The following is a 56882-nucleotide window of genomic DNA, read 5'->3' on the forward strand; positions in this document are numbered from 1 at the left end:
TGCGCACCGAAGGCATCGAGAAGAACACCCACGACAACCCCTTCGGCGCCGTCCTCTCCTTCCGCGGCACCGTCACCGACACCACCGTCGAACACGCGCTCACCGGCAAGGTCATCGAGCTCACCGACGCCTTCCCGGTTCCCGATGCCAAGGCGTTCGAGGTCGGCCAGTGGTGGGCCGTGCAGGTCGACCCGGTCGCGGGCGGCGGCGGTGACGAACGCGAGCTGCAGAAGCTGGTCGAGATCACCGAGATCATCGACGCGGACCACATCCGGATCGGCTACCTCAACGGCTGGGAACTCGCCGCGGGCCGCAACCTCACCTGGACCCGCATCGAGCCGGTCCACAACACCCACATCCGCAACCTCGTCTTCGAGGGTGCGGGGCCCGACGAGTACACCGGCTCCCACCCCGTCAGTTTCGAGTACGCCGTCGGCTGCGACGTCTCCGGAATCCACGCCACCGGCTCCTTCTGGCCGGTCATCATGCGCCGCTGGTGCACCCGGTTCCGTACCGAGGAGTGCTCCCTGAAGAACCCGCCCACCGTCGAGTACGGCGGCGCGGGCTATCTCACCCAGCAGATCTACTGCCTGTACGGACGGGTCGCGGACTGCACGACCAGCAACGTCCGTCATCTCAACGACCTCACCGCCTCCGCCTACTGCACCGTCGTGAACTGCCACGGCGACGGCGACGACGCGGGCGGCAACCCCTTCACGACACACGGGCAGTACGAGCACGATCTGCTCTTCGACGGCAATTCCGGACTGATGGACATAGCCAACTCCGGTGCGCAGTGGGGGATTTCCGCGAAGCGGATCACCGTACGCAGACATGTCTGCTCCTGGTTCACCGCCAATACCAAGATCACCGACCTGACGCTCGAAGACATCACGGTGATCGCGCGCCCCACCTTCGACCAGGCCGGCACCCTCACCGTCAACGCCGACGGGGCCCAGGTGCGCGGCTGCACCGCCAAGACCTTCGCCGTCGCCCAGCGCTCCGCCCGCTCCACCCGGCCGACCACCATCAGCGACTGCTCCTTCGAGCCGCCCGCGGGCGCCGTCCTCGTCCAGACCCCGGTCACCGCGCCCGTCCACTTCGTACGCTGCACCTTCAAGGGCGTCGACGGCGCGATCCTGCGCGGTGCGGGGCCCGTCCACTTCACCGACTGCACCGTCACCGGCGCCGAGAACGCGGCCCCGCTCTCGGTCGGATCGGCGGATCTGCGGATCGACGGCGGCACGTACGACAACACCGGCATCGAACTCAGCGCCGTGCGCGACCAGCGGATCACCGTCACCGGCGGCACCCGCCTCACCGGCAGCAACAAGGCCGAGGCGCTGCTCGGGCGAGCGGCCGGCCCCGGGAAGGTGACCTGGGACATCACCGCGCTCAGCAGCGCCGCCCTGGGACCGGACACCGCCCATGTGCGCATCGCCGACGGCACGAACCACTACGCGGCGACCGGCAGCCGCTTCACGGGCGGCACGCTCCACCTCGCCCCGGACGCCCTGGACTCGGTCCTGCACACCGCGTGCGTGGAGGACGGTACGAAGCGCAGCGCGATGCCCGCGAACGGCGACTCGGTGCGCACGGACGGGAACCTGACCCTGTGACCGCTGTCATCAGGACCGCTACCGCGGCCGACGATCCGGCCCTGGCCGCCCTGTGGCAACGGTGCTTCGACGCCCCGCACATCGTCGGCCTCCACGACCTCGACCCGGACCGCCACCGCCATACGTTCGTCGCGCAGAACGGTCAGGGGGGCGGGATCGACGCGGTCGTCGTCTACGTACCGAGGCTGATCCGCGACGCGCACGGCACCCCGCGGCGGGTCGGCGGCATCGGCAGCGTCGCCACCCGTCCCGAGGCCAGGGGCCAGGGGCTGGTGCGGCGGCTGCTGGTGGAGGCGGAACGCACCATGGTGGCCGAACAGTGCGCCTGGTCGCTGCTGTTCACCGGGACGCCGGGGGTATACCGGGGCTCGGGATGGCAGGAATTCGGCAGCACGTACACCGAGGGGACACTCGCGTCCACCGCTGCCCCAGGGGTGTTCCGGGTCCGCGAGGCCGCCGCGGAGGATGCCGTGGAGGTGGCCGCCCTGCACCATGCGTACAACGCGAACAGGCCGCTCAGCTCGCTGCGGGCTCCTCAGGACTGGGCGGTGCGCGTGCCTGCCTGGTACGGGCCCCTCGACCGGTCGTTCGTGGCCCAGGACCCCGGATCGGGGGCGCTCGTCGGCTGGATCGTGGCCCAGTACGAGGGGGAGTGCGTGGAGGTACGCGAATTCGCGGGCGCGCCCGAGTGCCTGGGCGACCTGTTCGCCGCCGTCGGTGAACGGGGCCGTGGCGCGGGACCGGTCCGGGCCCGGGTCCGGCTCCCCGACAGCTCCGAGGTCCGGGCAGCACTGCCGGCCCTGCTGGCGGACGCCCGGTCGGTGGAGGAGCACGTGGGCATGGCGCGCCCGCTGCACGCCACCGCCGAATCCGTCCGGGCCACGGTCACGGCGCCCGGCGCGGTGCACTGGTACGGCGACTGCTTCTGAGGGGCGGGCGGGGCGCCGTCAGCGACAGGGAGTGAGCAGACAGCGCCCCACCAGACCCGCCCCCGCGTCCAGCCGCTGCCGGAACTCCTCGGCGAGCAGCGGGACATCACGCAACCGCCACAGCACCAGGGCCGCCGACCAGGCCGCCTCGCGGGCCCGTTCCAGACTCCAAGAGCCGAGCAGATGGGTGAGCGGGTCCGCGAGTTCCAGCAGATCGGGGCCGGGCATCAGGCCCTCGCGGATCTGCTCCTCCAGCGTCACGAGGAGATCGCCCACCCGGTCGAATTCCTCTTCGAGGTCGGGTGGGGTGCAGCCGAGCGTGTGGCAGGTGTCCACGACGGCGAGCGGCAGATCGTGGCCGATGTGCGCGTTGATGCCGGCCAAAGCGAACTGCAGCGGCCGTACACCGGGATGGCGCCGGTACTGGAACAGCGGACGCCAGCTGTCGGGCGTCCGGTGCCCCGCCGTGGCGGCGTCGACCGCCGACAGATAGCGCTCCGCGAACCGCACATCCAGCGCGGCAGCGGCCCGCCGGTCGCAGAACGTACCGTCGTGGATCTGCCGGCCGATGGTCTCGGTGACCGTCAGATAGACCTGGTTGAAGACCTCCACCCCGTCCTCGACCCCGTCCACCGGCGGCCAGGCGGAGTGGAACGCACGCATCCGCTCGATCACGGATGTGATGTCGGGGGCCGCAGTGGCGACCGGTCCGGCCCCCACTGCGGACTTCTGCAACTGCTCGAACTGCGCCATGGGGGCAGCGTCCCAGCCATGAGCGCTCCACGGCGCCGACGGGCCGAGGGTTCATCGGAACGGGGGAACGGCTGCGGCACGCACCGCGCCGTTCCCGGCGTGCGAGCAGCCGGAGGCCCCCGCTCGGGTACTACGCCTTGTCCGGCGGCGTCTGATCGTCGTACGCAGACGTCCCCGAGTCCAGCAGAGGCTCCTGAGTCTTGAGGTGCGCCGGGGCGAAGGCCCGCAGTACGTGATAGCCGGTGATCACCACGATCGTGCCCAGGGCGATGCCGCTCAGCTCGAAGTTGTCGGTGATCTTGAGGCTGACTCCGCCGACGCCGATGATGATGCCCGCCGCGGCCGGCACGAGGTTCAGCGGGTTGCGCAGATCGACCTTGCCGTGCAGCCAGATCTGGGCGCCGAGGAGGCCGATCATGCCGTACAGGATGACGGTGATGCCGCCGAGCACGCCGCCGGGAATGGCCGCGACGACCGCACCGAACTTGGGGCAGAGGCCGAAAAGCAGCGCGAAGCAGGCGGCGGCCCAGTACGCGGCGGTGGAGTAGACGCGGGTCGCGGCCATGACACCGATGTTCTCCGAGTACGTGGTGTTCGGCGGGCCGCCCACCGCGGTCGACAGCATCGACGCGGCGCCGTCGGCAGCGATCGCGGTGCCCAGCTTGTCGTCCAGCGAGGCGCCGGTCATCTCGCCGACGGCCTTCACATGTCCGGCGTTCTCTGCGATCAGCGCGATGACCACCGGCAGGGCGACCAGGATCGCCGACCACTCGAAGCTCGGCGCGTGGAAGGACGGGAGTCCGATCCAGTCGGCCTTGGAGACACCCGACAGATCGAGCCGCCAGTGGTCGACGGCCTCGGCGCCGCCCGCCGGGGAGTGGATCTTGCCGAAGATCCGGTCGAGGACCCAGGACAGCACGTACCCGAAGACCAGGCCCAGGAAGATCGCGATGCGCGAGAAGAATCCGGGCAGGCACACTACGGCCAGTCCGGTGAACAGCATCACCAGCAGTGCCGTCCACTGGTCCTGCGGCCAGTACGTCGACGCGGTCACCGGAGCCAGGTTGAAGCCGATCAGCATGACGACGGCGCCGGTGACCACCGGCGGCATCGCCGCATGGATGATCCGCGCGCCGAAGCGCTGCACCGCGAGGCCGGCGAGGAAGAGCACCACACCGACGGCGAAGACCGCACCGGTGACCACGGCGCTGCTGCCGCCGCTCGCCCGGATCGTCGCGGCGACCCCGACGAACGAGAGCGAACAGCCGAGGTAGCTGGGCACCTGGCCGCGGGTGGCCAGCAGGAAGATGGCCGTCGCGACACCCGACATCATGATCGCCAGGTTCGGGTCCAGGCCCATGAGTACCGGAGCGACGAACGACGCGCCGAACATCGCGACCACATGCTGGGCGCCGAGCCCGAACGTACGGGGCCAGGAGAGCCGTTCGTCCGGCCGGACCACGGCCCCCGGTGCGGGGGTCTTCCCGTCGCCGTGCAAGGTCCAGCGCACGCCGAGGCCCATGGTCGCTCCCTGTGTGTAGGTGCGGAGTCCAGTGCCTCGCCCGGCACGGCGCAAACCGCAGAAAAGATCAGCGCCATGGTAATGCCGGACCGCGCCGCGCTCGTGGCCGGGCTGTGGGCCGCAAGCGTCCCACCACGGATCCCATGCATGAATCGTGCGCGAAGCATTGTCACTCCGACCAGGCAGCCCTACGCTCGCACGGTCTTGGTCATGAACATGGTTCACGTACATGATTGATGGGAGTGCTCGATGAATGGAAGACCCCGTCGGCGCCTGGGCGCCCTCCTCACCGCCGCGGTCGCCCTGACCGCGGTGCTGGTCCCGGCCGCTTCCTCGGCGGCCGCCACCGCGCACGGCCACCGCCCGCCGCCCCGCGCGCCGAGGACCGTGGTCATCGACGGACACCGCATCCAGCAGACGAAGCTCCGGCTCGACCACGGCGACCCGGCCCTTCGCACCGCCGTACGGGCGCTGACCGCCGAGGCGGACGGCTGGCTCGGCCAGGGCCCCTGGACGGTCGTCGACAAGCCGAAGCCCGCGCCGAGCGGAGACCCGCACGACTACCTCAGCCAGGCGCCGTACTGGTGGCCCTCCCAGCCGAGAACGGCGGAGAACCCCTGGGGTTGCCCGTACGTCCAGCGCGACGGCGAACGCAACCCCGAGGTCGACACCGGCACCGACCGCCCCGACATCGGCAAGGTCTTCAACTCCGTCACCACCCTCAGCCTCGCCTGGTACTACACGGGCCGGAAGCAGTACGCCGAGCACGCCTCCGACATCCTGCGCACCTGGTTCCTGGACCCCGCGACGCGGATGAACCCCAACCTGAACCACGGGCAGTTCATCCCCTGCAAGTACGACGGCCGGGCCATCGGCATCATCGACTTCTCCCAGCAGTACACGTCCGTTCTGGACGCCGTCGCCCTGCTCGACACCGGCGCACCCGGCTGGTCGAAGGGCGACCGGACCGCCATGCGGGCCTGGAACACCTCGTTCCTCGACTGGCTGGTGAACTCCGACTTCGGCAAGCAGGAAACAGCCGCTCAGAACAACCACGGCACCTTCCAGGACATGCAGATCGCCGGTCTCGCCCTGGCCACCGGGGACAGGGCACTCGCCCGCAAGGTCGTCCTGGACGCCCGTGCGCTGCGGATCGACCAGCAGATAGCCGGTGACGGCACCCAGCCGCAGGAGTTGGCACGCACCCGCAGCTGGCACTACTCGACCTTCGACCTGGTCGCCTACACCCGGCTCGCCGCCATCGGGAAGCAGGTCGGCGTGGACCTCTGGGCGTACGAAGGACCGCAGGGGCAGAGCCTGTTCAAGGCGGTCGACTATCTGCTGCCCGCCGCCACCGGTGCCGCCCCCTGGCCCCACCCGGAGCTGGAGTTCTACCGGTACGCGGCCAGTGACGTCGTGCACGCGGCCGCCGACGCCGGTGACGCCAAGGCCGAGGCGGCCGTCGGGCAGCTTCAGACGCCGCCCGGCGGCGACCTGTGGGCACTGCGCCCCGCCGCGGAACAGCTCGACTCGATCGCAGGCTGAACCGTCCGCCGCGCCCCGCGGAGCCGACGGCTCAGGGGCGCGGCTCGGCCGCTGCCGTGCTCGAAGCGGCGGCGGCCGATGACGACACGGCCCTGCGGTCGCCCGCACGCAGCACCCCGGCCCCCAGCACCAGGCCGAACGCCAGCACCGTGACCAGACTGAACGACACGACCAGCGACGTCGCCTCGGCCAGCGAGCCGATCGCGGACGGGGCGATGAGCCCGGAGGTGTACGTGATGGTGGCGACGCCCGCGATCGCCTGACTCGGGTTCGGGCCACTGCGTCCGGCCGCCGCGAAGGCGAGCGGGACGACCACGGCGACACCGAGGCCCAGGAGCCCGAAACCGCACATCGCCCATACCGCGTTCGGTGATGCGACCACGAGCAGTCCGCCGCCCGTCGCGAGGACGCCGCCGACCCGTACGGTCCTGACCGCCCCGAAGCGGTCGACGACCTTGTCGCCGACGATCCGGGCGACCGCCATCGTGAGCGCGAACGCCGTCGTGGACGCCGCGGCGAGCCCGGCGGAAGTGTCCATGATGTCCCGGAGATAGACCGCCGACCAGTCCAGGCTGGCCCCCTCCGCGAACACCGCGCAGAAGCCCACCGCACCGATGATCAGCGCCGACTTCGGCGGCAGCGCGAAGCGCGGCGGCGGCTCCTCGTCCGGCTCGCTGCGCAGATCGAGTACGCCCCGGCAGGCGATCAGGCCGAGCGCGGTGAGGACGAGGGCGGCGATGGAGTGGTGCAGCCGGGCGTCGGCGCCCAGATGCGCGGCCACCGTGCCCGCCGCCGAACCGACCAGGGCGCCCACGCTCCACATCCCGTGCAGCCCGGACATGATCGACTTGTCGAGGCGGTTCTCCACCTCGACACCGAGGGCGTTCATCGCCACGTCCGACATGCCGGCCGATGCCCCGTACACGAAGAGCGCGGCGCACAGCGTCAGCAGGTTGGGTGCCAGCGCGGGCAGGATCAGCGCCAGCGTCCACAGGGCGAGCAGTCCGCGCAGCGCGGTCCTGGCGCCGAAGCGATGGCTGATCGCACCGGCCAGCGGCATCGCGAGCGAGGCGCCGATCGCCGGGAAGGCCAGGGCGAGACCGAGCTGCCCGGCGCTGACCCCGGCGTGGTCCTGGATCCAGGGCACCCGGGTGGCGAAGCTGCCGGTCACCGCGCCGTGCACGGTGAAGACAGCGGCGACGGCGAACCTGGCCCGCCTCACCTGCTCCATGCCGAAGACCGTCTCTGTGGAATCCGTTGTCATACCGCCGTGCCCTCCCCTGGGAATCCTCTGTCACCGGCGACCCCGGCGCCCGTCTCCACGGTGCGGGCGTAAACTATCAGGAACCCTGCCTGATAAATAGTCCACCCCTTAATCCTGTGCGGCAGTGATCTGGAAGGATCCCGGCATGCCCGCATCACCGAGCACCGCTCGGGCCATCAACGACCGGCTCGCCCTGCGACTGCTCCAGCAGGACGGCCCGTTGACGGCCACGCAGTTGAAGACTCTGACCGGTCTCTCCCGTCCCACCGTCGCCGACCTCGTCGAACGGTTGCAGGGGGCCGGCCTGATCCGGGTGGTCGGTGAGGCCGGCGCCGAGCGCCGCGGCCCCAACGCCCGGCTGTACGGGATCGCCGCCGACCGCGCCCACCTCGCCGCGCTCGACGTACGCACCGGCAGCGTCGCCGTGGTCGTCGCCGATCTTCTCGGCGTCACGCTCGCCGAGGCCACCCTGCCCATCGGCAGCGACACCGACACCGAGGCCGCCGCCGAACAGGCCGCCGCACTGCTGGAACGCACCGCGCGCGAGGCGGGCGCCGCTCCGCTGCACAGCGTCGGCATCGGCGCACCCGGTCTGATCGACCCGGTCACCGGCGAGCTGCGCGACACCACCGGGCTGCCCGCCTGGCACCGGCGACTGGTACGGGTGCTTCAGCAGCGGCTGCCCGCCACCGTGCTGGTCGAGAACGAGACCAATCTCGCCGCCGTCGCCGAACACCGCATCGGTGCGGCCCGCGACCGTGACACCTTCGTACTCTTCTGGCTCGGCCACGGCGTCGGCGCCGCCGTCATGCTGGACGGGAAGCTCCGCCGCGGGGCCTCCGGAGGTGCGGGCGAGATCGGCTTCCTGCCGGTGCCCGGCACGACCGGCACCCCGTCGGCCGTCAACTGCGACGGCGGTTTCCACTCGCTGGTGGGCTCCGCCCCGGTCTGCGAACTGGCCGCCGCCCACGGCATTGTCGTGCCCCCGGGAGCGGTCGAAGGGGGCAAGGAGCCGGGTGCCGCATTCGCCGTACGGGCCGCGCTGGCGGGGGAGGGGGAGAGCGAGGCATTCCTGGGAGTCCTCGCCGAACGTCTCGCACTCGGCGCCGCCGCCATTGCCTCGGTCCTCGACCCGGGCTGTGTGCTGCTCGCGGGCGAGGTCGGCCACGCGGGCGGTGACGCGCTCGCGGCACGGGTCGAGGAGCGGCTGGCCATGATGTCCCCGCTGCGCACCGAGGTCAGGGCCGGCCGGCTGGGCGGCGCCGCGGTGCTTCGCGGCGCGCTGCTCGCCGCCCGGGAGGCGGCTCAGGACGAGCTGTTCACTCCGGCCGGCTGAACCGCTCGGCGAGAAATTCCTCGAACGTCGCCTTCCCCACGGCCCGTTCGGGGCTCAGATGGTCTCCGCGCCGGTATCCGGCGTACGCCTTGCCCGCCAGCCGTACGGGCATGAGGGGCCGCTTCCGTCCGGTCGCCCCGAGACAGGCGCGGGCCAGTTCGGGGAGTGCCCTGATCTCGGGGCCGCCCATGTCCGGCACCCGGCCCGCCGGTGCCAAGGCGGCCAACTCGGCCAGCCGGTCCGTGACTTCACCGGAGTCGACCGGCTGCATCCGCACCCCGGCGGGCAGCGGCATCACCGGCAGCCGGGCCGCTCCGGCCACGATGCGCAGGACCAGATCGTGGAACTGGGTGGTCCGCAGGATCGTCCAGCCGGTCCCCGACTCCTCGATCATCCGCTCGACCCGGTGCTTGATCCGGTAGTAGCCGAGAGGCAGGCGGTCCACGCCGACGATCGAGTTATGGACGAGATGGGGGACGCCCGCCCGTTTCGCGGCCTCGATCAGATGTCCGGCCGCCGTGTCGTCGCCACCGCGCGGGGTGGAGGCGCAGTGCGCGATCGTGTCCACGCCCTCGACCGCCACGTCCAGCCCCCTGCCGTCGCGCAGATCGACCGCGTACGGCTGGGAGCGGCGGCTCAGCACGCGTACGTCGTGCCCGTCGGCGTGCAGCCGGTCCGTCACCTGTCGACCGAGTGTTCCGGTACCGCAGGTCACCGGAATCGTCGGCATTCGCCCACCCTGTCAGAGCGCGGTCGAGCCCGGCACCGACCGGGGACTCTCCCGTTGCGGACCCCGCTCCGTGCCCCCTGTGAGCCACCCCACAGCTGCTCACCCGTATGGCCCATGAGCGGGCGTGGCACACTGATCGTGTACCAGTAGCAGCGCACTCCGGGGTCGGTGCAATTCCGAACCGGCGGTTATAGTCCGCGACCCGTCCGCATCCAGCGGCCGGTTGACCAGGTGAGATTCCTGGACCGACGGTTAAAGTCCGGATGGGAGGCAGTGCGCGGCGGGCCGTTTCACGGGTACGCCGCCGTCGGCGGATGGTTTCGGGCAACCGATCCATCCGTGTATTCGGCATTCGGCGTCCCCTGTCGCGTTCCCGTTTCATCTGTCGTCATCGACAGGCCCCGGAGTCCGTGCCCGAAGAGGCAGGAGGACCCGGTGGACACCGCAGCCGACATCACCGCCATGCGCCGAGCGATCACGCTCGCAGCGCGCGGTCTCGGCTCCACCAGCCCCAACCCGGTCGTCGGCTGCGTCGTCCTCGACGCCGCAGGGCAGCAGGTCGGTGAAGGCTTCCACCAGCGCGCCGGCGGGCCGCACGCCGAGATCCACGCCCTGCGCGCCGCAGGCGACAGGGCCCGGGGCGGCACCGCCTACGTCACCCTCGAACCCTGTAACCACACCGGCCGCACCGGCCCCTGCGCCCAGGCGCTCATCGAGGCCGGTGTCACCCGCGTCGTCTACGCGGTCGGCGACCCGAACCCACAGGCCACCGGCGGTGCGGACACCCTGCGCGCGGCCGGGGTCAAAGCCGAACAGGGGCTCCTCGCGGACGAGGCCGAGGCGGGCAACGCGGCCTGGCTGACCTCCGTGCGCCTCGGGCGCCCGTACGTCCTGTGGAAGTACGCCGCGACCCTCGACGGCCGGATCGCGGCCGCCGACGCCACCAGCCGCTGGATCACCTCTCCCGAGTCCCGCGCCGACGTCCACCGGCTGCGCGCCGGGGCCGATGCCGTCGTCGTCGGCTCCGGCACCGCCCGTACCGACGACCCGCAGCTCGGTGTGCGGGGCATCGAAGGCGCCTCACAGCCCCTGCGGGTGGTCGTCGACACCGGCGCCACCGCCGTACGCCCCGGCGCCCGCGTCCTCGACGACACCGCGCCGACGCTGATCGCCGTCGCCGAGGACGCCGACGCCCGCCATCTCCCCGAAGGGAACGTCCTGCGACTGCCGCGCGCCGCCACCGGTCCCGGCCTGGACATCCCCGCCCTGCTCGCCGCGCTCCACGGGCGCGGCGTCCGCTCCGTACTCCTCGAAGGCGGCCCGACCCTGGCCGGGGCCTTCGTCGCGGCGGGAACGGTCGACAAGGTCGTCGGCTATCTCGCCCCCGTGCTCCTCGGCGCCGGCCCCGTGGCCCTCGCCGACGCCGGAATCTCCACCATCGCCCAGGCGTTGCGCCTCGATGTGACCGAGACCGTCCGTATCGGCCCCGATCTGCGCATCACCGCCGTCCCCGGCCCTGCCCGGAAGGGAAACTGAGTGTTCACCGGAATTGTCGAAGAACTGGGTGAAGTCACCGCCGTCGAGAAGCTCGGCGACGCCTCCCGCTTCCGCCTGCGCGGTCCCGTCGTCACCGAAGGCGCCAAGCACGGTGACTCCATCGCCGTCAACGGCGTCTGCCTCACCGTCGTCGACTTCGGCGAGCACGAGTTCACCGCCGATGTGATGGCCGAGACCCTGAACCGGTCCAGCCTCGGCGCCCTGGAGACCGGCTCCCGGGTCAACCTGGAACGCCCCATGGCGGTCGGCGGCAGGCTCGGCGGCCACATCGTCCAGGGCCATGTCGACGGCACCGGCCGCATCGTCGAGCGCAAGATCTCCGAGAACTGGGAGATCGTGAAGATCTCCCTCCCCGCGGACCTGACCCGTTACGTGGTGGAGAAGGGGTCGATCACCGTCGACGGCGTCAGCCTGACCGTCGTGGACGCCGGACCCGACTACTTCACCATCAGCCTCATCCCCACCACCCTCGCCCTGACCACGCTCGGCATCAAGGAGCCCGGCGACCCGGTCAACCTTGAGGTGGACGTCATCGCGAAGTACGTCGAGCGGCTGCTCGGCAACACCGCGCAGGAGCCCGAGGAGCCGGCGAAGTGACCACGCTGAACTGGCTGAACTCGGAGGCGTTCACCGTCTTCGGGCAGCGCATCATCTGGTCCGACATGATCGGCAACACGGTCGGTCTGATCGCGCTGACCCTGGGCTGGCTCCGCTCGATCTGGACCTGGCCCGCCCAGCTCCTGTCCGGCGTCGTCCTGGTCGCCGCCAATGTCTCCGTGCACCAGGCGGGCAGCGTCGGCAAGCAGCTCGTGGTCATCGCCGTGGCCGTCTGGGGCTGGCAGCAGTGGACCCGGGGCAGGCAGCAGGCCCAGGACGGCTCCATCGCCGTACGGTTCGCCACCTGGCGCGAGCGCGGCTTTCTGCTGGGCGGCGCCGCACTCGGCACCCTCGCGGTCGGCGGCCTGTTCACCGCGTTCCCCTCGCTCTCCTGGAGCCCGTGGGCGGACGCGTACATATTCGCCGGCACGCTCGTCGCGATGCTCGCCCAGGCCCGCGGCATGGTCGAGTTCTGGTTCGCCTGGCTCCTCGTCGACCTGGTCGGCGTACCGCTGAACTTCCACAGCGGTCTCGCCTTCTCCGGTCTCATCTACGTCGTGTACGGCGCCCTCGTCCTGTGGGGCATGCGCGACTGGTGGCTGCGTTCGCGGACACCCGCTCTGGAAGGAGCCACGGCATGACTGCCCAGCCCACCTGGTTGCACCGGGAACACGAAAGCGCCGTCGAGGACCTCACCCTCGACTCCGTCGAGCAGGCGATCCGCGACATCGCCGCCGGACGGCCCGTCGTGGTCGTCGACGACGAGGACCGGGAGAACGAGGGCGACCTCGTCATCGCGGCCGAGAAGGCCACCCCTGAGATCGTCGCGTTCATGATGAGCGAGTGCCGCGGCCTGATCTGCGCGCCCATGGAGAACGACGAGCTGGAACGGCTCGAACTGCCGCAGATGGTCGACCACAACACCGAGTCGATGCGCACGGCGTTCACCGTCTCCGTCGACGCGTCGGCGGCGCACGGCGTGACCACCGGCATCTCCGCCGCAGACCGGGCCACCACGCTCCGGCTGCTGGCGGGCGGCGAGGCCGGCCCCGGCGACTTCGTACGGCCCGGCCACATCTTCCCGCTCCGCGCCCGCTCCGGCGGTGTGCTGGTCCGCAACGGCCACACCGAGGCCGCCGTCGACCTCGCCCGGCTCGCCGGACTGCGGCCCGCCGGAGCGATCGTCGAGATCGCCGGTGAGGACGGCGCGATGCTGCGGCTGCCCCAGCTGGTCCCGTTCGCCCGCAAGCACGGCCTCACGATCATCTCCATCGAGGACCTGATCGCCTACCGCCGTTCCTCGGAGCCGACCGTCCGCCGCGAGGCCGAGGTGAGGCTGCCGACGAGCTTCGGCGCGTTCACCGCGTACGGCTACCGCTCCACGACCGACGGGGTCGAGCATGTCGCGCTCGTCCACGGCGACATCGGGGACGGCGACGACGTCCTGGTCCGGATCCACTCCGAATGCCTGACCGGTGACATCTTCCAGTCCCAGCGCTGCGACTGCGGGCCCCAGCTGCACGCCTCCATGCGCCGGATCACCGAGGAGGGCCGCGGCGTCGTCGTCTATCTGCGCGGCCACGAGGGCCGGGGCATCGGCCTGCTGTCCAAGCTGCGCGCCTACGAACTCCAGGAGCGCGGCATCGACACCCTCGACGCCAACCTGGAGCTCGGCCTGCCCGCCGACGCCCGGGACTACGCGGCGGGCGCCCAGATCCTCAAGGACCTCGGCGTCCACAGCCTGCGGCTGATGACCAACAACCCCGACAAGACGGCCGCGGTCCTGCGGAACGGCCTGGCCGTCACCGGCCGCGAGCCGATGCCCGTCCAGGCCGGCGAACACAATCTGCGCTACCTGCGCACCAAGCGCGACCGCATGGGGCACGACCTGCCCTGGCTCGACGCCGCCACGGCGTCGACCTGCGGCAACCAGTAACGAACACGGAAACGAGCGGTAGGAGAGACATGAGCGGCAAGGGTGCACCCGAAATGTCCGTACGTAACTGCGGTGACCTGCGTGTGGCGGTCGTCGCCGCCCAGTGGCACGAGAAGGTCATGGACGGACTCGTCGACGGCGCGCTGCGTGCCCTGCACGAGCTGGGCATCGACGAGCCGACCCTGCTCCGGGTGCCCGGCAGCTTCGAGCTCCCGGTGGTCGCCAAGGTCCTCGCCGGCCGCGGTTACGACGCGATCGTCGCTCTCGGCGTGATCATCCGCGGCGGCACCCCGCACTTCGAGTACGTGTCCCACGGCGTCACCAACGGCCTGACCCAGGTCGCCGTCGACACCGGAGTCCCGGTCGGCTTCGGCGTACTCACCTGCGACACCGAGGAGCAGGCCCTCGACCGGGCCGGACTGGAAGGGTCCAACGAGGACAAGGGGCACGAAGCCGTCACCGCGGCCGTCGCCACCGCCGCCACGCTGCGCACGGTCAGCGAGCCCTGGCGCTGAGTGGAGCAGGCGGACCCCTTAGTCTAAGGACCATCATGGCGAACAAAACCTTCGAAGAGCTCTTCGCCGAGCTGCAGCTCAAGGCCGCCAACGGCGACCCCTCCACCTCCCGCACCGCCGAGCTGGTGGACAAGGGTGTCCATGCCATCGGCAAGAAGGTCGTCGAGGAGGCCGCCGAAGTCTGGATGGCCGCCGAGCACGAGAGCAAGGACGCCGCCGCCGAGGAGATCTCCCAGCTGCTGTACCACGTCCAGGTGATGATGGTCGCCCGCGGGATCTCCCTCGATGACGTCTACGCCCACCTCTGAGCACGACCTCCGCACCACATCGCACTCCGTACAACCGCACAAGACTCCCTCCTCGCAAAGGAAACCTGACCTCATGCTGCGCATCGCCGTCCCCAACAAGGGTTCACTCTCCGGGCCTGCGATGGCGATGCTCCATGAGGCCGGCTACCAGCAGCGCAAGGAGTCCAAGGAGCTCGTCCTCGTCGACCCCGAGAACGAGGTCGAGTTCTTCTACCTGCGGCCGCGCGACATCGCGATCTACGTCAGCTCCGGCCGCCTCGACATCGGCATCACCGGCCGCGATCTGCTGCTGGACTCCGGCGCCGACTCCGAGGAGATCCTCCAGCTCGGCTTCGCCCGCTCCACCTTCCGCTACGCCACCAAGCCCGGCACGGCGCAGGGCCCGCAGGACTTCGACGGCAAGACGATCGCCACCTCCTACGAGGGCATCGTCGCCAAGCACCTCGCCGACGTCGGCGTCAACGCCTCCGTCGTCCACCTCGACGGCGCGGTCGAGACCGCCATCGAACTCGGTGTCGCCCAGGTCATCGCCGACGTCGTGGAGACCGGCACCAGCCTGCGCAACGCCGGACTCGAAGTCATCGGCGAGCCGATCATGAAGTCGGAAGCCGTCGTCATCCGCCGCACCGGCGCACCGGACGACGACCCCAAGGTGCAGCAGTTCCTCCGCCGCCTCCAGGGCGTCCTGGTCGCCCGCAGCTACGTGATGATGGACTACGACTGCCGTGTCGAGCACCTGGAGCGCGCGGTCGCCCTCACCCCGGGCCTGGAGTCGCCGACCATCTCCCCGCTGCACCACGAGGGCTGGGTCGCCGTCCGTTCCATGGTCGCCGCCCGGGAGGCCCAGCGGATCATGGACGATCTGTACGACCTCGGCGCCCGCGCCATCCTCACCACCGCCATCCACGCCTGCCGCCTCTGACGGCCGGGCGACCACCCGGAAGACAGAAGAACATCATGTCCGCCCCCGCGCCCCGGTCCGAACTCCCCACACTCCCGGTCACGTTCCGGCCGACCCGAACCCGGGTGGTCCTGCTGACCGTGGGGGCGGCGATGTTCGTCGTCATCACCGTCATCGCCCTGACCCTGGAGCAGCTGAGCGCGGGGGAGCGGTCCAGCTTCATCTTCACCGCGCTGCTGTTCTTCGGCGTGCTCGCGCTGCTCAGCCGCCCGAAGATCGTCGCGAACGAGGACGGGGTGACCGTGGTCAATCTCACCCGGACGCGCCGGCTGTCCTGGGCGGAGATTCTCCGTGTCAACCTGCGCGTCGGCGACCCCTGGGTCTTTCTCGACCTGAGCGACGGGACCAGCATGCCCGCCCTCGGTATCCAGCCGGGAATCGGCAAGCAGCAGGCCATCCGCGACGCCCGTACGCTCCGAGCCCTCGCCGAGAACCACGGCACCGGCAAGGACAACGGCTGAGCCCCCTGCCCCGTACGGCCTCTTCTTGATTACTCTGGAGGAAGGCGGCGCCCTGTGCGCCCCGCCCCGCACCAGAGGGTCCATGAGACCGGCGGGGCTTTCCTGCGACCCAAGGAGTGACTCCTTCCAGCAATGGACGGATCGTCCGGTAGTACCTGCGCCGCCCCTTCCCAGGAGGCGGCGGCATGACCACCCCCCTGCTGCTTCTGAGCGCGGCATTCCTTCTCATCCTCGCCAACGGATTCTTCGTGGCAGCCGAGTTCGGCCTCGTCACGGTGGAGCGGCCGGACGCCGAGCGCGCCGCCGCCGAGGGCGACCGGCGGGCCCGCACCGTCGTCGAAGCCCTACGTGAACTCTCCTTCCAGCTCTCCGGCACCCAGCTCGGCATCACCATCACCTCACTGGTCGTCGGCATGCTCGCCGAACCGGCACTCGCCCAGCTGCTGGACGGCCCCCTCACCGCGACCGGTCTGCCCGACGGCGCCGTGCCCGGCATCAGCGTGGTGATCGGGATGATGGTGGCCTCCGCCGTTCAGATGGTGATCGGCGAACTCGTGCCCAAGAACTGGGCCGTCTCCCGGCCGCTCCAGGTCGCCCGGTTCGTGGCCGGCCCCCAGCACCGTTTCTCCGCCGCCCTCCGGCCGGTGATCAGCCTGCTGAACACCGTCGCCAACCGGCTGGTACGCCTGCTGGGCGTCGAACCCACCGACGAGCTGGCCTCCGCCCGCACCCCCGGGGAACTGGTGTCCCTGGCCCGGCACTCGGCCGAGGCCGGCACCCTCGAACAGGACACCGCGGATCTCTTCGTACGGACCCTGTCGCTCGCCGGACTCACCGCCCAGCACGTCATGACCCCACGGGTGAAGGTCAGCGCCCTGCAGTCCTCGGCGACCGCGGAGGACGTCCTCAACCTCACCCGCGCCACCGGCCTGTCCCGTTTCCCCGTCTACCGGGAGCGCATCGACGAGGTCGTCGGCATGATCCACCTCAAGGACGCGCTCGCCGTGCCCGCCCAGGACCGGCTGCGCACCCCGGCGGGCCGGATCGCCGTACCGCCGCTGCTGGTGCCGGAGACGCTGCCCGTCGAGCAGCTGCTCCAGCGGCTGCGCAACGAGCAGCCGATCGCCGTCGTCGTCGACGAGTACGGCGGCACCGCCGGAGTCGTCACCCTTGAGGACATCATCGAGGAACTCGTCGGCGAGGTCAGGGACGAGCACGACGCCGAAGGCGCCGACCGGCCCGAACTGGCCCCCGCCGCTCCGGAGGACGGCCGCCCGGCCTGGGACGCCGAAGGCAGCTGCCGGGTCCTGACCCTGCGCCGGATAGGGCTCGACGTACCCGACGGACCGTACGAGACCGTGGCCGGACTCGTCGCCGATCTGCTGGGCCGCATCCCCGCCCCCGGCGACCGGGCCGAACTGCCCGGCTGGCGGATCTCCGTCCGCCAGGTCGGCCACTACCGCGCCGAGAAGGTCCGCTTCGTACGCACGGCCGAGGCGACCGATCCCGTCACCGCGACCCCGCTGACCCAGGACGCCCTGGAGGCCGTGCGATGAGCCTGGTCCAGCTGCTTTTCGCCGCGCTCCTCGTGCTGGCGAACGGCTTCTTCGTCGGTGCCGAGTTCGCCCTCGTCTCCGTACGGCGCAGCCAGGTCGAACCCCTCGCGGCAGCCGGGTCGGGCCGGGCCCGCCAGGTGCTGTACGGCCTGGAGAACCTGCCGCAGATGATGGCCGCCGCCCAGTTCGGCATCACCGTCTGCTCGCTGACCCTCGGCGCCGTCGCCGAACCGACCGTCGCCCATCTGCTGGAGCCGGTCTTCCACGCGGTCCACCTGCCCGAGGGCCTCATCCATCCGCTCGGCTATGTGCTGGCGCTCGTCTTCGTGGTCTTCCTCCATCTCGTCATCGGCGAAATGGTCCCGAAGAACCTCGCGATGGCGGCCCCGGAGAAGACTTCGCTGTGGCTCAGCCCCGGCCTCGTCGGCTTCGCCCGCATCTGCCGCCCGGTCACCTCCGCACTGGGCGCCTGTGCCCGGCTGGTGCTCCGGCTCTTCGGCGTCGAACCGAAGGACGAGGTGGAGGCCGTCTTCACCAGCGAGCAGCTCAACCGGCTCGTCGAGGACTCCGGCCAGGCCGGACTGCTGGAGCCGGAGGCGCAGGAGCGGCTTGAGGACGCACTGGAGCTGGGCAGCAGACCCGTCACCGATGTGCTGCTCAGCCGGGCTTCCCTGGTGACGGTGGATCCCTCCGTCACCCCGCACCGGATCGAGGAGCTGACCGTACGGACCGGCTACTCACGCTTTCCCGTGTGCGCGGAGGGCGGTGGCCCGTTCATGGGCTATCTGCACGTCAAGGACGTCCTCGACCTGGAGGACGGCGAGCGGGCCGTCCCCCAGCACGTGTGGCGCCCGATGGCCACCGTACGGGCCGAGCTGCCCCTGGACGACGCCCTGACCGTGATGCGCCGCGCGGCGACGCATCTGGCGCAGGTCGCCGACGCATCGGGCCGGGTCCTCGGCCTGGTCGCCATGGAGGACGTCCTGGAGATGCTGGTCGGTGAGGTACGCGACCCGGCCCACCGTGTCGCGGTGCCACGCCGCACGACGGAAACGACGACCGGCACCGGCGAACTCACCGCGCTGGTCCATTAGGATCCCGACCGCCGGACGGGGCTGATACCGGCCCCGTCCTGCGCTTGAGGACAACGGCTGCCGGGCGACCCCGGTAGCCCACCCTCACAAAGGCGGCGGCTCCTGCGGCCCCCGGTCCACCGGCCCCCGGCCGGACAGCACCTCGCCGTACGCCTGCATCAGATCCGGCAGCCGCAGCGTGGCCAGATCGTCCCGGCTCGGCACGGCCGCATAGCCGGAGAGCCGCAGATCACGGTAGGCGCAGCTCTTCTCGTACAGGGTGCGCAAGAACCGCCCGTTGCCCAGCTCGTCGATCCAGCCCTGGTCGACGACATGGCCGCTGATGGAGCGCAGCTCCTCCAGGGACTCCTCGTCCCACGCATCGCCGTTCTCCGCGGCCAGCACCTCACCGATCGAGGTGAGTTCCAGCGGCCGGTAGCTCGGGAAGTCCACCCGGGTGGTGAAGCGCGAGGAGAGCCCCGGATTGGTGGCCAGCAGCCGGTCCATGCCTTCCGGATAGCCTGCAAGGATGACGACGAGATGGTCCCGGTTGTCCTCAGCGCGCTTGAGGAGGACCTGCAGGGCCTCGTCGCCGTACGCATCACCCTTGCTGTAGCCGGTGTTGGAGAGGCTGTACGCCTCGTCGACGAACAGCACCCCGCCGAGCGCCGAGTCGATCAGCTCATTGGCCTTGACGGCGGTCTGGCCGAGGAACTCGCCCACCAGATCCGCCCGTTGGGCCTCGACAAGATGGTCGCCGCCGAGCAGACCGAGCGCGTAGAAGACCCGGCCGAGGATGCGGGCCACCGTGGTCTTGCCGGTGCCGGAGGGGCCCGAGAAGACGAAATGGCGCTTCGGCGGCTGCACGGGAAGCCCCTGGCCGGCCCGCAGCCGCGCCATGTTCAGCTGCGCGGACAACGCCTTGACCTGGCGTTTGACGGGCTCCAGGCCGACCATCCGCTCCAGCTCCGTCAGCGCCTCGGCAAGCAGCACCGGATCGCTGGGCCCGGCCGGGAAAGGGGCGGTCGGCTGGCCGGGCACCGCGGTCTTGCGCCACGCCCCGTCGGACGGCGGCGGCACCCCGATGCCCACGAGCCCCGGTGTCTCGCTGCCCGGCCGCAGCTCCCGGCCGTCCACCAGATCGGTGCCGAGCAGAGAATCCCCGTCCGGCTGCGCCTCCGCCACGGCGTCCGTGCCGAACCCGGCCAGGGACACGGCGGTGAGACCGGCGGCCTCGTCGGTGCCTTCGAGACCGTCGTAGTCCGCGATCGCGGCGAGCCGTGCCGAGGTGTCCATGAACGCCGGGTCGATCCGGTGCACCGCCCGGTAGAGCGGCAGGGCGGCCGCGCTGCGGCCGGTGCCCTCGTGTGCCCGGGCCAGCCAGTAGCGCAGCTCCTTGCGCTGCGGCTGTTCGCTGCGGCAGCGCATCAGCGCGGCGGAGAGCAGCGGCTCGGCCTGCCCGTACATCTCCAGCCGCACCCGCGCCATCCCGCCGAACAGCCCCGCCTCGATACCGAGCATCGGATCGTCGATCAGCTGCTCGGTGTTGCGCACGAGCTGCTCCCAGTCCTTGACCAGATAGGAGCGGCAGGCGTGCAGGAAGCGCACCTGCGGGTCCGCGTCCACCGGCGGCAGGCCAGCCAGTGCGCGGTCCAGCTCGGGGACATGGCGCCCGTCCAGCCAGTGCGAGGCGTGCGCGAGGAGCAGATCGCGCGGGCTCTCCAGCACCGGTTGCACCCACCAGCCCAGCCAGTACCAGGAGTTGAGCGTGCGCCGATGGCGGGTGCGCTGTTCGCCGAAGCGCTCGCGATGGCGGTACATGCGCAGCAGCGCCGTCGTGGTGTCGACCCTCAGCGCATGGAGGCCGAGCCATCCGTCCGCCATGCCGGGATCGATCCGTACCGCAGCCCTGAACTCCTCTTCGGCCTGTGGGTAGGCGCCCATGGTGTAGGCGTCCACGCCGCGCAGCCAGGCGAGGTCGGCCGGGGCCTGTGCGCCCTGCGTGCCGATGTCCATCTGGTCCCCCACAAACCGTGCCCCCAGGATGTCCCGCCGCACGACCTGCCCGCCGAGGCGCGCTGAATCACTGTGCCACGGACGGGAATTGACCGCACCGAGAGGCATCGTACCTGCGCAGGGAGTGTGCGACTAAGAGCGCCGCAGGCGGAAGGGAGACCGTGACCGAGGGTGAGCGGAATCCGCCGAACAGGCGTGGGAAAGAGAGTGCGAAGGCAGAACGAAGCCCCCGATCACGGGGGAACAACCGGGGGCTTCGTGTCTGCGAGGGCTCCGAAAAGCCGCACATTGAGAACGTAAGACCTGTACCGCCCTCGGGTCAAGCAGAGTTGAGGTACTTCCAGGCCGATTTCTCACCACTCAATGCGGCGGCACAACGCGATCACGTTCGGTGACGGAATGGTTCATTCCTGCTGACGCGTCAGGCCCCTCCAGCCACTCGTACCCCACAGGCAACTGTCGTACCAGAGCATCCGCGTGGGAGCGCGAGGGATCGGCCGAGAAATGCTCCGCCTCGGCCGCCGTCCACCCGTCCCAGAAGGCCGAAAGAGCCGGTCCGTCCCGACGGCGGCCCCGCTCCCAGGACTCCGCGGCAGCGAGATCCATCCACAACAGCCGTGCCAGATGGGGCCGCAGCGCCCGGCGGCCGGCCCCGACCCCCTCGATCAGGACGACCGGTGCGGGCTCCAGGCTGCGCGGCGCCGCGAACGTCCGCGCGGTCCAGTCGTACGGCGCATAGCGCGCGCACTCACCGCGCGACAGCGGCCCGATCACCTGCTCCCACAGCCGGTCCACCCAGGTGAAGAAGGACTCATGGGTGGCCAGATCGTCCAGATGCAGTACGGGGGCGTCGTCGAGCACGGCCGCGAGACGGGACGCGAAGGTGCTCTTCCCCGATCCCGCGTGGCCGTCGATGGCGATCAGCCGCACCGGTCCGCAGGACGGCGCCAGGGTGCGCAGCCGCGCGGCGAGGAGCGAGAGGTCGTTCATGCGCCCCAGCCTACGAGCCGATTCGAAGCAATCGCAGGTCACGCCAGTGGACCAGACCAATATTGGTTTATCGATGAGGGCTGAACCGCTGGCCGAATCCTGCCGCGACCCGCAATAGTTGGCGCACTGTCGTGCACCTGCAGCCCCATTCCGCTTACGACCGGGGGTCTCGCCCATGAACAGACCGACCTCGCGCAGAACCGTGCTGACCGCCGCGCTCGCGGCAGCGGCCACCGCCGGCACGGTGTCGTCCGCCGGCTCCGCAGCCGCCGCCGTTCCCGCCGCCGCCCCGCGCTCCGCCTCCTCGGCAGCCGCTTCCCTCGTGGACAACCGTTCCTGGCACACGTACTTCGACTGGCTCAGCGGCCGCGGCGCCGGGACGCGCGTCGCGGTGGGCCGCAGGCCCGCTCTGGTGATCGGCCACGCCGAGGGACGCACCGACTACACCGATCCGTACACCGGCAAGACCGCCACCTGGGAGTACGCGACCTGGACCTCGTCGGTCCACCGGTCCGCCGTCCCGGCGACCGAGGTGATCGCCTCCTGGAACGCGGACGCCCCGGCGGGCACCTGGATCCAGATAGAGCTCCAGGGCCGCTACTCGGACGCCACCTCGACACCCTGGTACGTGATGGGCCGCTGGGCCGCGGGCGACGGAGACATCCGCCGGACGTCCCTCGACGACCAGTCCGACGGCAAGAGCTCCATCTGGACCGACACTTTCTCGGTGGACGACGCGGCGAGCGGGCTGCGGCTGGTCTCCTACCGGCTACGGCTCACCCTGTACCGCACTCCGGGCACCCGGCTCACGCCCACCATCTGGCGGCTCGGCGCGATGGCGTCCGACATCCCGGACCGCTTCACCGTGCCCGCCAGCACCCCCGGTCTCGCCCGGGAACTGCCGGTGCCGCGCTACTCGCAGAATGTGCACGCGGGCCAGTACCCGGAGTACGACAACGGCGGCGAGGCCTGGTGCAGCCCCACCTCCTCGCAGATGATCATCGAGTACTGGGGGCGCAGGCCCACCGCCGAGCAGCTCGCCTGGGTCAAGCCGGGCCTCGCCGACCCGCAGGTCTGCCACGCCGCCCGGTTCACGTACGACTACCAGTACGAGGGCTGCGGCAACTGGCCGTTCAACGCCGCGTACGCCGCGACGTACGACGACATGAGCGCGGTGGTGACCCGGCTGAGCTCACTCACGGACCTGGAGACGCTGATCCGGGCGGGCATCCCGGCCATAACGTCGCAGTCCTTCCTCAAGGAGGAGCTGACCGGTGCCGGGTACGGGACCTCCGGCCACCTGATGACCGTGATCGGGTTCACCGAGGACGGCGACGTGATCGCGAACGACCCGGCCTCGCCGAGCAACGAGGCCGTGCGCCGGGTCTACAAGCGCCAGGAGTGGGAGACGATCTGGCTCCGCACCAAGCGCCACAACGCGAGCGGCAATGTGGTTTCCGGCACAGGCGGCGTCTGCTACCTGTACTTCCCGGCGCACCCGACGCCCGCCCAGAAGCGGGCTCTGGCGGCTGTCGGCGTCCGCTGACGCGGCGGGGCTCCCCCGGGGCAGTGACGGACATCTCTACCCCGGGGGCCCGTTGTGCTGGCACTGTGGTCGGGTCCTCGGGGGACACCCACTGCCGGCCGACCTAGCGAGATGCCATGACCGCGACTGCTGCCGAAACCGCCACCTGCCCTGTCACCGTCCGCCGCCGTGCGCGGACCGGCGGCCCCCAGGACGGACCGAAGGTCCTGGAGACCGTGCTGGGCTGGACGCTCGTCGTGGTGATCGCCATGTTCGTGACCCAGGCCGGCCTCATGTGAGAAACCGGCCCCGGTCGGCGCCGGCGGGTCAGGAGCGGCAGGTCGCCTTCATCTGAGCGGCGGCGTGGTGGGCCTTCTCCCACCCCTTGGACCAGTCGTCGCCCCGGTCGAGCAGCTTGACGCCGATCGTGGAGCCCTTCATGGCGAAGGTGCCCGCGTTCACCCACTGGCCGCGGTGGCTCACCTGGTTGATCGTGAAGCTGCTGTACTTGGTCGTACGGTCGTTGGCGTTCACCAGCACGTGATACGTCGTGGGGTGCCCGCCCACGTACAGCGTGGTGTTGCTGTTCGGGACGAACACGGAGATCTGGCAGGTACGGGCCGTCGTGCCGGGCTTCCACCACCACTTGACGCGATTCTGGGCGTCGGTCGAGGTGTCTGCAGGACTCGGCGGAACTCTCCACCGTCGAGGTCACCACCAGGCCCGCGCCGCGCGGATTGCTCACCCGGCAGTCCCGCAGGGCCATCGAACCGGCACCGCGTGCCAGCAGGGCGGTCCACGAGGCGCCGGTGATGTCGCAGCCGTCCATCGCGATCTGGCCGCGCGGGGCGTCCACCACCGGCAGCTCCTCGTCGCGGCCGCGCAGCACCAGATCGGTGAGCATCACGGCCTCGGCCTGGAGCACCACGGCGCTGCCGCGGGGCGGACATATCTCGACGCTGCCGCGGGACTGTTCGGCGGCGATGGTGACGGGGACGGTGATGACCAGACTCTCGGCGTAGGTGCCGGAACGGACGCTGATCACGGCGCCGCTGCGCGCCCTGGCCAGCGCCTCCCCGATCGTTCGAAAGCCGTCGGACCGCTCTGGGCAGACCGTCAGAACCTGGCGTGACAAGCGGAATCCTCCTCCTTGGGGCCACACCGCGGTCCGGGGAACACATGGTCGGAGCGGGTGCGGCACCATCATGCCGGAGCGAGTCGCGGGACCTTCGGCCGGAGCGGGAACGCCGCGTGAATCACGGCTCGTTGTACCCATTGCGGATCATGTCATCACGGACGAAATGGGGCGGTGGGCCGGTCCGGCCCGCCGCCCCGCCCCTTACCCGGTGGCTAGTTGATCGCCTTGATCAGCTCGCCGTTGGTGGTGTCACCGCTGAGCTCCCAGAAGAAGGTGCCGCCCAGTCCCTGCTGGTTCTTGTAGTTCATCTTGGTGGCGATGGTGGCCGGGGTGTCGTAGCTCCACCAGTCGGTGCCGCAGTGCGCGTACGCCGTACCGGCGACGGTGCCGGTCGCGGGGCAGCTGTTCTTGAGGACCTTGTAGTCCTCGATGCCCGCCTCGTACGTACCGGGCGCCGCTCCGGTGGCGGTGCCGCCGGGCGCGTCCTGGGTGACGCCGCTCCAGCCGCGGCCGTAGAAGCCGATGCCGAGCAGCAGCTTCGACGCGGGGACACCCTGCGCCTTCAGCTTGTTGATGGCGGCCTCGCTGTTGAAGCCCTCCTTCGGAATGCCGCTGTAGGAGGTCAGCGGGGAGTGCGGGGCGGTCGGCCCCTTCGCGTCCCAGGCGCCGAAGAAGTCGTACGTCATCGGGTTGTACCAGTCGACGTACTTCGAGGCGCCGCCGTAGTCGACGGCGTCGAGCTTGCCGCCGTCGGAGCCGTCGGCGGAGATCGCCGATGTGACCAGGTTGTCCGTACCGAACTTGGAGCGCAGCGCGGCCAGCAGGTTGCCGTAGGCGTCACGTCCGCTGGTGTCACAGGTCAGGCCGCAGGCGTTGGGGTACTCCCAGTCGATGTCGATGCCGTCGAAGACATCGGCCCAACGGGGGTCCTCCACCAGGTTGTAGCAGGACTCGGCGAACGCGGCCGGGTTCGCCGCCGCCTCGCCGAAGCCGCCGGACCAGGTCCAGCCGCCGAACGACCAGATGACCTTGAGGTTCGGGTGCAGCTTCTTCAGCTTGCGCAGCTGGTTGAAGCTGCCGGCGACCGGCTGGTCCCAGGTGTCGGCGACACCGTCGACGCTGGAGGAGGCGTCGTAGGTCTTCTGGTAGTCGGCGTAGGCATCGCCGATCGCGCACTTGCCGCCGGTGACATTGCCGAAGGCGTAGTTGATGTGCGTGAGCTTGTCGGCCGAGCCCGATGTCTCGATGTTCTTGACGTGATAATTGCGCTGGTAGACACCCCAGTTGGCGAAGTATCCGACCACCTTGTCGCCGGCCGCCGTGGGGGTGGCGTCGGCGGCTGCAGGAGCCGCGGCCCGCGTGGTGGTGGGGGTGGGGGCCGCGCCGGCCGATGCGGTGCCCGCGGCGCCCAGCAGGGTGGCGCCGAGAGCGGTGGTACAGACGGCGGCGGCGAGCGCCCGGAAGCGGGCGCGGGGACTGTGCGGTCCGAACATCTTGTCTCCTCGTGGGGGAGGGAACCTGTGAGTGGGGCGTGCTGTCGGCCATCCCGTGGACTTGGCATGAACGCGGAAAGGACGGTTCGGGTGGAACCGTAGATGGACTAGACCAGTTGGGTCAATGGTTCGGACCAATTCCGGGTGGCCGTCCCGCTCGCCGCCGAGTCGCTCCGCCACCCCGTGACGGATATCGTCCGATCGGGCATACTCAAGCCGCCACAGCCGCTGGCCAGCGACTCTCGTAATCCGGGAGGCCGGCATCGGCTGGGCAGCAGTGCTTCTCCGGGCCGTGCCCGGAAGCCCCCGGCGGCGCCGCCCACACCCCGCGCGCGCGACCGTCGCAACGCCCGACAGGGAGGAGAGCGCCGTCATGACCGACCGTGCCCCGCAATTGGTGGAACGCCGTCTGCCCACCGAGGAGTCCAGGCAGCTCGTCGCGCTCGTCCGCGATATCGCCCAGCGAGAGATCGCGCCGCGGGCGGCCGAGGAGGAGGATGCGGGCCGGTTCCCGCGCGAAGTCTTCACTCTGCTCTCCGAGTCCGGACTGCTCGGACTGCCCTACGACTCCGCCCACGGCGGTGGTGACCAGCCGTACGAGGTCTACCTCCAGGTCCTCGAAGAACTCGCGGCCGCCCGGCTCACCGTCGGTCTCGGTGTCAGCGTCCACTCCCTCGCCTGCCACGCGCTCGCCGGATACGGCACCAAGGAGCAGCAGGCCGAACACCTCCCGGCGATGCTGGGAGGTGGCCTGCTGGGTGCCTACTGCCTCTCCGAGCCCGCCTCGGGCTCCGATGCAGCCTCGCTCCGTACGAAGGCCGTACGGGACGGCGACGACTGGGTCATCACCGGCACCAAGGCATGGATCACCCACGGCGGCATCGCCGACTTCTACACGGTCCTGGCCCGCACCGGAGCCGAGGGCGCCCGCGGCATCACCGCCTTCCTGGTGCCCGGCGACGCCGAGGGACTGAACGCGGCCGCCCCCGAGAAGAAGATGGGCATGAAGGGCTCGCCCACCGCCCAGCTGAACTTCGACGGCGTACGGGTCGCCGACGCGCGCCGGATCGGCGAGGAGGGCCAGGGCTTCGCGATCGCCCTGTCCGCACTCGACTCCGGACGCCTGGGCATCGCCGCCTGCGCGATCGGCGTCGCCCAGGCCGCCCTGAGCGAGGCCGTCGCCTACGCCACCGGGCGGCAGCAGTTCGGCCGGCCCATTGCGGACTTCCAGGGCCTGCGTTTCATGCTCGCCGACATGGCCACCCAGATCGAGGCGGGCCGGGCGCTCTACCTGGAGGCGGCCCGGCTGCGCGACGAGGGCAAGCCCTTCTCGCGCCAGGCGGCCATGGCCAAGCTGTTCTGCACGGACGCGGCCATGCGGGTGACCATCGACGCGGTCCAGGTGCTCGGCGGATACGGCTACACCCTCGACTTCCCCGTCGAGCGGCTGATGCGCGAGGCCAAGGTGCTGCAGATCGTCGAAGGCACCAATCAGATCCAGCGGATGGTCATCGCGCGCCACCTCGCGGGTCCTGAGACGCGCTGACCCGCAGCGGCCGCTCCGACCACACGGGCGTCGTCATGATCCGGTTCCACTCCTGGTCATGGCGGCCCGGCAGGGTCCGGCCCGTGCTCTCCCAATGACGCAGCAGCGCCCGGTAGATGGGCGGATCGGTGGAGTGCGGCGTCGGTCGCGGCGTCGACCGGGGAGGCGCAGGCTGCGGCGCCGGCTGTGAACCGGGCTGCGGAACCGATTCTTCGGCGGTCGGAGCGGCGAGACGGCGGCGACCGGGACCGGCCGTTGAATGCAGCAGGGTCATGCCAGGCCAACGGTGCGGGGCGGGCCCTGGTCACTGCCCGGCCGATTCGAGAGCCCGTTCGCCGGGTCCCCGGGCGGCGGAGTTTCTTCGACAGCGGGCACCACGCCGGCCGGGCCGTCGTGGTGCGGCGCAGTTGTGCCGTACGAGCCCGGATGCGTCCGGGCGGTCCCGCGCAGGTGCGGGAGGGGCCCTCAGGCGGCTTCGCGCCGCATCTGCGGCACCCGCACCGGGTGCGAGCCGGGGCCGCCGGCGTGCGAGAACGGCTGCATTCTCCAGTCGAGCCCCTGAGGGAGCGTCAACAGCAGGGCCGTCTCCTGCTCCTGGAGGTCGAGCGACTCGTCAGCGGGCCGCGTCTGCGACGCCGCGCGGCCGGTACCGGCACAGACCGTCAGAACGAACGGGTTCCACGGAGTCGGGCACAGCGCGTGCTCCGGCAGTACGTCCTCGCCCGCCAGCAGCGCGATCGGCTGCGCGCAGTCCGGGCAGATCACCCGGTACATCTCGTACGTGTCGTACGCGTCGAAAGCGGTGTCCTCGACCGGATCGACGGGCTCCGGTTCGGTACGTCCGGTGAGTTTCAAGCTCTGCATGGGAAATTCCCCCCTCGGGTGGGCCGACAAGGCGCCACGGCCTCGGCCACAGCAAGCACTTCCCGTCGCGCATCGGCCGTAACCACGTGGGGGTCGGCTACCCATCCGTAAACCTGTGGCATTCGTCACATGCCCGCCGCAGGTGCCCTTCCTGAGCCCTTACCGCTGTGCCTGGAGGGACCTGGGGCAATAGGTTGATCCGTATGGAGGAGCTGGACCGACAGATCGTGGAGTTGCTCGTCAAGGACGGGCGGATGAGCTACACCGACCTGGGCAAGGCCACGGGCCTGTCCACCTCGGCGGTTCATCAGCGCGTCCGCAGGCTGGAGCAGCGCGGGGTGATCCGCGGCTATGCCGCGGTCGTCGACCCCGAGGCCGTCGGTCTGCCGCTCACCGCGTTCATCTCGGTGAAACCCTTCGACCCGAGCGCGCCGGACGACATCGCGGAGCGGCTCGCGGGCGTCCCGGAGCTGGAGGCGTGTCACAGCGTCGCGGGTGACGAGAACTACATCCTCAAGGTGCGTGTCGCGACCCCGCTGGAGCTGGAGCACCTGCTCACCCGGATCCGGTCGCTGGCCGGTGTCTCCACCCGCACCACCGTCGTACTCTCCACGCCGTACGAGGCCCGGCCCCCGCAGATCTGAGGGGGCCGCGGAACGCGTGGGTCCGGGCAGGCGCGAGACTGGTCCCATGACCGAGAGCACCGCCCCCCAGAGCGAACACCGCACCGTGCTGCTGCGCGGTGGAGACGTCCACAGCCCCGCCGACCCCTTCGCCACCGCCATGGTCGTCGAACGCGGCCATGTCGCCTGGGTGGGCTCGGAAGGGGCCGCCGACGCCTTCGCGAGCGGTGTCGACGAAGTGATCGACCTGGAGGGTGCGCTGGTCACCCCGGCGTTCACCGACGCGCACGTCCACACCACATCGACCGGCCTGGCTCTCACCGGCCTCGACCTCGCCGGTGCCCGGACCCTCGACGAGGCGCTCGGTCTCCTGCGCGCGTACGTGGCGGCGCACCCCGCGGACCGGGTCGTCCTCGGCCACGGCTGGGACGCCACACGCTGGCCGGAGCAGCGCCCGCCGTCGCGCGGCGAACTCGACGCGGCCGCCGGCGGACGGCCGGTCTACCTGCCCCGTATCGATGTGCACTCCGCGGTCGTCACCACCGCCCTGCTCGACCTGGTCCCGGGCGTCACCGAGCTGACCGGGTACCACCCCGACGCCCCGCTGACCGGTGCCGCCCACCACGCGGTGCGCTCCGCAGCCCACGGCGCCATCTCGCCGCAGCAGCGCGCCGACGCCCAGCGCGCCGCCCTGCGTCACGCCGCGTCGCTCGGCATCGGCACCGTCCACGAGTGCGGCGGCCCCGACATCTCCGACGAGGAGGACTTCGTCGCGCTGCTGAAGCTCGCCGCGACGGAGAGCGGACCGCGGGTCTTCGGCTACTGGGCCGAGCAGGTCGGCGACGAGAAGGACGCCCGCCGCATCCGCGAACTCGGCGCGATCGGCGCCGCCGGGGACCTCTTCGTCGACGGCTCCCTCGGTTCGCACACCGCCTGCCTGCACGAGCCGTACGCCGACGGTCCGGCCGGACACACCGGTACCGCCCACCTGGACGCGGGGCGGATCGCCGCCCATGTCACCGCCTGCACCGAGGCCGGGCTGCAGGCCGGCTTCCACGCCATCGGCGACGCGGCGGTCTCCGCCGTGGTGGAGGGCGTCCGGGCCGCCTCCGAGACGCTCGGCCCGGCCCGGATCCGGGCCGCCCGGCACCGTGTCGAGCATGCCGAGATGCTCACCCCCGAGACCGTCGCCGCCTTCGCGGAGCTGGGCCTGACCGCCTCCGTGCAGCCCGCCTTCGATGCGGCCTGGGGTGGCGAGGAGGGCATGTACGCGCAGCGGCTCGGCGCCGAGCGGGCCAGGACCCTCAACCCGTACGCGGCGCTCCTGCGGGCCGGTGTTCCCCTGGCCTTCGGGTCGGACAGCCCGGTGACCCCGCTGGACCCGTGGGGGACCGTACGGGCCGCCGCCTTCCATCGCACGCCCGAGCACCGGATCTCCGTACGGGCCGGCTTCACCGCCCACACCAGGGGCGGCTGGCGGGCCGTCGGCCGCGACGACGCGGGGACCCTGGTACCCGGCGCCCCGGCCGACTACGCGGTCTGGCGCACCGCTGACCTGGTGGTCCAGGCCCCGGACGACCGGGTCGCCCGCTGGTCGACGGACCCGAGGTCGGGAACGCCCGGCCTGCCGGATCTCACCCCGGGCGCCGAGCTCCCGGTCTGCCTGAGCACCGCGGTCTTCGGACAAACTGTCTACGTGCGGCCGAACGAGTGACGTCCGTACATTTCGTACCGCCGATCGAAGGCGCCGCCGCTCCGCCGCGACCTGCGGATCTTCGCTACTGACCAGGCAAGTTCCGCGAACATTGCAGGTCAGGCGGCTATTGACAGAACGCGCCCACCGGCCGGTAGGTTCGGCCGAGTCCACCACAGGACGTCCGACCGGTTAAACCTCCACGCAGTCGTCGAACGCCGCTGGGTCATGGGGTGATGTGCCGCACCGGCGCACCACCACTGGCAGCCAGGTTCAGCGCCCGCGCCTCGGGGGCGAGGGAAGGTTTCAGCCGGACGGTAGGTGCGACCCGGGTGGGGCCCGGACGTTCAGTAGACAACGGCTCTAGGTCGACCCGCAGCCAGCGGGTCCCAGGTCGGCCCGAAGGGCGCTGGGCCCCCATCCGTAGTTCCCGTCGGTTCCCGTCAGGGGGTCTGTCCGTACTTCCCTCCTTCTGTCCGTGGCGGTGCCCGCCCCCGTCCGACCGCGTCGGCATCGGGCCCCTGTCCGCTGGATATGGTGTGCACCTGCGTACGGACTTAAGGGGCAGTAAGTGAACGACGGCGGTCAGAGGCGATACGGCCCGCTCGGCAGAACCTTGGTGATCATTCCGACCTACAACGAGGCCGAGAACATCAAGCCGATCGTCAGCCGGGTGCGCGCCGCTGTGCCGGAAGCCGACATCCTGGTCGCCGACGACAACAGCCCCGACGGCACCGGCAAGATCGCCGACGAGCTCGCCTCGGCCGACGACCAGGTCCAGGTGCTGCACCGCAAGGGCAAGGAAGGGCTGGGCGCGGCCTACCTCGCGGGCTTCCGCTGGGGCATCGAGCACGGTTACGGCGTGCTTGTGGAGATGGACGCCGACGGCTCCCACCAGCCCGAGGAACTGCCCCGGCTGCTCACCGCGCTGAAGGGCGCCGACTTGGTGCTCGGCTCCCGCTGGGTGCCCGGCGGCCGGGTGGTCAACTGGCCCAAGTCCCGGGAAATGATCTCCCGCGGCGGCAGCACGTACTCCCGGCTCCTCCTCGGGCTGCGGACCAGGGACGTCACGGGCGGCTACCGGGCCTTCCGCGCCGAGACCCTGGACGGCATCGGCCTCGACCGGGTCGCTTCGCAGGGCTACTGCTTCCAGGTCGACCTGGCCCGTCGCGCCATCGATGCCGGGTATCACGTCGTCGAGGTCCCGATCACCTTCGTGGACCGCGAGATCGGCGACTCGAAAATGAGCCGCGACATCCTGGTCGAGGCGCTCTGGCGGGTCACCTCCTGGGGTGTCACCTCGCGTACGAACCGGGTCCTCGGCCGCAAGGCGACCTGAGCCACCGAAGGCGGCGGGTGCCGGTCCGCCGCTCATGATCACCCCCATACGCCGATCGGACGCCCGTACGGGCACACTGGGGACCATGACGACCGGCACACCGCCCCCGACCGCCCCCAGGCGCTCACGCGCCCGTACCTTCGTCCCCCTCGCCATCGCCGCCTGGGCGGTGCTGGAGATCTGGCTGCTCATCGTCGTGGCCGACGCGGCGGGCGGGTTCACCGTGCTGCTGCTCCTGGTGGCGGGCATCGTGCTCGGGGCCGCGGTGATGAAGCGGGCCGGCCGCCGGGCCTTCCGCAACCTCACCGAGACGCTCCAGCAGATGCCGGGGCAGCCCGGGGCCGCAGCCGCTCCGCAGGCCGCACCCCCGGGCAGCAAGGGCAACGGCTTCCTGATGCTGGCCGGGCTGCTGCTGATGATCCCGGGGATCATCTCGGACGTGGCGGGGCTTCTGCTGCTCGTGCCGCCGGTCCGTTCGATGACGGGCCGGTACGCGGAGCGGTCGCTGGAGCGCCGGATGCGTGCCGGCGGTCCCGGCAGCCTCTCCGACGCCTTCCAGCAGGCCCGCATTCACCGGCCGGACGGAAAGGTCGTGCAGGGTGAGGTCATCCGCGAGGACGGCACACAGCCGGGCTCTCGGCCCGGCGAGGGTCCCCGGCCGCCGCTGACTCCCTGAGCCGCTGACTTCCTGACGCCGGGCCGCGACCTGATATCCGGACCGAGACGCGAAAGAGCCGCGGGCTGTGACACACACTCGGTGTGTCACAGCCCGCGGCTCTGCCGTATGGCGGTGCTGCGCGGTCAGGCAGACTTCCTGCTGTCCCGCGGATGCACGGCGATGTTCATGGCTCCGGAGCGCAGAACCGCCAGCCTCTCGGCCAGCACCTCCTCCAGCTCCTCGCGTGTGCGCCGCTCCATGAGCATGTCCCAGTGCGTACGCGCAGGCTTGCCCTTCTTCTCCTCGGGGCCATCCCCGTCCACCAGGAGTGCCATGGCGCCGCACGCCTTGCACTCCCACTCCGGCGGAATTTCCGCCTCTACCGAGAACGGCATCTCAAATCGATGTCCGTTCTGGCATGCGTACTCCACCGCCTGGCGCGGGGCCAGATCGATGCCGCGGTCCGTCTCGTAGCTGGTAACCACGAGTCGCGTGCCGCGGAGAGCTCGCTCACTCATGAATCGTGCCTCCCGGGCTTGTCGCCCACAGGACAGGTGTCGCTGTCGTCGTCATCCGGTCAACGTCCGGTCGGCGGTAAAGATTCCCGTTGCCGGTCATGCGTCGCCCGTCGTGCCGCTGCTTTTTCAGGTTTCCCAGGGTTCAAGTACCCGTCAATGCCCGGTTTGTCACATCTGGCAGAAGTTGTCACCCAACGGTTTGGCTTCTTCCGCTCGCAGTAACGGTCCTCCGGGCAGGCCAAAGGCGTACACTACCGGCCTTTCACTTCAACGTCTAAATCCGTTCCGGAACGGGATTCCCCGCAGCCGCCACGGCCTGTCGGATCGGCACCCTCGCGAGCAGTACGGAACCGGCCACGAAGAAGATCACCAACGAGATGATCGCATCCCGATAGCTCCCGGTCAGCTGATACGCGAGACCGAACACCAGCGGCCCCAGCCAGCTCAGTCCGCGGTCGCTCATCTCGTACGCGGAGAAGTACTCGGCCTCCTTGCCGTGCGGCACCAGATGGGAGAACAGCGAGCGCGACAGCGCCTGGCTGCCGCCGAGCACCAGGCCGATCGCCGAGGCCAGCACATAGAAGAAGACCGGCGCGTCGGCGGGCAGGAAATAGCCGGCGACGAGAATCAGCGTCCAGACGACGAGCGAGCCGAGGATCGTGCGCTTCGCGCCGTACACCCGCGCCAGCCGGCCCATCCCCAGCGCTCCGGCCACCGCGAGCACCTGCACCAGCAGCACGGCCGTGATCAGCGTCGTCTGGTCGAGGCCCAGCTCCTCGGAGCCGTACACCGAGGCCTGGGAGATCACCGTCTGCACGCCGTCGTTGTAGACGAGGTACGCCAGCAGGAAGGAGAGCGTCAGCGGATGGCGGCGCATGTCGCGCAGGGTGGCCATCAGCTGCCGCCACCCCGAACCGACCACTCCTTCGCCGCCCGGCGTCACCCGTCTGTCGCGCAGCCGTCGCAGTGGTATGAGGGTGAAGGCGCCCCACCAGACGCCGGCCGACGCGAGACAGATCCGCACCGCGTCGGACTCGGAGAGGCCGAAGGAGTCATGGCCGGTGTACAAGATCAGATTCAGGACGAGGACGAACGCCCCCGAGGTGTATCCGAACGCCCAGCCGCGCGACGAGACGGCATCCCGCTCGTCCGGTCCGGCGATCTGCGGCAGATAGGCGTTGTAGAGCACCATCGACACCGAGATCGAGGCGTTCGCCACGATCAGCAGGAACGCGCCCAGCAGATAGCGGTGACCGTCCAGGAAGAACATGCCGGTGGTAGCGGTGGCCCCCACATAGGCGGCGGCCGCCAGCAGCGGCTTCTTCCGCCCCGTACGGTCCGCAGCGGCGCCCACGACCGGCATCACGATCACCGCGACCACGACGGACACGGAGACCGCGTAGGCGAACAGCGACCCGGCGCGCACCGGTATGCCGAGCGGGTGCACGAAACCGTCGGCGTCGGCGGCCGCCTTGGCGACCGAGGTCAGATAGGGGCCGAGGAAGACCGTCAGGACGCTCGTCGAGTAGACGGAGCAGGCGAAGTCGTAGAAATACCAGCCGCGTTGTTCACGTCTGCGGCTCGCGGCGTCGGCGGAACCCGTCGTGATTCCCGTCGGCTCAGCGGTCTCGGCGCTCAACCCGCACCCCTCGTCTCTCCCCGTGGAGACGTCGCACGACCGGCGTCAGGCCCAGGCCCCCCGCTCGCTCAGCACCGTACGCAGCGTCTCGATGTGATCGGTCATGATGCCATCCACACCGAGATCGAGGAGCGCTGCCATCCGCTCGGGTTCGTTCACTGTCCAGACGTGCACCTGGAGTCCTCGTGCGTGCGCCTCGCGTACGAAGCGCCGGTCGACCACCCGGACGCCGTTCTGGCTCTCCGGCACCTGCGCGCACACCGCGCCGGCCCGCAGCGCCGCCGGAATGCCGTACGAGCGCAGCCGCAGGCCCAGCACGCCGCGGACGCCGTAGGAGGTGGCGAGCCGGGGCCCCGCAAGGCGGTGGGCCCTGGCGACCCGGGTCTCCGAGAACGAGCCGACGCACACCCGGTCCCAGGCATCCGCCCGGCGGATCAGATCGATCAGCGGGACCAGAGCGGACTCGGCCTTGATGTCGATGTTCCAGCGGGCTTCGGGGAATGTCTCCAGCAGCTCATCGAAGAGCGGCAGCGGTTCCCGGCCCGCCACCCGGGCCTGCCGCACCTCGCTCCACGACAGCTCGGCTATCCGGCCCCGGGCGTCCGTCACCCGGTCCAGAGTGGCGTCGTGGAAGGCCACCAGACGGCCGTCCGCAGTGGTGTGCACATCGGTCTCGAAGTAGCGGTACCCGGCATCGGCGGCCCGGCGGAACGCGGCCGTGGTGTTCTCGATCCCGTCCGCGGCACCGCCTCGATGGGCGAAGGGGATCGTCGCGGGATGGTCCAGATAGGGGTGGCGTACGGAGGTCACTGCGGCAGTATGGCCTGCTCCGGTGTCCGTGCGGTGACGGTGGTGTCGCCGCTGTCCGACCCGGCCGTGACGGCCGCCTCGTCATCGGGTGCGGCGGCCTCTGCTGCCGGCTTCTCGCCGATCGTGAAGAAGCGCAGGAAGAACTGGGCGAGCGGGCCGATGGCCAGGGCGTAGAGCACCGTGCCCGCGCCGAGCGAGCCGCCGAGCACAAAGCCGGTCACCACGACCGCCACCTCGATCAGTGTGCGGACGAGCCGGATGGAGCGGCCGGTACGCAGATGCAGACCGGTCATGAGCCCGTCGCGCGGTCCCGGGCCGAACCGCGCCGCGATGTACAGCCCCGTCGCGACTCCGTTGACCACGACACCGGCGACCATCACGGCGATCTGCGCGGCGAGGCCGTGCACGTCGGGTGCGAGCGCCAGTGTGCCGTCCATGGCGATGCCGATGGCGAAGACATTGGAGACGGTACCGAGACCGGGACGCTGCCTGATGGGTATCCACAGCAGCAGAACGGCGGCGCCGACGATGATCGAGACGACCCCGATGGACAGTCCGGTGCGCTCCGCGAGCCCCTGATGCAGCACCCCCCAGGGTTCGAGGCCGAGACCGGCGCGGACCAGGAGCGCCGAGCTCGCCCCGTACAGGGCAAGGCCGACGTACAGCTGAATCAGCCTTCGGGTGAGGTGCGCCCCGCGAGGGACAGGGGTGATGGACAAGAGGTGCCCCCTGAAGTGGTGGTGGTGGACTGCCGCATGTCACTCTGTGGCAGGGGAATGGCCGCCAACTATGGCCAATCCGAGGAAGGTGGACTGATTTCCATGGCGCAGTGGACTTCGGCGGTCGGTGCGGCGCAGCTCGCCCGGCAGCTCCATGCCCAACAGCCCCGGCCCGCCGGACCGGGCGCCCGCAAACCGCCCGCGTATCGCGCGCTGGCCGACGGGGTCCGTCTGCTCGTCCTCGAAGGCCGGGTGCCGGTGGCCGCACGGCTCCCCGCCGAGCGCGAACTGGCGCTCGCCCTGTCCGTCAGCCGCACCACCGTCGCCGCCGCGTACGAGGCGCTGCGGGCCGAGGGGTTCCTGGAGTCCCGCCGGGGCGCCGGCAGCTGGACCGCCGTGCCCGCGGGCAATCCGCTGCCCGCACGCGGTCTGGAACCGCTTCCTCCGGAGTCTCTCGGTTCGATGATCGACCTGGGCTGCGCCTCGCTGCCCGCCCCCGAACCGTGGCTGACCCGGGCGGTCCAGGGCGCCCTGGAGGAGCTGGCACCGTACGCCCACACCCATGGCGACTATCCGGCCGGTCTGCCCGCGCTGCGACAGATGATCGCCGACCGCTACACCGGGCGCGGCATCCCGACCATGCCCGAACAGATCATGGTCACCACCGGGGCGATGGGCGCGATCGACGCGATCTGCCACCTCTTCGCGGGCCGCGGCGAACGGATCGCGGTGGAGTCCCCGAGCTACGCCAACATCCTGCAGCTGATGCGGGAGGCGGGCGCCCGGCTGGTGCCGGTGGCGATGGAGGAAGGGCTCGGCGGCTGGGACATGAACCGGTGGCGGCAGGTGCTGCGGGACGCGGCGCCGCGGCTCGCGTACGTCGTCGCCGACTTCCACAACCCCACAGGTGCGCTGGCCGACGAGGACCGGCGACGTGACCTGGTGGACGCCGCCCGCTCCGCCGGTACGGTCCTGGTCGTCGACGAGACCATGAACGAGCTGTCTCTCGACGACGATGTGCAGATGCCGCGCCGGGTCTGCGCCTTCGATCCGGCGGGCTCCACCGTGCTCACCGTCGGATCGGCGAGCAAGGCCTTCTGGGCCGGCATGCGGATCGGCTGGGTGCGCGCCGCCCCGGATGTGATCCGGAGCCTGGTGGCCGCCCGCGCCTACGCCGACATGGGGACCCCCGTCCTTGAGCAGCTCGCCGTCAACTGGCTGATGCGTACCGGCGGCTGGGAGCAGGCCGTGCAGGTCCGGCGCGAACAGGCGCGGGAGAACCGGGACTCGCTCGTCGCCGCGGTCCGCCGGGAGCTGCCGGACTGGGAGTTCTCGGTTCCGCGCGGTGGTCTCACCCTCTGGGTGCGTACCGGCGGCCTCTCCGGCTCCCGGCTCGCGGTGGCGGGGGAGCGGGTCGGCGTACGCGTTCCCTCCGGCCCCCGGTTCGGTGTCGACGGCGCCTTCGAGGGGTATGTACGGCTGCCGTTCACGGTCGCGGGGCCGGTCGCGGACGAGGCGGCGGTACGGCTCGCGGCGGCGGCGCAGCTGGTGGGTTCGGGGGCGGGCGCGGGGGTGGAGGCGCCGCGGACGTTCGTCGCCTGACCGACAGGGCGGTGCTGGGGTGACGGATCAGAGCAACTGATCCGTCACCCCTGTTCTGTTCGGTCGCCGACCGCCATGCCTTCGACGGCCACAGCTGCGGTCACGGTGCGCGGCATCGCCGGGTCCGGGACGCTCGCCCCGGCCGGTACGGTCTCCTCGGCCGGCGCCTGCCGCCCGGGGAGCAGACCGAGGACCGCCTGCCGCTGCGCCTCGCTGGTCGCCTCGTCGTACGGATCGGGAGTGGCCGGGACCTGGAGCCGCAGCACGGGACCGGTGCCGAGCCGCGCGTACCCCCGGCCGGGCGGGACGTCCGGTGTCGGCGTGGTGTGCGGCTCCGTGCCGAGCACCGACTCGATCTGGTCGCGGGAACAGTGGCCGAGCACGACCCGGGCCCGGGTGTGGGTCCGTACGGTCTCGCCGAGGGTGTCCAGGCTGTCGAACTGATCGGTCATGACCACGGTGACGTTGGCCGCCCTGCCGTGCCGCAGCGGCACCTGGAGCAGCTCCTGGGGGTCGGGCCTGCCGTCGGCGGCCGCCAGGTGGCCGAGGACGCTGGGCCGGTCCAGCAGGATCCAGAGCGGGCGCTTGATGTCGTCGGGGGCGGGGTGGCCGGACTGCCGGGCCCGGTTCGCCGCGATCAGCCGTCGCTCCGTCTCATGGGCCGCCCACTCCAGGGTTGCCAGCGCGCCGGCCAGGCCGCACTCCACGGCCAGTACGCCGTCGCGCCCGGTCAGGCAGGCGTACTCGCCTGTTCCGCTGCCTTCGATGATCAGGATGTCGCCGTGCTGGAGCGCCTGCAGGGCGATGGAGCGCATCAGCGTGGTGGTGCCGCTGCCGGGCTGTCCGACGACCAGCAGATGCGGCTCGGTGGAGCGGGCGCCGGTCCGCCAGACGACCGGAGGCGCGTCACGGGTCGCGTCGCCGTCGTTCACGGGAACGGTGCGCTGCACCGCGTCGCCGTCGGTGAAACCCAGCACGGTCTCGCCGGGTGCGGTGACGAAGCGCTGGGCCCCGATCGAGGTGGGCAGGGCGTCGAGCACGCTCATGACGAGCCGGTTGCCCTCCTCGTCCCAGGCGAAGTGGTACTCGCGGCCGCGGCCCGACTTGGCGTGCAGCAGCTGCTCGATCCGGATGCGGGAGGCGGCCTCGCTGTCGGTGAAGTAGGCGGGGTACGTCACCTGGAGACGCGTCAGGCGCCCGTTGCCGTCGAATTCGTAACCGCTGAAGACTTTGTCCCAGTCGCCGCCGTGGGCGAACAGCGGACCGGGGTCGTCGGCCACGGAGAAGTACGGCACGAGCGCCTCGTACAGGGACCGCAGCCGCCCGGTCTCCGCCTCGTCGGGGCCGGTCTTCACGGGGGTCCGCTCCCGCCCCTTCCATGCGGCTGCGCCCATCATCGTGACCAGGGCGAACACGGACCCGTACGGGATGAGCGCGACCACGAGTACGCAGGCCGCGACGGAGAACAGCGCCGGACCACGCTTGTCCTTGGGCGTCGCGGCCCACTTCTGCCGCCCCGCTCCGGCCAGCAGCCGCAGACCACGAGTGATCATGATCAGCGGATGGAGGACGTCGGTGGCGTTGTCGGCGGCCGTGCGCGCGAACTCGCGACTGCGAGTGATCGAGGCGCTGCCGCTGCTCAGAATGCGGGGGAGTGGTCGCCGGGCCACGTCGGTCTCCTGAAAGGGTGGGAGTGGTCGCGGGGGGTCAGAACTTGATCCCGCCCAAGAGGCCGGCGAGACTCGCGCCGCCCGCGGTGATGCTCGGTGCGATGGCGGTGCCTGCCAGATAGAAGCCGAACATGGCAGTGACGACGGCGTGCGACGCCTTGAGGCCGTCCTTCCTGAAAAACAGGAAGACGATGACGCCGAGGATGACTACGCCTGACATGGACAGGATCATGAGAGGTTCTCCTGGTTGAGGGGACAGTCACCATGAGTCCTTCCAGGTTCACCGGAAGTATCTATACGATAAAAGCTGCATTTGGGTGAAAAGTCTGTATTTTCACTTGATCGGCCGACGTGGGAGTGCCTGCGGGACGGAAAACTCGATGGCGCACGCTGTCCCACCGTCACCGGGCGTGATCTTTTGCCACGGGCGGACCGGGTCATGTGCGCGGTTGAGCAGTACCCTGTCGATTCACTCGTACGGCCCCCACGGCGTACGCCCCAGCAGGTCAACAGTGGTGAAACCGGTTAATGGAAGGCGGTCCGTCCGATGAGCGAAACCCCCGATCCCGAGGTGGTCGCGCTGGCGACGAAGGTCTTCGACCTGGCCCGTCGCGGTGAGACCGAGACTCTCGCCGCCTATGTCGACGCGGGTGTCTCCGTGAACCTCACCAACGACCGGGGTGATTCGCTGCTGATGCTCGCCGCCTATCACGGGCACGCCGCCGCGGTCACCGCCCTCGTCGGCCGTGGCGCCGACCCGGACCGGGCCAACGACCGCGGACAGACACCGCTCGCCGGAGCCGTCTTCAAGGGCGAGGACGCGGTGATCGAGGCGCTGCTCGCCGCAGGGGCCGACCCGGCGGCCGGAACACCCTCCGCACTGGACACTGCACGCATGTTCGGCAAGGCCGACCTGCTGGAACTCTTCGGCTCCCGCTGACCGGGTACGCCGTAAATGTGGTCGCGGTGGCGAAATGGCTGGGTCATCATGACGTCGCGGGCCCGGTTCGGGCCACCGACGAGAGGCAGAGGAAGATGGTCTACACCAAGCAGAAGACGGCGGTCGGCCGATCATGTTGCTGCGCGGCGTAGTGCCCCACCCGGCACTTGGAACTGCACAGTCCCGGTTGCGTCGACAGCTTGATGTGAGGCTTTTTTCATGTTTGATCCGTTCATAGCGCCGAGCGGCACCCTGCTCGGCCTGCTGCAGAGGGGCCGTGGCGACGGCACGCTCCACGCGCTCGCCGCGCCACGCCCCGAGGCCCTGGCGGCTCTCAACCACTGCGTCCTGAGCGATCCGCGTCACGACTGGCAGGTGGAGAACCGCTCCCTCTACTACGCACGCCTGTATCTCGACCTCGACGGCGGCATCGAAGAGATCGAGCGCCACCTGTGCGATCCCGACGACCACCTCGACACCGATGACTCACGCACCGGGCTGGCCCTCGCCGTGCTCGGCCACCTCGCCTCGTACGGACGCGGCGACGCCCTGGCCCTGCTGCGGCGGTACGCCGCGACCGGAGCCAACTGGGCCTGGGCACTCGACGAGCTCGCCCTGCGTGACGACGACACGGGGCTCCGCGCCCTCGCCGTACCCGTGCTCGGCCGGTTCCCGGCCACCGAGGACGGCGCCGCCGAGCTGGCCGCCGCCGTGCGGGACGCCTTCGAACCCCGCCCCTGGCGGCTCTGGGCGGACGACCCGCGCGAGGAGGTCGGCGCCAGGGTCAGGGCCGCCTCGGAACAGGGCTCCTTCGACCGCTGGCAGCGACAGATGCGACCCGGCGGCCCCCGCCCCGGCTGGAGCGTCCAGGCCGTCCTCGACTGGGCCCAGCAGGGACTCGAACGCGGCAGCGTCCTCCATGTCCCGGCCGCCCGGTGCCTCTCCGCCGTCGCCGGCCCCGAGGACCGGTCCACGATCATCGAGGCAGCCCGCAGCGGCCCCGAGGGCGGACGCTGCGCCGCCCTGCATTATCTGGCCGAGGCCAGGGATCCGGCCGTGCTCGACCTGATCGGGATCGCCGCGGCCAGCGCCTCGCGCACCGTCGCCGACGCGGCCGTCGCCGCCTTCGAGCGGATGTGCGGCGACGCGGCGGTGGAGCGCGCCAGGCGCTGGGCCCGACGGCCCGACGCGCTCGGCGCATCCGCGGCCGGTGTGCTCGCCTGCCGGGGCGGCGCCCAGGACGCCCCACTGGTCCTCGGCGCACTCCGCGAGGCCGTACGGGGCGAAGGCCCGGACGCCCCACGGCTGTGGACCCTCGTCGACGGCACGGGCCGGCTGGGCATCGCCTGTGCGGCCCCCGTACTGCGCCATGTCTACCGGGAGACGTCCTCCTCGCACCTGCGCGGCCGAGCGGCCCGCGCACTGGCCGCAACCGACCCCTCCTTCGCCACCGGATTCGCCGTCGAATGCCTGTGGGACTGCGAGGAGACCACCCGCGAGGTCGCCGCACTCCACGCCGAGACCGGCGACATCAGGGTCGCCGAACGACTGCGCCGACTCGCCGCGGACCCGGCCGAGGAGGCCGAGGTGCAGACAGCGGTACGCAGCAGGATCGGGCCCGACACCTCCGCGGTCTGACCGGAGTACGCACAGCGGCGCGCGTCGGGGGCGCGGCGCGAACGGGCGAGCAAGCGCGTCGGGGGCGCGCTCGGCTCAAACGCTCATGGGACGTTCCCCGGGCGGAAAGATCCAAGTCGGCCCGGTCACGTCCGGCGTGGCGACAACACGGGTATGCGTGTCGTCATCGTCACCGAATCCTTCCCGCCCGATGTCAACGGCGTGGCCCACTGCACCCTGCAGACGGCCCGGCATCTCGCCGGCCGCGGCCACGAACCGCTCGTCATCGCCCCGGCCACGGCCGGCGCGACGACCACGTCCCGTTCGGACCCCTCCGACGCCTTCGAAGCCGACGCACCCTGCCCCGTGGTGCGCGTACCTTCTCTTCCCCTGCCCGGCTATCCCCAGGTCCGGGTGGCACTGCCGAGCCGCCGCCTGACCGCCGCCCTCACCGCGCACCGCGCCGAACTCGTCCATCTGGCCGGACCGTTCGTGCTCGGCGTACGGGGCATGGCAGCCGCGGCCAGGCTCGGACTGCCGGCCGTGGCCGTGTACCAGACCGATCTGGCCGGTTACGCACGCACGTACCTCGGCACCGGCGAGAACACCGCCTGGCGCCGGATGCGCGCCGTGCACAGCGCCGCCGACCGCACCCTCGCCCCGTCCACCGCTGCCGTCCGCGACCTCACCGAGCACGGCGTGCCCCGGGTACGGCTGTGGCCACGCGGCGTCGACACCGCCCGGTTCCGGCCCGGACTGCGGGACGAGGCACTGCGCCGCCGTCTCGCGCCCGGCGGGGAGCGGATCGTCGGGTACGTCGGCCGGCTCGCCCCGGAGAAACATGTCGAACTCCTGGCCGGGGCCTGCGCGATACCCGGGGTCCGGGTCGTGGTCGTCGGGGACGGACCCAGTGAGGCATCGCTGCGGACCGCCCTGCCCGGCGCGGTCTTCCTCGGCCGCAGAACCGGGGACGACCTCGCCCGGTTCTTCGCCTCGCTTGACATGTTCGTGCACACAGGACCGTACGAGACGTTCTGCCAGACGGTGCAGGAGGCCATGGCGTCCGGAGTACCCGTGATCGCCCCGGCGGCGGGCGGACCGCTCGACCTCGTCGATCACGGGCGGACCGGACTGCTGGTCCCGCCGCTCGACACCGGTGCGGTGGCGGCGGCAGTCGGCGCACTCGCCGCGGACCCCGCGCTCGCGGCGGCCTACGGTGCCACCGGCCGGGCCACGGTCGAGGGCCGGACATGGCAGGCCGTGGGCGATCAACTCCTGGGCCACTACGACGAGGTGCTGCGCGACCGGACGGCGGTGGCGGCATGACCGGCCGCGAACGGCGGACGGTCATCGTCCGGCTGGCGAACTTCATCACCCCGTCATCCGGCGGACTGCGTACCGCCCTCGACGAACTCGGCCGCGGCTATCTCGCGGCCGGGCACGAGCCGGTGCTCATCGTGCCCGGCGACACACGGACCGACGAGCGCACGGAGCAGGGGAGGGTGATCACGCTGCCCGGGCCGGTCCTGCCGGGCAGCGGCGGGTACCGCGTACTGGCAGGCCGGCGCGGCCTCCGCCACCTTCTGGAAACGCTGCGGCCCGACCGTCTGGAGGTCTCCGACCGGACCACGCTGCGATGGACGGGGGAGTGGGCGCGCCGTGCCAGGGTGCCCGCCGTGATGGTCTCCCACGAGACGGCCGACGGGGTGCTGCGCACCTGGGGCGTCCCGGCCGGCGCGGCCGGGCGGGCGGCCGACCGCCTCAACACGCGCAGCGCCCACGCGTACACCCGGATCGTGTGCACCACGCAGTGGGCGGAGCGCGAGTTCCTGCGCATCGGCGCCCGCAATGTGGTGCGCGCCCCGCTCGGCGTGGACCTGCGACGCTGCCGCCCCCACCGGCGCAGTACGGTGCTGCGCGCCCGGCACCTGCACGGCCGGGACGTGCTGCTTCTGCTGTGCTCGCGGCTCTCGGTCGAGAAACGCCCCGGCCGGGCCCTGGAGACGCTTGACGAGCTGCGGCGTCTGGGGGTGCGCGCGGCGCTCGTCGTCGCGGGCGACGGGCCACTGCGTGCGGGCCTGGAGAGCAGGGCACGGGCGCGGCGGCTGCCGGTCGAATTCCTCGGCCATGTGCGGGACCGGGAGACTCTGGCGGATCTGCAGGCGGCGGCCGACATCTGCCTGGCGCCCGGACCCGCCGAGACGTTCGGCCTGTCGGCCCTGGAGGCACTGGCCTGCGGCACCCCGGTGGTGGCGAGCGCGAGTTCTGCGCTGCCGGAGGTGATCGGCGGTGCGGGAGTGGCAGCCGCGGACACGGGTGAGGCGTTCGCCGCCGCGGTACGGGAGCTGCTCGGGCGCCCGCACGACGGGCGCCGCGCCGCGGCGAGGCAACGGGCCGAACTCTTCGGCTGGGACCGTTCGGTGGCCGCGTTCCTGGCCGCGCACGATGTGCCGGACCGGGGCGGCATTCCGGGGGTGCGGGCATGAAGGGGGCGTCGGTGCCGTCCGGCATCCCGGGACCGCACGCTCCCGGTGCGCCGGGCCTCTCCCCGGTGCGGTTCGCCGCGCTCGGGGACTCGTTCACCGAAGGCGTCGGCGACCCCGTCCCCGGTGGCCGGCGGGGCTGGGCGGCGCTGCTCGCCGAAGGTGTCGCGGACGGCCGGCGGAGCGTGGAGTTCCGTAACTACGCCGTCAGCGGTGCGCAGTCCGGCGACGTCCTGGACCGGCAGGCCGCGGCGGCGGTCGCCTTCCGGCCCCACCTCGCGTCCGTCGTCGTCGGCGTCAACGACACCCTGCGCCGCACCTTCGACATCCGACTCCTCGCGCAGCGTCTCGACGAAGTCTGCGCGCTCCTGACGGAGAGCGGAGCCGTACTCCTGACCGCCTGTCTGCCCGACCCCGGCGCCGTGCTCGGGCTCCCCGCGCCCCTGGGGAGACCGCTCGCCCGGCGCCAGGCCACGGTGAACGCCGTCGTGCACACACTGTCCGCACGCTACGACGCCGTTCATCTGCACATGGCGGACCGGGCCTGGGTCCGCGACCGCTCCCTGTGGAGCGCCGACCGGCTCCACCCGGCCGAACACGGTCATCGGACGGTCGCAGCCGGCTTCCATGAGCTGTTGGCCGCACGGGGCCTGGCTCACGGCGCCGCGCCGGGGCTCGAACCCCAGCAGCCGCCCCCGAGCCGCGTCGACACATGGCTCTGGCTCGCGACCGCCGGCACCGGCTGGCTGGCCCGCAGAAGCACCGATCTGCTGCCCCAGCTGCTGTGCCTCGCCGGAGCGGAGATACAGCACCGGGTGTGCGGCACCGGCGCACGCCTGGACCGACGGGCCGAGGCGGCGCTGCGGAGCGCGCTGGCCGCCGTACAGCCGGCCGGTGCGCCGACCACGTCACCCGCCGCACCGCGCGCCGGGGAGCAGGCCGTGCCGTCCGGGCCGTTGTCGGTGGAGCGGGTCAGTATGGAGGGATGACCGGACACTGGGAGTTCTGGATCGACCGAGGCGGGACGTTCACCGACGTCGTGGGCCGGGATCCCGAGGGGCACCTCGTCACCCGCAAGCTGCTCTCCCACGACCCGGACCGCTACCGCGACGCCGCCGTGGCCGGAATCCGGGGGCTGCTGGGCCTCGGCCCCACCGACCCGGTCCCCGCCGACCGGGTCGGCACGGTGAAGATCGGCACGACGGTCGCCACCAACGCCCTGCTGGAACGGCGCGGCGAGCCGACCGTCCTGGTCATCACGGAAGGCTTCCGCGACGCCCTGCGCATCGCGTACCAGAACCGGCCGAGACTCTTCGACCGCCGCATCCTGCTGCCCGAGGCCGTGTACGAGCGGGTGATCGAGGTCCCCGAGCGGATCGACGCCCGAGGCCGCGTCGTGACACCACTGGACCGGGACGCGGTCGCCGAGCGGCTGCAGGCCGCCCGGGCCGACGGCCTGAGCAGCGCGGCGGTCGTCCTGATGCACGGCTACCGCCACCCCGGACACGAGAGCGCCGTGGCCGCCGCAGCCCGCGAGGCGGGCTTCACCCAGGTCAGCTGCTCGCACGAGGTGAGCCCACTGATCAAGCTCGTACCACGCGGCGACACCACCGTCGTGGATGCCTACCTCTCACCGATCCTGCGCCGGTACGTCGACGAGGTCACCCGCGAACTCGACGGCATCCGGCTGATGTTCATGCAGTCCAACGGCGGGCTGCGCGAAGCCTCCCATTTCAGGGGCAAGGACGCGGTGCTCTCCGGCCCCGCCGGTGGCGTGGTCGGCATGGCCCGTACCTCCGGACAGGCCGGATTCGACCGGGTCATCGGCTTCGACATGGGCGGCACATCCACCGATGTGTCGCACTACGCGGGCGAGTTCGAGCGCGAGCTGGGCACTCAGGTGGCCGGTGTGCGGATGCGCGCCCCCATGATGAACATCCACACCGTCGCGGCCGGCGGCGGCTCCGTCCTGCACTTCGACGGCCACCGCTACCGCGTCGGCCCCGACTCGGCGGGCGCGATCCCCGGCCCGGCCTGCTACCGCCGTGGCGGCCCGCTGACCGTCACCGACGCCAATGTGATGCTCGGCCGGGTCCAGCCCGCGCACTTCCCGGCCGTCTTCGGACCGGACGGCGATCTCCCGCTCGACGCGGACCTCGTCCGCGAACGCTTCGACACACTCGCCGGGGACGTGGCGCGCGCCACCGGAAGTCGGCGCACGGCGGCCGAGGTCGCCGCCGGGTTCCTGGAGATCGCCGTGCTCAACATGGCGAACGCGGTCAAGAAGATCTCCGTGCAGCGCGGACACGACATCACCCGCTACGCCCTGACCGGCTTCGGCGGCGCCGGAGGCCAGCACGTCTGCGCCGTCGCCGACGCCCTGGGCATCGACACGGTCCTCGTACCGCCGCTGGCCGGCGTGCTGTCCGCGTACGGCATCGGTCTCGCCGACGCCACCGCGATGCGCGAACAGTCCGTCGAGGCGGAACTGAACGAGGCGACCCGGACCGCGGTGGGCGAACTCTGCGACGAACTCGCCGCCCGCACCCGCGCCGAACTGCGCGCCGACGCCATCCCCGACAGCGCGATCAGCACGCACGCCCGCGTGCTCCTGCGCTATGCCGGTACGGATTCGAGCCTGCCCGTCGGCCTGGACACCGCACCCGCCATGGCCGAGGCGTTCACCGCGGAGCACCGCGCACGTTATGCGTTCACCATGGACAAACCCCTGGTCGTCGAGGCGGTGTCGGTCGAGGCGACCGGAACGGCGGGACAGCACGAACCGCGCCCGGCCGACCGCACGTCCCGAAAGAGCGCAGAACCTCAACCGCACGACACCGTAAGGATGTTCGCCGACGGCCGATGGCAGGACGCCCCGCTCCACCGGCGCGAGGAACTGCACCCTGCGGACACCGTGACCGGCCCTGCCGTGATCGCCGAGGCGGATGCCACCACCGTCGTCGACCCGGGCTGGCAGGCCGAGCTCGCCGGCACCGGCCATCTGCTGCTCACCAGGGTCCGCCCGCGCCCGGACCGCACGGCCGTCGGTACCCGGGTCGACCCCGTCATGCTGGAGGTCTTCAACAACCTCTTCATGTCGATCGCCGAACAGATGGGCGTGCGCCTGGAGAACACGGCCCACTCCGTCAACATCAAGGAGCGGCTCGACTTCTCCTGCGCCCTGTTCGACGCGGACGGCAATCTGATCGCCAATGCCCCGCACATTCCCGTGCACCTCGGCTCGATGGGGGAGTCCATCAAGGAGGTGCTGAGGCGCAACAGCGGCACGATGCGGCCCGGCGATGTGTACGCCATCAACGATCCGTACCACGGGGGCACACATCTGCCAGATGTGACCGTGGTGACGCCCGTGTTCGACTTCGATGAGACCGCCGATGAGGGGCCGATGCTGCGGTTCCTCGTGGCCTCACGTGGACACCACGCCGAGATCGGCGGCATCACCCCCGGCTCCATGCCCGCCTTCAGCCGCACCATCCACGAGGAAGGAGTGCTGTTCGACAACTGGCTGCTGGTACGGGATGGCAGGCTGCGCGAGGCCGAGACACGCGAGCTGCTCACCACCGCCGCGTACCCCTCCCGCGACCCGGACACCAACCTCGCCGATCTGCGCGCCCAGATCGCCGCCAATGAGAAGGGCATCGCCGAACTCCGGCGCATGGTCGAGCAGTTCGGGCCCGAAGCCGTAGCCTCGTATATGGGGCACGTACAGGACAACGCCGAGGAGTCCGTCCGCCGGATCATCGCCGCACTGCACGACGGCGCCTACCGCTACGAGACCGACAACGGCGCGGTCATCGAGGTCGCCCTCACCGTGGACAAGGCCACCCGCAGCGCGGTCGTCGACTTCACCGGCACCTCACCGCAGCAGCCGGGCAACTTCAACGCGCCGAAATCCGTGGTCATGGCGGCTGTGCTGTACGTCTTCCGGACCCTGGTCGCCGACGACATCCCGCTCAACAGCGGCTGCCTCAAGCCCCTGGAGGTCAGGATTCCGGAGGGCTCCATGCTGGCCCCCGTCCATCCGGCGGCCACCGTCGCGGGAAACGTGGAGACGTCCCAGGCCGTCACCGGCGCCCTGTACGCGGCGCTCGGCATTCAGGCCGAGGGTTCGGGCACCATGAACAACCTCACCTTCGGCAACGAACGGGTCCAGTACTACGAGACCGTGGCGAGCGGCTCGGGCGCGGGCGACGGCTTCGACGGCGCCGACGCCGTACAGACCCATATGACCAACTCCCGCCTCACCGACCCCGAAGTCCTCGAATGGCGCTACCCCGTGCTGCTGGAGAGCTTCCGGGTACGGGACGGCAGCGGGGGTACGGGGCGCTGGCACGGCGGCTGCGGCGTGGAGCGGCGAATCCGCTTCCTCGAACCCATGACCGTGGCGCTGCTCTCCGGCCATCGCCGGGTGAGGCCGTACGGCATGGCGGGCGGTGGACCCGGCGCTCTGGGCGATCAGCACATCGAGCGCGCGGACGGCCGGACGGTCGCACCGCTGCGGGGCTGTGACACCGCCGACCTGGAGCGGGGAGACGTACTGGTGCTGCGCACACCGGGCGGCGGGGGCTACGGGCCCCCGGAGCCGGGCCGGGAAAGCCGCACGGAACACACCGGGGAACGGCTGTGATGCCGTCGCCGGCCGGCTCCGGGCAAGGGGTCGCTTCTGCGCCGTTTCGACCGTTGTCAGTGTGAGGACCTAATCTGTGCAGCGTGACTTCGCCTGCCTACACGGACAACGCTGCGCCCCAGCTCAGCGCGGGGCCGCGACCTGCCCCGGGCCCGGCCGCCGACGAGGGGCTCTCGCGGCGGCTGCGCGCGCTCGCCTGCACGGCGCCGCTGCACGACCTCGATGTGCGCAAGGCGAATCTGGCCGGTGAGTACACCGTCTACGCGATGGCCGAGGTCGCACTCGCCGCGATCGACCTCGTCACCCTCAACATGGACTTCGATACGGGTGCCGACCACGACCAGATAGTGACCAGGCTCCTTCCCCGCGTCGCCGCCCAGGCCCCGCGCCGCCCGGTCGCCGAGCACGAGCGGGTCGCCCGCTGGGTGCTGGAGAACCTGATCAATGTCGGCAGCGTCGACCGAGGATTCCGTGCGGTGTACGGCACTTTCGGTCCTGATGGGGTGTATGTCCGCCGTGATTACGACTTCAAGCTGATCGAAGAGGTCCCGGGATACGGCGGCACGGTCTATCTCCGGGCCACCGACGAAGCGGTCAACGTCCTGGTCGGCGCCCTCGACACGGACGTCACCAGCGCCCAGATCGCCGCCGAGGTGAAGCTGGAGGTCCTCATCAGCCGGGGCCGCCTCGCGGACGCACAGCTCGCCGCCGAGCAGGCCCGCTACCGCACCGTGCAGTACGCGGAGACCCTCCGCAAGACGCTGGAGGCCACCCGGCGCAACGTCCGGGCCGTCGACTGGCTCAACGCCGTGCCCGACATGATCGCCGAAGCACTCGACCACGTCGCCGACCGATACCGCCACGAGAACGCGATCCTCACCAACATCCGCAAGGCCCGCGACGAGGCCGAGGAGCCCGAGCACAAGCGGCGCGCCGCCGAGCTCGTCGACATCGTCAAGGACTGCATCCGCCGCCACACCCAGCTGCAGTCCCGCCTGCTGGAAGCCGGGCCGCTCTTCCGGGCCGAACAGGACCGGCAGGCGTTCGCCACCCCCACGACCCGCACCGGGCTCGACCTGTACGGTCAGCTGGTCGCCCCGCTGCTGCCGCTCCCCGTCGAACAGGCCATCCGCGTCACCGACGCGTTCTTCGCCCACGGCACCGGGCTGCGCACCCCCACCTCGGTACGGGTGGGCGACCTCGTCGACATGCTGCTCACCCCGCCCCTGGAACGGGAACACCTGGGCGCCGAAATGCCCGAACCCGATCTGATCGTCACCCCGGACGACAGCAGGTTCAGCGAGGAACAGCTCGCGAACGCCATGGAACTCCTCGACCTGGAGCACGACGCCCCGCGCCGGCTCTCCGGACTCCTCGCGGAAGCCCGGCGCCGCGATCCCGAACTGCCCTACCTGGTCGCCCTGCTCGCGGTGCACGCCGCGAGCCCGCCGGTCGGCACCGCATACCGACAGGGCGAGCAGCGCCTGTTGTTCTCCGTCGACGACGGGACGCAGCTCGACGACCCGGAGTTCGGCGGTGCGGACCTGATAGTGGGTACGGCCCTGCTGGACGCCGCCGGAATGGCCGCGGACCGCTCGGAGGCGTCATGAGCGGCGCGCTGTGCGACGCACGCCGGCCGCCGACCCGGCCGATGCACGCCGACCAGGGGCGCCCGCAGCCTTCCCGCGCCCACGCGGCGTGCGCGGACCGGACCGCGCCGCCCGCGACGGACGCCGCGAGAACCGGCGCCGTCCACCCCGTACCGAAGAGTTTCCGCAGCAAGGAGCGACAGTCGTGAGCGACCACCGCGCACAGCACGCCGACGCGTGGGGCGATCCGACCGTCGCGTACGCGACCGAGAGCACGGCGCCCGCCGACCCGGCCGGGCCCACTGCCACCGCACCCGTCACCCCGGCCGACGCAGCCGACGCCGCCCGGCTCGTCGCCTTCGGGCTCCAGCCCAAACTGCTGCCCGCACGCGACGCCGAATACGCCGAACTGCTCCGCCGCTACCGGGAGGTGCCCACTTTCGCCCGGCTCGCCGACGCCGTGGCGACCGGTCTCGGCCTGGTCGTCCTGGAAGTGTCCACCCGCGCCGGCATGGCCGTGACCGCCGGTGAGGACTCGGTCTTCGCCGTCCGCATGGGCGACTACGCCCGCCGCGCCTCGTCCGACTCCGCCGACCGCTTCCTGCACGGGCTCGCGCACGTCGCCGTCGCCGCGATGGCCTTCCCCCGCCCCGAGGACCTTGCCGACGACGCGTACATCGGCCGGATCACCGTCAACGGCGTCGACTCGTTCGTACGCCAGGCGTGCCACCGTCTGGAGGAGCGCGCCGAGGAGCACGGCGACAACACCGACCCGGCCACCGACGCCCCCGGACTGGAAGCGGCCTGGCGGATCTACGCCCGGCGCAGCTCCACCGGAGCCACGAAGGACGCCCGAAGGCTGGCCGGCTCCACCACCGGCATCGTCGGCAAGGCCGTCGCCTTCCTCACCGAATCCGGCTTCCTCCAGCGCACCGGGGACGACGCCGGAGGCGCCTTCCGTACCACCGCCCGCTACCAGCTCCAGGTCCGCGACATGGCCGGCAGCGCCGCCATGGCCGAACTGCTGGAACTCGGAGTCGTACCGGTCACCGACGGAACGGCGACGCTGCTGCCGCCGCCCGACCCCGACGACCTGGAGCTGGTCGCCGACGCCGGTCTGCCCTTCCACGCCTGACCGGCCCGCCCCACCACCGCCGTCTCCCTCCGCTGCCTGAACGACGAGAGTCCGCCGCCATGTACGAGCTGTCCCGGGTCCGCCTCTACTCCATCGGGCCTGCCGGTGCGCGCTACGCCGACACCGTGCTTGACCTGCGCGGAGTGGGCGAGCCCGTGCCCAACCCCGCCCCGGCACAGGCGGAGTTCTTCGAGGAGGAGCCGGTCGGCCCGCCGCGCCGTCCCGCCCCCGCCGGGGTGCTCTTCCTGGAGAACGGCGGCGGTAAGTCGGTGCTCCTGAAGCTGATCTTCTCGGTGATGCTGCCCGGCCACCGCAACACCCTCGGCGGCGCCAGCTCCGGCGTACTGCGCAAGTTCCTGCTCGCCGACGACTGCGGGCATGTTGCCCTGGAGTGGCAGCACACCCTCACCGGCGAGTGCGTGGTCGTCGGCAAGGTCAGCGAGTGGCGTGGACGGCAGGTCTCCAACGACCCGCGGAAATTCGCCGAGGCCTGGTACTCCTTCCGCCCAGGGCCCGGGCTCAGCCTGGACTCCCTGCCGGTCGCCGAGGCCACCTCCGTGCACCGCCCCGTCGAAGGCGTCTCCGGCGCGCAGGGCAGACGACGCACGATGAAGGGCTTCCGCGACGCCCTGACCGAGGCGGGCAAGTTCTACCAGCACCTCGATGTGCACTGGGAAGAGATCCACGACCGCTGGAACGAGCACCTCGGAGACCTCGGCCTCGACCCCGAACTCTTCCGCTACCAGCGCGAGATGAACGCCGACGAGGGCGAGGCGGCCGGCCTCTTCGCGGTCAAGAAGGACTCCGACTTCACCGACCTGCTCCTCCGCGCTGTCACGGACACCCGTGACACGGACGGCCTCGCCGACCTGGTGAGCGGCTTCGGCAACAAGCTGGGCCGCCGAGCCGAGCTGACCGCGGAGCGAGACTTCACTGCGGGCTCGATCGATCTGCTCGGCCGGATCGTGGAGGCCGCCGAGACCCGGTCCCGCACCCGGGACATCCACGCGGGCGCCGAGCGCCGCACCCGTACGCTCGCCCGCAGGCTCTCCGTCCGCGCCGGACAGGAGCGCGGCCGGACCGCCGAGCTCGCCCAGCAGGTGACGGGCGCGGCCCACACCGTCACCACGGCCGAGGAGGCCCGCAGCCGCAGCGCCCTGATCGCGGCCGAACTGGCCTACCGGCACGCCTCCCTGGCCCTGACCGCGGCGGAGAAGGGCGCGGCCGCCCAGCGCCGCGAACTGGTCGACGCCCGCACCCTGCACTCCGCCTGGCAGGCCGCCGAGGCCGTACTGCGACACCGAGCCGCAGCCGACCGCTCCGCACGTGTGGCCGTCGCCATCCGCGAGGCCGAGCGGGATGCCGCTCCCGCGCTCGCCGCCCGCGCCGAGGCCGCCGCCGATCTCGTACGGGCTCTGCACACCGCGGCGGAGGCCGGCGAGACCCTGGCCAACGAGGAGGAGGAGCGCTCCGACACCCTCCAGACGGCGGGCGAGACCGCCCACCGCGACGCCACCACCGCCGCCACCGAGGCCCAGCGCGCGCGCAGCGAGGCCGGACATCTGCGCCAGCGCCTCGCCGAGGTCGAGCAGGAGACGGCAGAGGCGGTGCGGGCCGGCTGGCTCGACAACACCGCGCCGGACGCCGATCCGGCGCGCGCCGCCCTCGCCGCGAGCGACGCCGAGCAGTCCGCCGTCGCCGCGTGGGACACCGCCAGGGAGGCCGCCCGTTCGGCGGCCGACGTGGCCAGGGAAGCCGCAGCCGCCGAGAGCCGCGCCGAGCTGGCCGCGGCGCGCGCCGCCGATGCCGCACAGGCCGCGGAACAGTCGTACGAGGCCGAGCTCAGGGCCGCCGAGTCGATCGCCGCCGACCACCGCTTGGCCGACCTGCTGGGCCTGCCCGCCACGCACGGCACCGGCGTGCCCCGGCCGCGCCGCGGAGCGGCCGGCACGGAGACGGACCCGGACACCCCGCACGGCGCGGACCACCAGCACCAGGACCAGGCAGGTCAGGGAGGACACGCAGGCCAGGGAGGACAGTCGGGTCAGGAAGGCCGGACAGGCCGTCCGGACCAGGCCGGCCACGGCACGCACACCGTCACCGCCGAACAGCCCGCCGCCCACGCACAGCCGCTCACCGCCCAGGAGCTGGACCGCAGCGCCGACGAACTGCGGGAGCTGCTCGACCAGGGCATCGCCTCCGCCGAACGCCGCCTCTTCGAACTGCGCACCGCGGCCGCCGACGACTCCCGCATCCTCGGCGCACTCGGCGACGGCGGACTGCTGCCGCCCGGCCCCGATGTCCTCGCCACCGTCGAATACCTCGGCGAGCACGGCATCCCCGCCCTGCCCGGCTGGCGATACCTCGCCCAGGCCGTCGACCCCGCCGACCACGCGGCCGTCCTCGCTGCCCGTCCCGAACTCGTCGACGGCGTGGTCATCACCGACCCCGACTCGCACGCCCGGGCCCGCGACGTCCTGAGCGGCGCCGCACTGCTGCCGCGCTCCGCCGTCGCCGTCGGCACCGCCGCCGCGCTGCTCGCCCCCGTCCCGGCCACCGGCACGGGCTCGGCGGCGAGCACGGAAGGGGTGTTCCTCGTCCCGCCGAACCCGGCGATGCACGACGAACACGCGGCCGACGAGGAGCGGCAGGCCCTCAGGAGCAGGGCCGCCGCCCGCGACGAGGACATCCGTACCCTCGCGGCCCGCCTCACCGCCGACCGCTCCCTCACCGCCCGCATCGGCTCCTGGCGCGCCGACTGCCCGCCCGGCATGCTCGCCGAGCTCGCCGAAGCCGCCCGAACCGCCCGTACGGCCGCCGAGGCAGCAGAAGCCGCACTCGCCGAGGCCCGTACCGTGCGCGCCGAGGCCGACGAGGCCGCCGCGGACACCGCCCGTGTCCGCGACGATCGCCAGGAGGCCGCCCAGCGTGCCCGCCGCGCCGCCGACGCCCTCGCGGGCCTCGCCCACCGGCTCCGCGAACGTGCGCGCTGGCAGGCGAAGCTGCGCGAACTGATCGACGAGGCAGCCGAGTCCGAGGCCCGTGCCACCGTCTTCCTGGAGCGGGCCCGCGCCGCCGACGAGGACCGCAGGGCCGCCCAGCGCGCCGCCGACGACGCCCGGCGCACGGCCCGCGCCCTGCGCGCCGAACGTGCCGAGATCGCAGGCGCCCCGGAACACCTCCCGGAGCCCGAGGGCGACACCCCGCGCCCCGCGCTTCCCGCGCTGCGGGAGGCATACCGGGCCGCATCCCAGCTGTACGAGAAGGTGGGCGTCGGCGCCGACCTGCGCGCCGAACAGGCTCGCGCCGAGAGCGACGAGAGCGCCGCCCTGGCCGAGCTGGACCGGCTCACCAACAAGGTCCGCACCCGGGCCGCCCAGCTCCTCGAAGGCACGGACGGCGCCGACGGCCCCTCCCGGCAGGCGGCCGCCGCCCGCGCCGAATCCCTGGTCCAGCTCCTGGAGACCAGGGCCTCCACCGCGAGCGAGCAGCTGGGCCGGCTGCGGGGCGAGGCCGAGCGCCTGGCCCCGGTCGATGGCGAGACCCACCACACCGAACTCCCCGACGAGTTGGTCCCCGCCGACGCCGAACAGGCCCAGGCCCTCCTGCGCACCGCCATGGCCGAACTGGCCTCCGCCACCGCAACCCTGGACACCGCCCGCGCCGCCCACGCCGAGCTGCTGCACGCCCACCGCACCGCCGAGGACTCCGCAGGCGGCTTCGACGAGACCGCGGCACTCCTGCGCGACCTCCTGAGGGACCACGGTGCGGACGACGACACCGAGGCCCCCGAGCCGTACCCGGGCAGCCTCGACGAGGCCCGGCAGTCCGCCGCCGAGGTCCGCCGTTCACTGCGCGGCTGCGCCACCGACCTGTCCGCCGCCGAGAGCGCCGTACGGGAAGCGAGCGACGTCCTCGTACGGCACGCCAACTCCACCCGTTACGAACAGGTCCGCACCCCCGCCCGCCAGCAGATCCGCGAGCTGCCGGCCGCGGCGCTGCCCGAGCACGCCGAGAAGTGGGCCGGCGCCTTCGCACCCCGGCTCCGTGTCCTCACCGACGAGCTGGCCCAGTTGGAGCGCAACCGCGACTCCATCGTCGACCGGCTCCGCGGCCTCGTGGAGTCCGCGCTCACCACCCTCCGCTCCGCCCAGCGGCTCTCCCAGCTCCCCGAAGGACTGGGGGAGTGGTCCGGCCAGGAGTTCCTCCGGATCCGCTTCGAGGAACCCGACCAGGCGACGCTCACCGAGCGGCTCGGTGAGGTCATCGACGAGGCCACCCGCGCCGCCCTGAAGAAGAACTCCGATCTGCGCAGGGACGGGCTGTCTCTCCTGCTGCGCGGCGTGCAGGCGGCGCTGGAGCCCAAGGGCATCGCCGTGGAGATCCTCAAGCCGGACGCGGTGCTCCGCGCCGAACGCGTCCCGGTCGGCCAGATGGGCGACGTCTTCTCCGGTGGCCAGCTGCTCACCGCCGCCATCGCCCTGTACTGCACGATGGCCGCACTGCGCAGCAACGACCGGGGCCGCGACCGGCACCAGCACCGGCACGCGGGCACGCTCTTCCTGGACAACCCCATCGGCCGCGCCAACGCCACGTATCTGCTGGAGCTCCAGCGTGCGGTGTCGGACGCCCTCGGCGTGCAGCTGCTCTACACGACCGGACTGTTCGACACCACGGCGCTTGCCGAATTCCCGCTGGTCATCCGGTTGCGTAACGACGCGGACCTGCGGGCCGGGCTGAAGTACATCAGCGTGGAGGAGCACCTTCGCCCCGGGCTGCCGCAACAGGACCCGAACGGCGAGACGGTGCACGGCGAGATCACCGCCACCCGCATGTTCAAGCGCACCACGACACCGCCCGACACCGCCCAGGGTCCCCCTGGGGGCCCGTCCGACGAGTAAGGAAACAGCGCGGCCGCAAGCGGCGCGAGCCCGGCCCGATCCACCGGACAGGCCCGACGGCGCT

Annotated in this window: 48 protein-coding genes, 1 pseudogene and 1 riboswitch (1 of these 50 running past the window's edge); of the genes and pseudogenes, 32 read left to right on the top strand and 17 right to left on the bottom strand. The window is 71.5% G+C overall.

Annotated features, from left to right (window positions below; all coding sequences use genetic code 11):
* Positions 1–1619 (top strand): peptidase C14 (locus ACGFU7_RS38130; protein WP_393702298.1); only part of this gene is annotated, 1619 nt, incomplete at its 5' end.
* The gene (locus ACGFU7_RS38135; RefSeq protein ID WP_393702299.1) at positions 1616–2548 is read left to right on the top strand and encodes a GNAT family N-acetyltransferase; all 933 of its coding nucleotides are present in this window, start codon (positions 1616–1618) and stop codon (positions 2546–2548) included. The genes ACGFU7_RS38130 and ACGFU7_RS38135, both read left to right, overlap by 4 nt.
* An 18-nt stretch (positions 2549–2566) precedes the next feature.
* Here ACGFU7_RS38135 and ACGFU7_RS38140 read toward each other — a convergent pair whose 3' ends face one another.
* A complete protein-coding gene (locus tag ACGFU7_RS38140) occupies positions 2567–3301 on the bottom strand; it encodes a DUF5995 family protein (protein WP_393702301.1) in 735 nt (244 codons plus the stop codon).
* A 130-nt stretch (positions 3302–3431) separates the two neighbouring features.
* Positions 3432–4823, bottom strand: a complete 1392-nt coding sequence (locus ACGFU7_RS38145) for a uracil-xanthine permease family protein (protein ID WP_393702302.1) — start codon at positions 4821–4823, stop codon at positions 3432–3434.
* A 249-nt stretch (positions 4824–5072) separates the two neighbouring features.
* On the opposite strand from ACGFU7_RS38145, the gene ACGFU7_RS38150 reads away from it, so the two are divergent.
* Entirely contained in the window at positions 5073–6368 is a 1296-nt protein-coding gene (locus tag ACGFU7_RS38150; protein WP_393702304.1) for an alginate lyase family protein, read from the top strand.
* Between the two features lie 31 nt (positions 6369–6399).
* On the opposite strand, the gene ACGFU7_RS38155 is transcribed toward ACGFU7_RS38150, so the two are convergent.
* Positions 6400–7632 carry an MFS transporter gene (locus tag ACGFU7_RS38155; RefSeq protein WP_393702306.1) on the bottom strand — a complete coding sequence of 411 codons (1233 nt, stop codon included), beginning with the start codon at positions 7630–7632 and terminating at the stop codon, positions 6400–6402.
* Between the two features lie 145 nt (positions 7633–7777).
* Between ACGFU7_RS38155 and ACGFU7_RS38160 the strand changes: the two genes are divergently transcribed.
* Positions 7778–8968 (top strand): ROK family protein, encoded by a 1191-nt coding sequence (locus tag ACGFU7_RS38160; RefSeq protein ID WP_393702308.1) that lies wholly within the window; start codon positions 7778–7780, stop codon positions 8966–8968.
* On the opposite strand, the gene ACGFU7_RS38165 is transcribed toward ACGFU7_RS38160, so the two are convergent.
* Complete coding sequence (locus ACGFU7_RS38165; protein ID WP_393702310.1) at positions 8952–9698, bottom strand: SDR family oxidoreductase; 747 nt, start codon at positions 9696–9698, stop codon at positions 8952–8954. The genes ACGFU7_RS38160 and ACGFU7_RS38165 overlap by 17 nt on opposite strands.
* 150 nt (positions 9699–9848) lie before the next feature.
* Positions 9849–9979: riboswitch (FMN riboswitch) on the top strand.
* 154 nt (positions 9980–10133) lie between these two features.
* Here ACGFU7_RS38165 and ribD point away from each other — a divergent pair.
* The 10 genes from ribD to ACGFU7_RS38215 all read left to right on the top strand — a co-directional run bounded on the left by ribD (position 10134) and on the right by ACGFU7_RS38215 (position 18683).
* The gene (gene ribD / locus ACGFU7_RS38170) at positions 10134–11234 is read left to right on the top strand and encodes a bifunctional diaminohydroxyphosphoribosylaminopyrimidine deaminase/5-amino-6-(5-phosphoribosylamino)uracil reductase RibD (protein WP_393702312.1); all 1101 of its coding nucleotides are present in this window, start codon (positions 10134–10136) and stop codon (positions 11232–11234) included.
* Positions 11235–11852 (top strand): riboflavin synthase, encoded by a 618-nt coding sequence (locus tag ACGFU7_RS38175; RefSeq protein WP_393702314.1) that lies wholly within the window; start codon positions 11235–11237, stop codon positions 11850–11852. It begins immediately after the preceding gene.
* Positions 11849–12493, top strand: a complete 645-nt coding sequence (locus tag ACGFU7_RS38180; protein WP_393702316.1) for a nicotinamide riboside transporter PnuC — start codon at positions 11849–11851, stop codon at positions 12491–12493. Before ACGFU7_RS38175 ends, ACGFU7_RS38180 begins: the two co-directional genes overlap by 4 nt.
* On the top strand, positions 12490–13788 hold the full coding sequence (locus ACGFU7_RS38185; protein WP_393702318.1) for a bifunctional 3,4-dihydroxy-2-butanone-4-phosphate synthase/GTP cyclohydrolase II: 1299 nt from the start codon (positions 12490–12492) through the stop codon (positions 13786–13788). Before ACGFU7_RS38180 ends, ACGFU7_RS38185 begins: the two co-directional genes overlap by 4 nt.
* A gap of 29 nt (positions 13789–13817) precedes the next feature.
* Complete coding sequence (gene ribH / locus ACGFU7_RS38190; protein ID WP_393702320.1) at positions 13818–14303, top strand: 6,7-dimethyl-8-ribityllumazine synthase; 486 nt, start codon at positions 13818–13820, stop codon at positions 14301–14303.
* A gap of 35 nt (positions 14304–14338) precedes the next feature.
* Positions 14339–14611, top strand: coding sequence for a phosphoribosyl-ATP diphosphatase (locus tag ACGFU7_RS38195; protein WP_018524273.1), 273 nt, complete (start codon positions 14339–14341; stop codon positions 14609–14611).
* A 73-nt stretch (positions 14612–14684) separates the two neighbouring features.
* Positions 14685–15533, top strand: a complete 849-nt coding sequence (hisG, locus tag ACGFU7_RS38200) for an ATP phosphoribosyltransferase (RefSeq protein WP_093894540.1) — start codon at positions 14685–14687, stop codon at positions 15531–15533.
* Between the two features lie 35 nt (positions 15534–15568).
* The gene (locus ACGFU7_RS38205; protein ID WP_393702322.1) at positions 15569–16033 is read left to right on the top strand and encodes a PH domain-containing protein; all 465 of its coding nucleotides are present in this window, start codon (positions 15569–15571) and stop codon (positions 16031–16033) included.
* A 185-nt stretch (positions 16034–16218) separates the two neighbouring features.
* Complete coding sequence (locus ACGFU7_RS38210) at positions 16219–17589, top strand: hemolysin family protein (RefSeq protein WP_393702324.1); 1371 nt, start codon at positions 16219–16221, stop codon at positions 17587–17589.
* Positions 17586–18683: a hemolysin family protein gene (locus tag ACGFU7_RS38215; RefSeq protein ID WP_393702326.1), complete on the top strand. Its 1098-nt coding sequence runs from the start codon at positions 17586–17588 to the stop codon at positions 18681–18683. Before ACGFU7_RS38210 ends, ACGFU7_RS38215 begins: the two co-directional genes overlap by 4 nt.
* Before the next feature lie 84 nt (positions 18684–18767).
* Here the strand turns inward: ACGFU7_RS38215 and ACGFU7_RS38220 are convergent, their stop codons facing one another.
* Both ACGFU7_RS38220 and ACGFU7_RS38225 read right to left on the bottom strand, forming a co-directional pair.
* Positions 18768–20678, bottom strand: a complete 1911-nt coding sequence (locus ACGFU7_RS38220) for an AAA family ATPase (protein WP_393702328.1) — start codon at positions 20676–20678, stop codon at positions 18768–18770.
* Between the two features lie 360 nt (positions 20679–21038).
* Entirely contained in the window at positions 21039–21668 is a 630-nt protein-coding gene (locus ACGFU7_RS38225; RefSeq protein WP_393702330.1) for a uridine kinase, read from the bottom strand.
* 175 nt (positions 21669–21843) lie between these two features.
* Here ACGFU7_RS38225 and ACGFU7_RS38230 point away from each other — a divergent pair, with 175 nt between their 5' ends.
* Together ACGFU7_RS38230 and ACGFU7_RS38235 are read left to right on the top strand one after the other, a co-directional pair.
* Positions 21844–23214, top strand: a complete 1371-nt coding sequence (locus tag ACGFU7_RS38230; protein WP_393702332.1) for a peptidase C39 family protein — start codon at positions 21844–21846, stop codon at positions 23212–23214.
* A 116-nt stretch (positions 23215–23330) separates the two neighbouring features.
* Positions 23331–23492 (top strand): SCO1431 family membrane protein, encoded by a 162-nt coding sequence (locus ACGFU7_RS38235; protein ID WP_393702334.1) that lies wholly within the window; start codon positions 23331–23333, stop codon positions 23490–23492.
* Between the two features lie 28 nt (positions 23493–23520).
* On the opposite strand, the gene ACGFU7_RS38240 is transcribed toward ACGFU7_RS38235, so the two are convergent.
* From ACGFU7_RS38240 to ACGFU7_RS38250, 3 genes and pseudogenes are all read right to left on the bottom strand, one after another.
* The gene (locus tag ACGFU7_RS38240; protein WP_393702336.1) at positions 23521–23793 is read right to left on the bottom strand and encodes a hypothetical protein; all 273 of its coding nucleotides are present in this window, start codon (positions 23791–23793) and stop codon (positions 23521–23523) included.
* Positions 23794–23872: 79 nt separating this feature from the next.
* Positions 23873–24328 (bottom strand): annotated as a pseudogene (locus ACGFU7_RS38245) (sporulation protein); the annotation flags it as partial.
* Positions 24329–24543: 215 nt separating this feature from the next.
* Positions 24544–25824 carry a glycoside hydrolase family 18 protein gene (locus ACGFU7_RS38250; RefSeq protein ID WP_393702337.1) on the bottom strand — a complete coding sequence of 427 codons (1281 nt, stop codon included), beginning with the start codon at positions 25822–25824 and terminating at the stop codon, positions 24544–24546.
* Positions 25825–26197: 373 nt separating this feature from the next.
* Here ACGFU7_RS38250 and ACGFU7_RS38255 point away from each other — a divergent pair, with 373 nt between their 5' ends.
* Positions 26198–27370: an acyl-CoA dehydrogenase family protein gene (locus ACGFU7_RS38255; RefSeq protein WP_393702339.1), complete on the top strand. Its 1173-nt coding sequence runs from the start codon at positions 26198–26200 to the stop codon at positions 27368–27370.
* A 465-nt stretch (positions 27371–27835) separates the two neighbouring features.
* Here the strand turns inward: ACGFU7_RS38255 and ACGFU7_RS38260 are convergent, their stop codons facing one another.
* Positions 27836–28234 (bottom strand): hypothetical protein, encoded by a 399-nt coding sequence (locus ACGFU7_RS38260; RefSeq protein ID WP_393702341.1) that lies wholly within the window; start codon positions 28232–28234, stop codon positions 27836–27838.
* Between the two features lie 203 nt (positions 28235–28437).
* On the opposite strand from ACGFU7_RS38260, the gene ACGFU7_RS38265 reads away from it, so the two are divergent.
* The 4 genes from ACGFU7_RS38265 to fxsA all read left to right on the top strand — a co-directional run bounded on the left by ACGFU7_RS38265 (position 28438) and on the right by fxsA (position 32565).
* Positions 28438–28878, top strand: a complete 441-nt coding sequence (locus tag ACGFU7_RS38265) for an Lrp/AsnC family transcriptional regulator (RefSeq protein ID WP_024493538.1) — start codon at positions 28438–28440, stop codon at positions 28876–28878.
* A gap of 46 nt (positions 28879–28924) precedes the next feature.
* Entirely contained in the window at positions 28925–30571 is a 1647-nt protein-coding gene (locus ACGFU7_RS38270) for an amidohydrolase (protein ID WP_393702342.1), read from the top strand.
* A 550-nt stretch (positions 30572–31121) separates the two neighbouring features.
* Positions 31122–31889, top strand: coding sequence for a polyprenol monophosphomannose synthase (locus ACGFU7_RS38275; protein ID WP_393702343.1), 768 nt, complete (start codon positions 31122–31124; stop codon positions 31887–31889).
* A gap of 85 nt (positions 31890–31974) precedes the next feature.
* A complete protein-coding gene (fxsA, locus tag ACGFU7_RS38280; RefSeq protein WP_393702344.1) occupies positions 31975–32565 on the top strand; it encodes an FxsA family membrane protein in 591 nt (196 codons plus the stop codon).
* Positions 32566–32690: 125 nt separating this feature from the next.
* Here the strand turns inward: fxsA and ACGFU7_RS38285 are convergent, their stop codons facing one another.
* From ACGFU7_RS38285 to ACGFU7_RS38300, 4 genes are all read right to left on the bottom strand, one after another.
* Positions 32691–33065 carry an RNA polymerase-binding protein RbpA gene (locus tag ACGFU7_RS38285; protein WP_007262928.1) on the bottom strand — a complete coding sequence of 125 codons (375 nt, stop codon included), beginning with the start codon at positions 33063–33065 and terminating at the stop codon, positions 32691–32693.
* A gap of 274 nt (positions 33066–33339) precedes the next feature.
* The gene (locus ACGFU7_RS38290) at positions 33340–34704 is read right to left on the bottom strand and encodes an MFS transporter (RefSeq protein ID WP_393702346.1); all 1365 of its coding nucleotides are present in this window, start codon (positions 34702–34704) and stop codon (positions 33340–33342) included.
* A gap of 45 nt (positions 34705–34749) precedes the next feature.
* The gene (locus tag ACGFU7_RS38295; protein WP_393702348.1) at positions 34750–35514 is read right to left on the bottom strand and encodes a glycerophosphodiester phosphodiesterase; all 765 of its coding nucleotides are present in this window, start codon (positions 35512–35514) and stop codon (positions 34750–34752) included.
* Entirely contained in the window at positions 35511–36233 is a 723-nt protein-coding gene (locus tag ACGFU7_RS38300; protein WP_393702350.1) for a YitT family protein, read from the bottom strand. Before ACGFU7_RS38300 ends, ACGFU7_RS38295 begins: the two co-directional genes overlap by 4 nt.
* 102 nt (positions 36234–36335) lie before the next feature.
* Between ACGFU7_RS38300 and ACGFU7_RS38305 the strand changes: the two genes are divergently transcribed.
* On the top strand, positions 36336–37835 hold the full coding sequence (locus ACGFU7_RS38305) for a PLP-dependent aminotransferase family protein (RefSeq protein WP_393702352.1): 1500 nt from the start codon (positions 36336–36338) through the stop codon (positions 37833–37835).
* Between the two features lie 44 nt (positions 37836–37879).
* On the opposite strand, the gene ACGFU7_RS38310 is transcribed toward ACGFU7_RS38305, so the two are convergent.
* The gene (locus tag ACGFU7_RS38310) at positions 37880–39505 is read right to left on the bottom strand and encodes a hypothetical protein (protein ID WP_393702354.1); all 1626 of its coding nucleotides are present in this window, start codon (positions 39503–39505) and stop codon (positions 37880–37882) included.
* A gap of 37 nt (positions 39506–39542) precedes the next feature.
* Complete coding sequence (locus tag ACGFU7_RS38315; protein WP_393702356.1) at positions 39543–39737, bottom strand: hypothetical protein; 195 nt, start codon at positions 39735–39737, stop codon at positions 39543–39545.
* Between the two features lie 315 nt (positions 39738–40052).
* Between ACGFU7_RS38315 and ACGFU7_RS38320 the strand changes: the two genes are divergently transcribed.
* From ACGFU7_RS38320 to ACGFU7_RS38365, 10 genes are all read left to right on the top strand, one after another.
* The gene (locus tag ACGFU7_RS38320) at positions 40053–40445 is read left to right on the top strand and encodes an ankyrin repeat domain-containing protein (RefSeq protein ID WP_393702358.1); all 393 of its coding nucleotides are present in this window, start codon (positions 40053–40055) and stop codon (positions 40443–40445) included.
* Between the two features lie 219 nt (positions 40446–40664).
* Positions 40665–42083 carry a HEAT repeat domain-containing protein gene (locus ACGFU7_RS38325; RefSeq protein ID WP_393702360.1) on the top strand — a complete coding sequence of 473 codons (1419 nt, stop codon included), beginning with the start codon at positions 40665–40667 and terminating at the stop codon, positions 42081–42083.
* A 153-nt stretch (positions 42084–42236) separates the two neighbouring features.
* Positions 42237–43388: a glycosyltransferase family 4 protein gene (locus ACGFU7_RS38330; protein ID WP_393702361.1), complete on the top strand. Its 1152-nt coding sequence runs from the start codon at positions 42237–42239 to the stop codon at positions 43386–43388.
* Complete coding sequence (locus ACGFU7_RS38335; protein ID WP_393702363.1) at positions 43385–44548, top strand: glycosyltransferase; 1164 nt, start codon at positions 43385–43387, stop codon at positions 44546–44548. The genes ACGFU7_RS38330 and ACGFU7_RS38335 overlap by 4 nt, the downstream gene beginning before the upstream one ends.
* Positions 44545–45534: an SGNH/GDSL hydrolase family protein gene (locus ACGFU7_RS38340; protein WP_393702365.1), complete on the top strand. Its 990-nt coding sequence runs from the start codon at positions 44545–44547 to the stop codon at positions 45532–45534. Before ACGFU7_RS38335 ends, ACGFU7_RS38340 begins: the two co-directional genes overlap by 4 nt.
* On the top strand, positions 45531–49193 hold the full coding sequence (locus ACGFU7_RS38345) for a hydantoinase B/oxoprolinase family protein (protein ID WP_393702367.1): 3663 nt from the start codon (positions 45531–45533) through the stop codon (positions 49191–49193). Before ACGFU7_RS38340 ends, ACGFU7_RS38345 begins: the two co-directional genes overlap by 4 nt.
* An 83-nt stretch (positions 49194–49276) precedes the next feature.
* Positions 49277–50803 carry a hypothetical protein gene (locus tag ACGFU7_RS38350; protein WP_393702368.1) on the top strand — a complete coding sequence of 509 codons (1527 nt, stop codon included), beginning with the start codon at positions 49277–49279 and terminating at the stop codon, positions 50801–50803.
* Positions 50800–50991, top strand: coding sequence for a hypothetical protein (locus tag ACGFU7_RS38355; protein ID WP_393702370.1), 192 nt, complete (start codon positions 50800–50802; stop codon positions 50989–50991). Before ACGFU7_RS38350 ends, ACGFU7_RS38355 begins: the two co-directional genes overlap by 4 nt.
* On the top strand, positions 50988–51917 hold the full coding sequence (locus tag ACGFU7_RS38360) for a hypothetical protein (RefSeq protein ID WP_393702372.1): 930 nt from the start codon (positions 50988–50990) through the stop codon (positions 51915–51917). The genes ACGFU7_RS38355 and ACGFU7_RS38360 overlap by 4 nt, the downstream gene beginning before the upstream one ends.
* Positions 51918–51976: 59 nt before the next feature.
* On the top strand, positions 51977–56818 hold the full coding sequence (locus ACGFU7_RS38365; RefSeq protein ID WP_393702374.1) for a hypothetical protein: 4842 nt from the start codon (positions 51977–51979) through the stop codon (positions 56816–56818).
* A gap of 63 nt (positions 56819–56881) precedes the next feature.
* Here ACGFU7_RS38365 and ACGFU7_RS38370 read toward each other — a convergent pair whose 3' ends face one another.
* Position 56882, bottom strand: a 1-nt sliver of a protein-coding gene (locus ACGFU7_RS38370; RefSeq protein WP_393702376.1) for a hypothetical protein. Its footprint extends 485 nt past the window's final position; a 1-nt sliver of its 486-nt coding sequence is all that appears in the window; the start codon falls outside the window, past its right edge; the stop codon is cut by the window's right edge — 1 of its three bases falls inside, at position 56882.

It is taken from the genome of Streptomyces sp. NPDC048473, from assembly GCF_043200155.1.
Lineage (GTDB): Bacteria > Actinomycetota > Actinomycetes > Streptomycetales > Streptomycetaceae > Streptomyces.

What these genes read in the sequence shown, in the direction of transcription:
- ACGFU7_RS38150 (WP_393702304.1), top strand. Translation starts at nt 5,073, where the DNA reads ATGAATGGAAGACCCCGTCGGCGCCTGGGCGCCCTCCTCACCGCCGCG.
- ACGFU7_RS38215 (WP_393702326.1), top strand. Translation starts at nt 17,586, where the DNA reads ATGAGCCTGGTCCAGCTGCTTTTCGCCGCGCTCCTCGTGCTGGCGAAC.
- hisG (WP_093894540.1), top strand. Translation starts at nt 14,685, where the DNA reads ATGCTGCGCATCGCCGTCCCCAACAAGGGTTCACTCTCCGGGCCTGCG.
- ACGFU7_RS38160 (WP_393702308.1), top strand. Translation starts at nt 7,778, where the DNA reads ATGCCCGCATCACCGAGCACCGCTCGGGCCATCAACGACCGGCTCGCC.
- ACGFU7_RS38230 (WP_393702332.1), top strand. Translation starts at nt 21,844, where the DNA reads ATGAACAGACCGACCTCGCGCAGAACCGTGCTGACCGCCGCGCTCGCG.
- ACGFU7_RS38365 (WP_393702374.1), top strand. Translation starts at nt 51,977, where the DNA reads ATGTACGAGCTGTCCCGGGTCCGCCTCTACTCCATCGGGCCTGCCGGT.
- ACGFU7_RS38355 (WP_393702370.1), top strand. Translation starts at nt 50,800, where the DNA reads ATGAGCGGCGCGCTGTGCGACGCACGCCGGCCGCCGACCCGGCCGATG.
- ribH (WP_393702320.1), top strand. Translation starts at nt 13,818, where the DNA reads ATGAGCGGCAAGGGTGCACCCGAAATGTCCGTACGTAACTGCGGTGAC.
- ACGFU7_RS38165 (WP_393702310.1), bottom strand. Translation starts at nt 9,698, where the DNA reads ATGCCGACGATTCCGGTGACCTGCGGTACCGGAACACTCGGTCGACAG.
- ACGFU7_RS38225 (WP_393702330.1), bottom strand. Translation starts at nt 21,668, where the DNA reads ATGAACGACCTCTCGCTCCTCGCCGCGCGGCTGCGCACCCTGGCGCCG.
- ACGFU7_RS38285 (WP_007262928.1), bottom strand. Translation starts at nt 33,065, where the DNA reads ATGAGTGAGCGAGCTCTCCGCGGCACGCGACTCGTGGTTACCAGCTAC.
- ACGFU7_RS38250 (WP_393702337.1), bottom strand. Translation starts at nt 25,824, where the DNA reads ATGTTCGGACCGCACAGTCCCCGCGCCCGCTTCCGGGCGCTCGCCGCC.
- ACGFU7_RS38315 (WP_393702356.1), bottom strand. Translation starts at nt 39,737, where the DNA reads ATGATCCTGTCCATGTCAGGCGTAGTCATCCTCGGCGTCATCGTCTTC.
- ACGFU7_RS38305 (WP_393702352.1), top strand. Translation starts at nt 36,336, where the DNA reads ATGGCGCAGTGGACTTCGGCGGTCGGTGCGGCGCAGCTCGCCCGGCAG.
- ACGFU7_RS38335 (WP_393702363.1), top strand. Translation starts at nt 43,385, where the DNA reads ATGACCGGCCGCGAACGGCGGACGGTCATCGTCCGGCTGGCGAACTTC.
- ACGFU7_RS38155 (WP_393702306.1), bottom strand. Translation starts at nt 7,632, where the DNA reads ATGACAACGGATTCCACAGAGACGGTCTTCGGCATGGAGCAGGTGAGG.
- fxsA (WP_393702344.1), top strand. Translation starts at nt 31,975, where the DNA reads ATGACGACCGGCACACCGCCCCCGACCGCCCCCAGGCGCTCACGCGCC.
- ACGFU7_RS38210 (WP_393702324.1), top strand. Translation starts at nt 16,219, where the DNA reads ATGACCACCCCCCTGCTGCTTCTGAGCGCGGCATTCCTTCTCATCCTC.
- ACGFU7_RS38265 (WP_024493538.1), top strand. Translation starts at nt 28,438, where the DNA reads ATGGAGGAGCTGGACCGACAGATCGTGGAGTTGCTCGTCAAGGACGGG.
- ACGFU7_RS38140 (WP_393702301.1), bottom strand. Translation starts at nt 3,301, where the DNA reads ATGGCGCAGTTCGAGCAGTTGCAGAAGTCCGCAGTGGGGGCCGGACCG.
- ACGFU7_RS38260 (WP_393702341.1), bottom strand. Translation starts at nt 28,234, where the DNA reads ATGCAGAGCTTGAAACTCACCGGACGTACCGAACCGGAGCCCGTCGAT.
- ACGFU7_RS38255 (WP_393702339.1), top strand. Translation starts at nt 26,198, where the DNA reads ATGACCGACCGTGCCCCGCAATTGGTGGAACGCCGTCTGCCCACCGAG.
- ACGFU7_RS38205 (WP_393702322.1), top strand. Translation starts at nt 15,569, where the DNA reads ATGTCCGCCCCCGCGCCCCGGTCCGAACTCCCCACACTCCCGGTCACG.
- ACGFU7_RS38345 (WP_393702367.1), top strand. Translation starts at nt 45,531, where the DNA reads ATGACCGGACACTGGGAGTTCTGGATCGACCGAGGCGGGACGTTCACC.
- ACGFU7_RS38195 (WP_018524273.1), top strand. Translation starts at nt 14,339, where the DNA reads ATGGCGAACAAAACCTTCGAAGAGCTCTTCGCCGAGCTGCAGCTCAAG.
- ACGFU7_RS38320 (WP_393702358.1), top strand. Translation starts at nt 40,053, where the DNA reads ATGAGCGAAACCCCCGATCCCGAGGTGGTCGCGCTGGCGACGAAGGTC.
- ACGFU7_RS38340 (WP_393702365.1), top strand. Translation starts at nt 44,545, where the DNA reads ATGAAGGGGGCGTCGGTGCCGTCCGGCATCCCGGGACCGCACGCTCCC.
- ACGFU7_RS38270 (WP_393702342.1), top strand. Translation starts at nt 28,925, where the DNA reads ATGACCGAGAGCACCGCCCCCCAGAGCGAACACCGCACCGTGCTGCTG.
- ACGFU7_RS38330 (WP_393702361.1), top strand. Translation starts at nt 42,237, where the DNA reads ATGCGTGTCGTCATCGTCACCGAATCCTTCCCGCCCGATGTCAACGGC.
- ACGFU7_RS38235 (WP_393702334.1), top strand. Translation starts at nt 23,331, where the DNA reads ATGACCGCGACTGCTGCCGAAACCGCCACCTGCCCTGTCACCGTCCGC.
- ACGFU7_RS38220 (WP_393702328.1), bottom strand. Translation starts at nt 20,678, where the DNA reads ATGGACATCGGCACGCAGGGCGCACAGGCCCCGGCCGACCTCGCCTGG.
- ACGFU7_RS38145 (WP_393702302.1), bottom strand. Translation starts at nt 4,823, where the DNA reads ATGGGCCTCGGCGTGCGCTGGACCTTGCACGGCGACGGGAAGACCCCC.
- ACGFU7_RS38185 (WP_393702318.1), top strand. Translation starts at nt 12,490, where the DNA reads ATGACTGCCCAGCCCACCTGGTTGCACCGGGAACACGAAAGCGCCGTC.
- ACGFU7_RS38325 (WP_393702360.1), top strand. Translation starts at nt 40,665, where the DNA reads ATGTTTGATCCGTTCATAGCGCCGAGCGGCACCCTGCTCGGCCTGCTG.